We start from the raw sequence: 53138 nt of genomic DNA, 5'->3' as shown, positions 1-53138 counted from the left end.
CGCTGGGCATCGAACATCGGCTTACCCGTCCACGGCGGCCCCAGACCAACGGCATGGTGGAGCGCTTCAACGGTCGTATCGAAGAGGTGCTGCGCAGCCATCACTTCCTCAGCGGCCAAGACCTGGAGCAAACCCTCTTGCGCTACGCTTGGCTCTACAACCACCATCTGCCTCAGACTGCCCTCGATGCCCGCACGCCCATGCAGGCCATGAAGGACTGGTATCGGCGAAGATCGGATTTGTTCCAAAAGCGACCCCATAATCATCCGGGACATGACATCTATGTCTGGTCGATAATTGGGCTGATTTTTTGTTGCGCGCTGGATCAGCATATTCCTTTTTGATTTCCTCGCCTGTTGTGGTCGCGTTCCTGCTGAGTCTATGTTAGTTTTGCCTATCAACGGCCTCGACCGTGTTGAGCAGCAGCATCGCGATCGTCATCGGCCCTACGCCGCCCGGCACCGGGGTGATCCAGCCGGCCACCTCGCGCACGGCGTCGAAGTCGACGTCGCCGCACAGCTTGCCGTCGGGCAGGCGGTTGATGCCGACGTCGAGCACCACGGCGCCGGGCTTGACCATGTCGGCGCCGATCATGCGCGGCTTGCCGACCGCGGCGACCAGCACGTCGGCCTGGCGCGTGTGGTGGGCCAGGTCCGCGGTGCCGCTGTGGCAGATCGTCACCGTGGCGCCGGCCTGCAGCAGCAGCAGCGCCATCGGCTTGCCGACGATGTTGCTGCGGCCCACCACGACGGCGTGCTGGCCGCGCAGGTCGGTGCGGCCGATGTGCTCCAGCATCTTCATGCAGCCGTACGGCGTGCACGGCCTGAAGGCCGGCTGGCCGACCAGCAGCGCCCCGGCGTTGGCGACGTGAAAGCCGTCGACGTCCTTCTCCGGCGCGATCGCCTCGATGACGCGCTGGGCGTTCAGATGTGCCGGCAGCGGCAGCTGCACCAGGATGCCGTGGATGGCCGGGTCGGCGTTGAGGGCGGCGATGCGCGCCAGCAGCTCGTCCTCGGTGAGGCTGGCGGGGTAGGTTTCCAGCACCGAGTGGATGCCAGCTTCGCCGCAGGCCTTGACCTTGTTGCGCACGTAGACCTGGCTGGCGGGATCGTCGCCGACCAGGATCACCGCAAGGCCCGGCCGGTGGCCGCGGGCCGCCAGCGCGGCGGCGCGTTCGGCCACGCGCTGGCGCCAGTGGCGCGCCAGCGCCACGCCGTCGATCAGTTGGGCGGTCATGGGGGAGGGGGTCAGACTTTGGAGGGGGGAATCGGCGCCAGGGCGATCTTGAGCAGATCGGCCACGGTGTTGGCGCCCAGCTTTTCCATGATGTTGGCGCGGTGCGCCTCCACCGTCTTGATGCTGATGCCGAGGTCGTCGGCGATCTGCTTGTTGAGCCGCCCGGCGACGATGCGCTCCAGCACCTGCGATTCGCGCGTGGTCAGCTTGGCCAGCAGCGCCTCGCGCGTGGCGGCCTGCTGGTGTACGGCAAACGTCTCGCGCGCGACGTCGAGCATCTTCTCGACCAGCGCGACGAGCTGGTTTTCGTCGAAGGGCTTCTGGATGAAGTCCAGAGCGCCTTTCTTCATGGACTCCACCGCCATCGGCACGTCGCCGTGGCCGGTGATGAAGCAGATCGGCAGCGGCGAGTGGCGCTCCAGCAGCCGGTCCTGCAGTTCCATGCCGCTCATGCCGCCCATGCGGATGTCGGCGATCAGGCAGGCGACTTCGCGCGGGTCGTAGCGCGCCAGAAACGCCTCGGCCGACTCGAAACATCGCACCCGGTAGTCCTTGCCCTCCAGCAGCCATTGCAGCGAGTCGCGCACGGCTTCGTCGTCGTCAACCACGTACACGGTTCCGCGTTTGGGGATCAGGCTCATCGTTGTCCTTCGGGCGTCTGCGCTTCGTTGACAGAGGAGGGATGAACACGGGGCTCCGCGGCGTCCTGGGGCGACACCGGGATCCAGAAGGTGAACTCGCAGCCCGCGACCTCGCTGCCATTGTAGAGGTTGCGCGCATGCAGCCGGCCGTGGTGGGATTCGATGATCGAGCGGCACAGCTTCAGGCCGATGCCCATGCCTTCGGCCTTGGTGCTGTAGAAGGCTTCGAAGATGCGGTCGAGGCGGTCTTGCGGAATGCCGCTGCCGCTGTCGCGGACGGTGAACTCCACCACGTCGCGGCCCTCGACGGTGCGCGGCACGACCTGCAACTCCACATGGCGTTGGCCGGGCGGCCGCTGGGCATGCTGGATGGACTCGCCCGCGTTTTTCAGCAGGTTGATCAGCACCTGTTCGATCAGAATGGGGTCCACCATCAAGCGCGGCAGGCGCGCCGCGACGTAGATGTTGAGGCGCACCATGTGGCGGCGCAACTCGATGTCGGCCAGCTCAGTGGCGTTGGCCACCATTTGCGCGACGTCGGACAGCGTCGGGTTGGGCTCGCTTTTTTTGACGAAGGCGCGGATGCGCTGAATGATGTTGCCCGCACGCTGTGCCTGCCGCACCGTCTTTTCCAGCGCGCCGAGCAGATCCTCGGGGCCCATTTGGCCTTTTTGCAGCCTGCTGATCATGCCGCTGGCGTAGTTGCTGATGGCGGTCAGCGGCTGGTTGAGTTCGTGCGCGACGCTGGAGGCCATCTCGCCCATCGTGATCAGGCGGCTGGCGGCTTCAGCGCGCTCGGCTTGCAGAGCGGCCTGTTCTTCCGCATGGCGGCGGGCGGTGATGTCGCTGGCGATCAGCATCTGCACCAGCCGCCCGTCCACCCAGGTCAGGTAGCGGGTGCGCACCTCTAGCCACTTGCCCAGCTCGGGCACCAGGATCTGCGTGTGCTCGGCGATCGCCTCCACCAGCGCATCGGCGGGCAGGCCGACCAGGCTGTCCACATGGTCGGTGTGGTCCTGCGGCGGCAGCACCGGGACGGAGGCGCACAGCTCGAGCATGCGTTCGTGGCCCGCTGCGCCCTGCCCAAACCAGCGCTGATAGATGTGGTTGGCAAACAGCAGTTCGTTGCTGTGCAGCGGCGCGACCGAGATGGCCTCGTCTAGGCTGTCCAGCACGGTCGCGAAGCGGTCGTACGAGGCCGTCAGCTCTTCGCGGATGCGCTTGGGCTCGGTGATGTCGGTCATCGACGTCATCCAGCCCGTCTGCCGCCCCTGCGCATCGACCAGCGGCGAGACGTACATGCGAGCGTAGAAGATGCTGCCGTTTTTGCGCTTGACGGGGACCTCGAAGCCGCCCGGGGCGTTGCGGCCGGCGATCTCGTCCTGCAGGCGGGCCATCAGCGTGTCGTGTTCCGCCTCGGGCCAGTAGGGGAAGGGGGCGGTGGTGCCGATCAGCTCGGCCTCGCTCCAGCCCGTCATGTTGCAGAAGGCGCGGTTGACGTAGGTGATGCGGCCCTCCATGTCCAGGGCGCGCATCCCGGTGAGCATGGAGTTTTCCATGGCGCGGCGGAAGTTGGTCTCCGCCACCAGCGCGCGCTGGGCCTGCAGGCGCCGGCGCGTGTGGCGCATATTGCCCAGCAGCATCCAGATCGTCGCCACGCTCATCGCGCCGACGATCCAGAAAAATGCTTCGCTGCCCGCGTCGCGGTCGGCGCGCAGGCCTTCGGCGCGCACCAGCAGGCTGTTACCGATGGGGGAAATGGGCAGCTCGTGCCGCTGAGCCCGCGCTGCCCAGGGCAGGCGCGACAGCGGGGTCGTGATGGGCTTGAGCGGCGTGCCCGCGTGCAGCGTGCCGTCTTCGCCGACGAAAGTCACCGCGTAGCGCGCCAGCACCTCGGCCGGCACGCCATAGCGCAGCAGCCCTTCGACGGAATACTCCGCCAACACCGCGCCGCCAAAGCGGCGCTGGTCTTCGAAGGGCACCAGCAGCACGATGGTGCTGCCGCTGTCGGGCCAGCGCAGGGGGCGCGAGTAGATCGGTTGGTGCAGGTCGCGCGCCAGTTCGAACGCGCCATCGGTGCTGTTGGGCGGCAGCAGATCGCCCGCGCGGCGCTGGGCATGCGCCGGCGCGCTGGGCGACGCGTAGCCCGTCACCACCTCCCGGAACGGGCCGATCCAGTGCACCGACAGCAGTTCGGGGTTCTGCATCACCACCGCCTCGGCCTGAAAGACGAACTCGGTCTCCTCGACCGAGCGGTTGGCGATGTCGCGCGCCAGACGCATGAGCTGCTCCTGCCGCTCCAGCAGGCGCAGGCGCAGGCGCTGTTGCGCGTATTCGGTGTCGCGCATCACCGCTTCCTGCTCGCGGTTGGCCTCCTGATGGGTGAAGTAGGCCACGGCCGAAAAGATCGCCGTCAAAAACAGCAGGACGGACAGCAGTGGCCCCAGCACGGCGAGCCGGTCCTGCCGGCTGGGCGGCAGCCGGTCCCACCACTGGCGCCACCAGCGGCGCGGGGCTGCCCACCAGCGGGGGCCGCGCGGGGCGTGGGTGTCGGACGTCGGGCTGGCCATGCCGGCAGTTTAGGGCAAACCCTCAGCGTCGCTATACGGCCAACATCTTAAATGTCGTAATGTGAAATAGATGACCGCAGTTTGGAAATTGGTCCATTTCGTGCGAAACTTCGTGGATACGAAGACGCCTTCGCCGTACCCTTTTCCGTGCCAACGAGGAGACGACACCATGTCCCAACCCGCCCAACCGATTTCCCCGCTCGTGGCCCCCGACGCCGATCCGCAGGAGACGCGCGAGTGGCTCGACGCGCTGGACGCCGTCATCGAACGCACGGGCCCCGAGCGTGCCCACTTTCTGCTGGAACAGCTGCTGGAGGAGGCGCGCGAGCACAGCATCGATCTGCCGTTTTCGGCCACTACTGGCTACGTCAACACCATCGAGCCGGATGAGGAAGAACGCAGCCCCGGCAACCTGGAAATCGAAGGCCGCCTGCGCGCCTACATGCGCTGGAACGCGATGGCCATGGTGGTCAAGGCCAACCGGCTCAATCCGCCCGACGGCGGCGACCTGGGGGGACACATCAGCTCCTTCCAGTCGCTGGCGCACATGTTTGCCTGTGGTTTCAACCACTTTTGGCACGCCGACGACACCGACCAGGGCGGCACGCACGGCGGCGATCTGATCTATATACAGGGCCACAGTGCTCCGGGCATCTACGCCCGCGCCTTTCTGGAAGGGCGGCTGACCGAGGAGCAGTTGCTGCACTTCCGCCAGGAGGTGGACGGCAAGGGTTTGTCCAGCTATCCGCATCCCAAGCTGATGCCGGAGTTCTGGCAGTTCCCCACCGTGTCGATGGGGCTGGGGCCGCTGATGGCCATCTATCAGGCGCGCTTTCTGAAGTATCTGCACGCGCGTGGGATCGCCGACACCAGCCGGCGCAAGGTGTGGGTGTTCTGTGGCGATGGCGAGATGGACGAGCCCGAGAGCCTGGGCGCCATCGGCCTGGCGGCGCGCGAGGGATTGGACAACCTGATCTTCGTCGTCAACTGCAACCTGCAGCGGCTCGACGGCCCGGTGCGCGGCAACGGCAAGATCATTCAGGAACTGGAGGGCGAGTTTCGCGGCGCCGGCTGGAACGTGATCAAGCTGCTGTGGGGCAGCAACTGGGACCCGCTGCTGGCGCGGGACAAGGACGGCGTGCTGCGCAAGATCATGCTCGACACGCTGGATGGCGACTATCAGGCGTTCAAGGCCAATGATGGCGCCTTCGTGCGCAAGAACTTCTTTGGCCGCCACCCGAAGGCGTTGGAGCTGGTGGCCAAGATGAGCGACGAGGACATCTGGGCGCTGCGCCGCGGCGGCCACGATGCGCAGAAGGTGTATGCCGCCTTCCACCGCGCGCACCACAACACCACGGGCCAGCCGACCGTGTTGCTGGTCAAGACGGTCAAGGGCTACGGCATGGGCCGCGCGGGCGAAGGCAAGAACACCGCGCACCAAACCAAAAAGCTCTCCGACGAGGACATCCGCTACTTCCGCGACCGCTTCAACATCCCCATCCCGGACAGCGAACTGCCCAAGATCCCGTTCTACAAGCCGGCCGACGACACGCCGGAGATGAAATACCTGCACGAGCGGCGCAAGGCGCTGGGCGGCTATTTGCCCAAGCGCCGGGTCAAGAGCGATGAACAGTTCACCGTGCCGTCGCTCGAAACGTTCAAGGCCGTGCTGGAGCCCACGCCCGAAGGGCGCGAAATCTCCACCACGCAGGCCTATGTGCGCTTTTTGACGCAGCTGCTGCGCGACCAAGCCCTGGGTCCGCGCGTCGTGCCCATTTTGGTGGACGAGGCCCGCACCTTCGGCATGGAGGGGTTGTTCCGCCAGATCGGCATCTACAACCCCAAGGGCCAGCTCTACACCCCGGTGGACAAAGACCAGGTGATGTACTACCGCGAGGACAAGGCCGGCCAGATTCTGCAAGAGGGCATCAACGAGGCGGGCGGCATGGCCAGCTGGATCGCGGCTGCCACGTCGTACAGCACCAACAACCGCATCATGGTGCCGTTCTACATCTATTACTCGATGTTTGGCTTCCAGCGCATCGGGGACTTGGCCTGGGCGGCGGGCGACATGCAGGCGCGCGGCTTCTTGCTGGGTGGCACCTCGGGGCGCACCACACTCAATGGCGAGGGCCTGCAGCACGAGGACGGTCACAGCCATATCCTGGCGGGCACCATTCCCAACTGCATCAGCTATGACCCCACCTTCGCGCACGAGGTGGCGGTCATCATCCACCATGGCTTGAAGCGCATGGTGGAAAAGCAGGACAACGTGTTCTTCTACATCACCCTGCTCAACGAGAACTACGCCATGCCGGGCCTGACCCCCGGCACGGAGGAGCAGATCATCCAAGGGATGTATCTGTTCAAGGAAGGCGCGAAGCTCACGCCGCGGGTGCAGTTGCTTGGTTCTGGCTCCATCCTGCGCGAAAGCCTGTTTGCGCAGGAGCTGTTGGAAAAAGACTGGGGCGTGGCCGCCAATGTGTGGAGCTGCCCGAGCTTCAACGAACTGGCCCGCGAGGGGCAGGACTGCGAGCGCTGGAACCTGCTGCACCCGACGGAGGCGCCGCGCGTGCCCTTCGTCACCCAGCAGCTGGACAAGCACACCGGCCCCGTGGTGGCCTCGACCGACTACATGAAGGCGTACGCGGAGCAGATCCGCGCCTACATCCCCAAGGGACGCAGTTACAAGGTGCTGGGCACCGACGGCTTTGGCCGCAGCGACTTCCGCAGCAAACTGCGCCAGCATTTCGAGGTCAACCGCCACTACATCGTGGTGGCCGCGCTCAAGGCCCTGGCCGAAGAAGGCACCGTGCCGGTAGCCAAGGTGGCCGAGGCCATCGCCAAGTACAGCATCGACACCGAAAAGCTCAACCCCCTGCACGCCTGATGGCCCGGAGACGATGAAATGGCAGTGATCGATGTGAAGGTCCCGGACATCGGGGATTTCAAAGACGTGGCGGTGATCGAGCTGCTGGTCAAACCCGGTGACCGGGTGGCGGTGGACCAGTCGCTGATCACGGTGGAAAGCGACAAGGCGTCGATGGAGATTCCCTCCAGCCACGCGGGCGTGGTCCAAGAACTGAAAGTGCAACTCGGCGACAAGGTCAGCGAGGGCTCGGTGGTGCTGACGCTCGAGGCCGAAGGTGCCGCCACCGCGGCCGCCCCGCAGCCCGCTTCCGCGCCGGTGGCTGTCCCGACCGTGGACGCACCGGTGGCGGCGGCGGTGCCTGCATCCGCGCCCACACCGGCCGAAGCGCCGGCACCCACGGTGGCGCCTACCTCTGCCTTGGCGCCGGCTGCGCCTCATCAGCCCGCATCGGCTCCGGTGCTCGGCCTGCCGCACGCCTCCCCGTCGGTGCGCAAATTCGCCCGGGAGTTGGGCGTACCGCTGGCCGAGGTCAAAGGCTCGGGGCCCAAGGGCCGCATCACGCTGGAGGATGTGCAGGCCTTCACCAAAGCCGTCATGGCGGGGATCTTGCAGACGCAGGCCCAGGCCGCCCAAGCGCCGGCGCCTGCCGCCGGCACCGGCGTCGGGCTCGATTTGCTGCCCTGGCCCAAGGTGGACTTTGCCAAGTTTGGCCCCATCGAGCGCAAAGAGCTGGGCCGCATCAAGAAAATCAGCGGCGCCAACCTGATGCGCAACGCCGTGATGATCCCGGCCGTCACCAACCACGACGATGCCGACATCACCGAACTGGAAGCCTTCCGGGTGCAGCTCAACAAGGAGCACGAGAAGAGCGGCATCAAAGTCACGATGCTGGCTTTTCTCATCAAAGCCTGTGTGGCCGCGCTCAAGAAGTTTCCCGAGTTCAACAGCTCGCTGGACGGCGACGCGCTGATTTACAAGCACTACTGGCACATCGGTTTCGCCGCCGACACACCGAATGGCTTGGTGGTGCCGGTGATCAAAAACGCGGATCAAAAAGGCATTCTGCAGATCAGTCAAGAGATGGCCGATCTGGCCAAGAAGGCGCGCGAGGGCAAGCTGGGCCCCGCCGACATGAGCGGCGCCACCTTCACCATTTCCAGCCTGGGCGGTATTGGCGGGCGCTATTTCACGCCCATCATCAACGCGCCGGAGGTGGCCATACTGGGGGTGTGCAAGAGCCAGATGGAGCCCAAGTGGGACGGCAAGCAGTTCGTGCCACGCCTGATGCTGCCGCTGTCGCTGACGTGGGACCACCGCGTGATCGACGGCGCGGCCGCCGCGCGCTTCAACGCCTATCTGGGCCAGATCCTGGCGGACTTCCGCCGCGTGTTGCTGTGAAGGGGGCATGAACATGGCACTGATGGACATCCAGGTTCCCGACATCGGCGACTTCAAGGACGTGGCGGTCATCGAACTGCTGGTCAAGCCGGGCGACACGGTCCAGGTGGATCAGTCGCTCATCACGGTGGAGTCCGACAAGGCGTCGATGGAGATCCCGTCCAGCCACGCGGGTGTGGTGAAGGAACTCAAAGTCAAGCTGGGCGACAAGGTCAGCGAAGGCTCGGTGATTCTGTCGCTGGAGGTGGCCGGTGAGGCGGCCGCGGCAGTGCCCCCCTCGGCGCCCTCGGCACCGGCCACTGGTGCCCCGGCTTCCGCGCCCACCGCGGCTCCGGTGGTGGCCCCGGCCTCGTCTGCTGCGCCTGTGGTGGCGCCTGCGGTGTTGCCGGCGGCGGCCAGCTTCAGCGGCAGCGCCGACCTGGCGTGCGATGTGCTGGTGCTGGGCGGGGGGCCGGGCGGCTACTCCGCCGCTTTCCGCGCCGCCGATCTGGGCCTGAAAGTGGCGATCGTGGAGCGCTACGCCACGCTGGGCGGCGTGTGCCTCAACGTGGGCTGCATCCCCTCCAAGGCGCTGCTGCACGTGGCCGCCGTGATGGACGAGGTCAGCCACATGGCCGACTTGGGCGTGGAGTTCGGACGCCCGCTGGTCAATATCGACAAGCTGCGCGGCCACAAGGAAAAGGTCATCGGCAAGCTCACGGGTGGGCTGGCCGCCATGGCCAAGATGCGCAAGGTCACGGTGGTGCGTGGTTACGGGGCCTTCGTCGGCCCCAACCACGTCGAAGTGGAAGAAACCACCGGCACCGGCCAGGACAAGACCGGCAGCAAGACAGTGGTGGCGTTCAAGCGGTGCATCATCGCGGCCGGTTCGCAGGCCGTGCGGCTGCCGTTCCTGCCCGACGACCCGCGCATCGTGGACAGCACGGGTGCCCTGGCGCTGCCGACAGTGCCGAAGAAAATGCTCATCATCGGTGGCGGCATCATCGGGCTGGAGATGGGCACCGTGTACTCCACCCTGGGCGCGCGGCTCGACGTGGTGGAAATGATGGACGGTCTGATGCAGGGCGCCGACCGCGATCTGGTCAAGGTCTGGGAGAAGATGAACAAGGGCCGCTTCGACAACATCCTGTTGAAGACCAAGACCGTGGGGGCACAGGCCACGCCCGAGGGCATCCGGGTGCAGTTCGAGGGGCTGGACGGTACCAAGAGTGAAGGCATCTACGACCTGGTGCTGCAGGCCGTGGGCCGTACGCCCAACGGCAAGAAGATCGCGGCCGACAAGGCCGGCGTGGCCGTGACCGACCGGGGCTTCATTGGGGTTGATGTGCAGATGCGCACCAACGTGCCGCACATCTTTGCCATCGGCGACATCGTTGGCCAGCCCATGCTGGCGCACAAGGCCGTGCATGAGGGCCATGTGGCGGCGGAGGTGATCGCTGGCGAACTGCTGGGCGATGCCGCCCTGGCCCGCAGTGCTTTTGACGCGCGGGTCATCCCCAGCGTGGCCTATACCGACCCCGAGGTGGCCTGGGTGGGCCTGACCGAAGACCAGGCCAAGGCGCAGGGCATCCCCGTCAAGAAAGGCCTGTTCCCCTGGTCGGCGTCGGGCCGAGCCATTGCCAACGGCCGCGACGAAGGCTTTACCAAGCTGCTGTTCGACGACCGCCCCGAGGCGCATGGCCACGGCAAGATCCTGGGCGGCGGCATCGTGGGCACCCACGCTGGCGACATGATTGGCGAGATCGCGCTGGCCATCGAGATGGGCGCCGACGCGGTGGACATCGGCAAGACCATCCACCCGCACCCCACGCTGGGCGAGAGCATCGGCATGGCGGCGGAGGTGGCGCACGGCAGTTGCACCGATCTGCCGCCGCCGCGGCGCTGAAGCTTGGTTTCGGCCACGCGGCGGGGACGAGGCGCGCCCCGTTGCGGATCGGCCGCACGCGTCCGTGCATCGTTGCATGCCGATGCAGCGATGTTGACGCGCGTCAAGGTGCTGTTGCGGGGTTTCCCTAGGATGGTGGCAGGGGTCGTCGGCGACCCGGGACCCATTCCTGGAGCAACAGATGAGCAAGGCTTGGCAGACGGCGCTGCGCCGCACGATCGCGGCGGTGGCCATGGGCATGGCGGCTTGGGGGACGCAGGCCCAGTCCACCGATCCGCTGGTGATCGGCGAGGTCATTGCCCGGGACCGCTGTGCGGTTTGCCACGGTCCGTGCGGGCAGGGCGTGGCGCCCAACTTCCCCCGTCTGGCGGGCCAGAATGCCCAGTATTTGACGCGTCAGCTCCAGGCCTTTGCCAGTGGTGAGCGCAAGGACACCGCGATGACCGAGAAGGTCAAGGGCCTGAGCCCCAGCGACATCGAAGCGGTGGCCGAGTACTACGCGCGCCAGAGGCCGGGGCACACCCCCAGCGGCGACGAGCTGCTGCTGGCCGTGGGGCGCTATGTGTACGAGCGGGGCAACCGCCACAGCGGTCTGCCACCGTGTGCCACTTGCCACGGGCCCGGCGCGACCGGCACCACCGAACTGCCGCGCCTGGCAGGCCAGCATCCGCAGTACATCATCCGTCAGGTGCAGGCATTCAAAGAGCGCACGGGCAACCGCGACAACGCCATCATGCGCGTGATGTCGCACCGCCTGAGCGACCTGGAGCTGGAGGCGGTGGCGGCCTATCTGGGCAACCTGAAGTGATCGCCCGCGAGGCGGCTCACGCTTCGGCAGCGTCGCCGGCCGCCAGCCCGCCCATCACCTGGCTGAAGCCACCGTCGACGTAGATCACCTCGGCGCTGATGCCGGCCGCGAGGTCGCTCAGCAGAAACGCCGCCGTGTGGCCGACGTCGTCGATGGTGACGTTGCGCCGGATCGGGGCGTTGCTCTCGACCACGTTCAGGATCTTGCCGAAGCCCTTGATGCCGCTGGCGGCCAAGGTCTTGATCGGGCCCGCCGAGATGCCGTTGACCCGCCAGCCGCGCCGCTTGCTGCCCAGCGATTCGGCCAAGTAACGGACGCTGGCCTCCAGGCTCGCCTTGGCCAGCCCCATCGTGTTGTAGGCCGGCACCATGCGCACGCTGCCCAGGTAGGTCAGTGTCAGCAGTGCGGCGCGGTCGTTCAGGTAGGGCAGCGCCGCCTTGGCCATGGCCGGGAAGCTGTAGGCGCTGATCTCGTGTGCGGTGCGGTAGGCCTCGCGCGACAGACCGTCGAGAAAGTCGCCGGCGATGGCCTCGCGCGGCGCGTAGCCGATGCTGTGCACGAAGCCGTCGAACGTCGGCCAGTGCGCCGACAGATCCTGGAACAGGCGCTCGATGTTGGCGTCGTCCGAGACGTCGCACTCGAACACGAGGTTGGAGCCGAACTCGGCGGCGAACTCCGTGATGCGGTCCTTGAAGCGCTCACCGACGTAGCTGAAGGCCAGTTCCGCCCCCTGGGCGCGGCAGGCGCGCGCGATGCCGTAGGCGATCGAGCGGTTGGACAAAACCCCGGTGATCAGCAGCTTCTTGCCGGCCAGAAAACCCATTGTTCGTGCTCCTCGTGGTGCGGAAAAAATCCTGCAGAATTGTCGCATGCACGACTGGCCACATCCGCCGAGCCTTCCGCGCGCCCTCCGCGCCGCGGGGGGGATCCTGGCAGCGCTGGTGTTGGGGGTGTGCGTCCCCGCCTGGGCCGCGCACGGCTACGCGCTGTGGGGGCACCTGAAGTACCCGCCGGGTTTCGCGCACTTCGACTACGTCAACCCGGACGCGCCCAAGGGCGGTGAGCTGCGGCTGGTCAGCAACCTGCGCACCTCCACCTTTGACAAATACAACCCGTTCACGCTGCGCGGCAGCGCGCCGGCTTACCTGTCGGACTTGCTGTTCGACAGCCTGCTGGTTGGCGCTGCCGACGAGGTCGGCGCCGCCTATGGGCTGCTGGCCGAGGACGTGCAGGTGGCGCCGGATCGCTTAAGCGTCACCTTCCGCCTGCGGCGCGAGGCGCGCTTCCACCACGGCAAGCCGGTGCAGGCCGAGGACGTGCGCCACACCTTCGAGACGCTGCTCGGGCCGCACACCTCGCCGGTGTACAAGACGATTCTGGCCGACCTGGACGGCGTGGACGTGCTGGACGCGCGCACGGTGCGCTTTCGCTTCAAGCGCCCCAACCGCGAGCTGCCGCTGACGGTGGGCGGCATCCCGATCTTCAGCCGCGACTGGGGCGCGGATCCGGCCACGGGCCGGCGCAAGCCGTTCAACGAGGTGGTGATGGAAGTGCCGATCGGCAGCGGCCCGTACCGCATCGGGCCGGTCAAGTTCGGCAAGGACATCACCTACGTGCGCGATCCCGACTACTGGGCGCGCGACCTGCCGGTGCGGCGCGGCACCTTCAACTTCGACCGCATCACCGTCAAGATCTACAAGGACAACACCGCGCGGCTGGAGGCGCTCAAGGCCGGCGAGTTCGACCTGATGCGCTTCTTCTCCGCCGGCGACTGGGCGCGGCGCGTCAACGGCCGGCGCTTCGACACGGGCGAGCTGGTCAAGGCCGAGTTCCGCCACCGGCTGCCCACGGGCTTTCAGAGCTATGTGCTCAATACCCGCCGACCGCCGCTGGACGACCGGCGGGTGCGCCAGGCGCTGGCGCTGGCGCTGGACTTCGAGTGGATGAATGAGCGGCTGTTCTACGGCAGCTACGAGCGCGTGCGCGGGCTGTTCGGCAACACCGCCTGCGCCGCGCAGGGCGAGCCGGATGCGGCGCAGCGCCGGCTGCTGGAGCCGTGGCGCGCGCAGCTGCCGCCGGAAGTCTTCGGGCCGATGTGGGAGCCGCCGGTGGCCGGCACGCCCGATCGGCTGCGCGCCAACCTGCGCCTGGCACAGGCGCTGCTGCGTCAGGCCGGCTGGACCTACCGCGACGGGGCGCTGCGCAACGCCAAGGGTGAGCCGCTGGTGCTGGAGTATCTGGACAGCAACGAGGCCGGCGCGCGCGTCGTCACGCCGTGGGGGAGGAACCTCGCGCGGCTGGGAGTGGAGCTGCGCTTTCGGCCGGTGGACTTCGCGCTGTACCAGCAGCGGCTGCGCACCTTCGACTTCGACGTGATTTCGCTGGCGTTCCAGGGTACGCACAGCCCGGGTGCGGAGTATGCGGACCTGTTTGGCAGCGCAGCCGCCCGCACCGAGGACTCGGGCAATTTCAGCGGACTGGCCAGCCCGGCGTTGGACGATGTGATCGCGCGCATGGTGCAGGCGGACACCGAGCCCGCCTTCTTGGCGGCGTGCCGGGCGCTGGAGCGCGTGGTGGCGCACAGCCAGGTGCTGATTCCCCAATGGTCGGCACCCACGCACCGCATGGCCTACAACGCCTGGCGATTGGCGCGCCCCGCCGACATGCCCCCGTACGCCAGCGGCGAGGGCTGGGCGATCGAGACCTGGTGGGCGACATCGGCCGCCCCGGCCGCGCGCTGACGGGAGATGCATCCATGTGGGCCTACGTCCTCAAGCGCTTGCTGCTGATGATCCCGACGCTGTTTGGGGTGTTGCTGCTGACGTTCGTGGTGATCCAGTTCGTGCCCGGCGGGCCGGTGGACCAGTATCTGGCCGAGGCCCGTGCCGGGCTGGGGGCGGGGGCGGAGGGCGGCGGCTCCGCCTACCGGGGTGCGCAGGGGGTGGACCCCAAGCGGCTGGAGCAGATCAAGGCGCTCTATGGCTTCGACAAGCCGCCCCACGAGCGCTTTTGGCAAATGCTGCGGCAGTTCGCGCGTTTCGATCTGGGGCAGAGTTTTTTCCAGAACAAGCCCGTGGCGCAACTGATCTGGGAGAAGCTGCCCGTTTCCATGAGCCTGGGCCTGTGGACCTTCGTCATCAGCTACGCGGTGGCGGTACCCCTGGGCGTGGCCAAGGCCGTGCGCGCCGGCTCGCGCTTCGACGTCGTCACCTCCCTGATCGTCCTGGTGGCGTATGCGATTCCGGGCTTCGTGCTCGGGGTGGCGCTGCTGGTGGTCTTTGGCGGGCAGTTGCAGTGGTTTCCGCTGCGCGGGCTGGTCAGCGACCACTGGGCCGAGCTGTCGTGGCCGGCGCGGATCGTCGATTACCTGTGGCACATCACGCTGCCGGTGCTGTCGATGGTGCTGGGCAGCTTTGCCGTGACCGCGATGCTGACCAAGAACGCGTTTTTGGAGGAAATCCGCAAGCAGTACGTCCTGGTGGCGCGCGCCAAGGGCCTGAGCGAGCGGCAGGTGCTCTGGAAGCATGTGTTGCGCAACGCGATGATCCCGATCGTGACCGGCTTTCCGGCCGCGTTCATCGGGGCGTTTTTCACCGGCAGTCTGCTGATCGAGACGCTGTTCTCGCTCGACGGCCTGGGGCTGCTGAGTTACGAGAGCGTGATCCGCCGCGACTACCCGGTGGTCATGGGTACGCTGTTTTTGTTCACGCTGATCGGGCTGCTCACCAAGCTGGTCAGCGATCTTTGTTACGTGTGGGTGGACCCCCGTGTCAAGTTCGATTGACGCTCCGCATGTCTCCCCAAGCCCGGCTCGGCGGGCGTGGCGGCGCTTCGCGCGCAACCGGCTCGGCTGGTGGAGCCTGGTGCTGTTCGTGGCGATGGTGGCCGCCAGCCTGTTGGCCGAAGTGCTGTCCAACGACCGCCCGCTGCTGGTGCGCTACGAGGGGCAGTGGTACCTGCCGCTGTTGCACGACTACCCGGAGACCACTTTTGGCGGCGACTTCGAGGCGCCCACCGACTATCTGGACCCGTATGTGCGCGAACGCCTGACGACGGGCGGCAACTGGGCGCTGTACCCGCCCAACCCGTATGGCCCCCAGGCGCTCAACTACTGGGCGCCGGGACCGCACCCCGCACCGCCCAGCCGCGCCAACCTGCTGGGTACCGACGACCGCGGGCGCGATCTGCTGGCGCAACTGATCTATGGTTTTCGCATCAGCGTGCTGTTCGCGCTGGCGCTCACCGCCATCGGTGTGGTGCTGGGGGTGCTGGCCGGTGCGGTGCAGGGCTATTTTGGCGGGCGGCTCGACCTGACGATGCAGCGGCTCATCGAAATCTGGTCGTCGATGCCGGAGCTCTATCTGCTCATCATCTTCAGCGCAGTGTTTGCCCCCAGCGTCACCCTGCTGCTGGTGCTGCTGAGCCTGTTTGGCTGGATGGGGCTGGCCGACTATGTGCGCGCGGAGTTTTTGCGCAACCGCCAGCTCGACTATGTGCGCGCGGCCCGGGCGCTGGGGCTGTCGCACGCGGCCATCATCTGGCGGCATGTGCTGCCCAACAGTCTGACCCCGGTGGTGACGTTCCTGCCCTTTCGCATGAGCGCGGCGATCCTGGCGCTGACGTCGCTGGACTTTCTGGGGCTGGGCGTGCCGCCGGGCACGCCATCGCTGGGCGAGCTGTTGGCCCAGGGCAAGAACAACATCGATGCGTGGTGGATTTCGCTGTCCACCTTTGGCGTGCTGGTGCTTACGCTGACGCTGCTCACCTTCATGGGTGACGCGCTGCGCGACGCGCTCGACCCCCGAAAGGCCGACTGATGGACGGGCAGGCGACCCCGTTGCTGACTGTGCGCGGCCTGCGCATCGCGTTTGGCGGACGGCCCGTGGTGCACGGCATCGACTTCGATGTGGGCGCGGGCGAGAAGGTGGCCCTGGTGGGGGAATCCGGCTCGGGCAAGACGGTGTCCGCGCTGAGCCTGCTGCGGCTGTTGCCCGACGCCCGTATCGAGGGGGAGGTGCGCTTTGACGGGCAGTCGCTGCTGACGTTGCCGGAGCGCGCGCTGCGCGCCTTGCGCGGCGATGCGGTGGCGTATGTGTTTCAGGAGCCGATGACGGCGCTCGATCCGCTGTACCCGGTGGGCGAGCAGATCGCCGAGGTGCTGCGCCTGAAGCGGGCGCTGTTGCCGCGCGAAGCCTGGGCGCGCGCCGTCGAGTGGCTGGCCCAGGTCGGCATCGACGACGCCCCGCGCCGGGCGCGTCAGTATCCGCATCAGCTCAGCGGCGGGCAGCGCCAGCGCGCCATGATTGCCATGGCGCTGGCCGGCGAGCCGCGCCTGTTGATCGCGGACGAGCCGACCACGGCGCTGGATGCCAGCCTGCGGTTGCAAATCCTGGCGCTCCTGGAGGATTTGCAGCGCCGCCTGGGGCTGGCGGTTTTGTTGATCACGCACGATCTGAACCTGGTGCGGCGTTTTGCCGACCGTGTGGTCGTGATGGAGCAGGGGCAGGTGGTCGAGGCGGGGCCGGTGGCCCAGGTGTTTGACGCGCCGACGCATCCGTACACGGTGCGCTTGCTGGGCAGCCGCCCGGTGCGGCCCAAGGCGCTGCAAGCGGACACCCCCCCCGCGGACGCGCCCCCATGCCTGGAGCTGGATGGGTTGCGCGTGACGTACCGTGTGCCGCGACCCGGGTGGCGGGGGTGGTTTTGCGCCGGGCAGTTCCCCGCAGTGCATGGGGTGTCGGCCCGGCTGGCGCCCGGCCGCACACTGGGGGTGGTGGGGGAGTCCGGATCGGGCAAGTCGACGCTGGCGCTGGCCGCTCTGGGCCTGCTGCCGGTGCAGGGCCGTCTGGCGGTGATGGGCAGGGCCTGGCAGGGCGGGGCGATGGACCGTCCTCTGCGCCGCGAGGTGCAGGTGGTGTTTCAGGATCCGTTCTCGTCGCTGTCGCCGCGCCTGACGGTCGAGCAGATCGTCGAAGAAGGCTTGCGGGTGCACGAGCCGCGGCTGTCCGCGGCCGAGCGGCGCAAGCGCGTCGTGGCTGCTTTGCAGGAGGTCGGCTTGCTGCCCGCCACGGCGACGCCTGCCGAGGTCGCCGCGTGGCTGCAGCGCTATCCCCATGCCTTTTCGGGTGGGCAGCGGCAGCGCATCGCCATCGCCAGGGCGCTCATCGTGCAGCCGCGTCTGCTGGTGCTGGACGAGCCGACCAGCGCCCTGGATGTCACGGTGCAGCGGCAAGTGATCGAGCTGCTGCTGCGCTTGCAGCGCGAGCGCGGCCTGTCGTACCTGCTGATCACCCACGACGTGGATGTGGTATGGGCGATGGCGCACGATGTGCTGGTCATGCGCGCTGGCGCCGTGGTGGAGTCGGGGCCCGCGCTGCAGGTGCTGCGCGCGCCGCGCGAGCCTTACACGCGCCAGTTGCTCGAGAGCGCCGGCCCCCTGGCGGCTTGACCCCCCGACGACTCGCTGGCGACACCGGAGGTTCGGCGGCCCGCGGGCGCCCTACCGTGCAACGGTTGTGGTCCAATTCGGGGCGGGCCGCCATGCCGTCACGGGGGCGGCCCGTTCGATTTCTGCGTGATTCCCGGGAGAGGTTCTCATGATGACCCCATCGCCCCCGCCCGCCGTCGCCGGCGACCGGTCACCCGTGCCCGCCATCGGTTGGGCGGCACCGCTGCGCTGGCTTCGGCTGGGATGGCGCGACTATGTGACCCATCCCCTGCCGGGGGCGCTGCACGGCGGCATGATGGCGCTGTTCGGGCTGATTCTGTGGCTGGCGCTGCGCGATGAGTTCTGGCTGCTGGCCGGCGCGTTTTCCGGATTTTTGATCATCGCGCCGGTGCTGGCGTCGGGCCTGTATGCGGTGAGCCGCTATCTGGAGCGCGGCGAGAAGGTGTGCTGCGCTGAGGTGGTGCGGCTGTGGTCGTCGGGCGATCGGCGCCTGATGACCTTTGGGCTACTGCTGGGGCTGGCGGGGACGGGCTGGGTGCTGACGTCAGCGGCCCTCATCACGCTGTGGGCCCCTGCGCCGGTGCAGCGGCCCATGGATTTCGTGCTGCATGTGGTCCTGGCCGACGGGGTGGGGCTGTTCGAGGTCTGGCTGCTGCTTGGGGCCTGGCTGGCGGCACCGGTGTTTGCCTCCAGCGTCATGACCCTGCCCATGCTGGTGGACACGCCCACGCCGCTGTGGCATGCGGTGGGCGAGAGCTGGCGGGCCGTGGGCAGCCACCCGGTGGTCATGGGGGTGTGGGCGGTGTGCATCGTGGCGCTGGTGGCCCTGGGCATGGCGCTGGCCATGGTGGGCTTGATGCTGACGGTGCCGGTCGTGGCATACGCGAGCTGGCACGCCTATCGGGATTTCGAGCGGGCCGGGCTGATTCGGCCGCTGCGAGGGTGAAGGGCGCGATGAACGGGACGTTGTTTGGCTATACCGAGGCGCAGGTCGCGCAGTTCGGGCTCACCTTTGGGGTGGGTGCCTTCATTTTGTACATGCTCTTCATCGTCTTCAACCTGGCGCGCGAGTCCAAGGCGGGCAAGTTCGGCACCTTCGTGTTGTTCCTGGTGCTGTCGCTGGGGATGCTGGGGTTTCTGGCCAAGAATGTGATTCAATGGATTCTGGGGATGTAGCATCCGCCGACATCCTCCGGAGATCCACATCCGGCTGACCCCATGGCCCCCAACGCCCAATTTGCGATTCCCAACCGCGATACCGACGAAACCTACGTCGCGGGGCAGCCGAGCCTGCCCGTGGCCGTGGAGGGGTGGAACGGGCGCGTCGTGCGCGGCGCGTTGGCGGATTTTCAGCCGGAGGGGGGCGCGCTCAAGATTCTGGTCGAGGAGCCGCCCCGCCTGCTGTCGCTGCGCTTCAACCAGGTCAAGCGCTTGCGCGTGGATCCGCGGGACGCGCCTGCGTCGCTGGGCGCGGCGTCGGGGTATGCGGACGAGGTGCTGCACTCCTTCGTGGTGCAGTTGCGCGATGGGTCGGTGTATTCGGGGCTGTGCCACGGCTGCCGACGCACGCCGCACGGGCTGTGGGTGTTTCCCAAGATGGCGCGCGAAGGCGACCCGGAGCGCGTGTTCGTGCCCAAGAGCGGCATCGTCCGCTACGAGGTACAGAGCCGGGACGGCGGCCTGCTGGCCGACAGCGGCTTCAGCGAGACGCTGCTGAGCGCCACCGAGGAGGTGTCGCCGGAATCGCTGCGGCACATCGAAGCCTCGATGGTCGAGAACCTCGAACAGCTCAAGGCCGCGCTGGAGCGGCAGGCGACGCTCAAGCCCGTGCCCATCGGCGAGGCCCTGATGGGCCTGGGCAAGATCACCCCCGAGCAGTTGCTGCGCGCGCTGGAGCGCCAGAAGGCACAACCCAAAACCCCGCTCGGGCAGACGCTGGTCGAGATGGGGCTGATCCAGCCCGCCGATCTGCAGGTCGCGCTGGCGCGCAAGATGGGCTATCCCTTCGTGGATGTCCGCAAGTTTCCGCTGGACGCTGCGGCGCTGCGGCTGGTGCCGATGGTGCTGGCCATTCGGCTGCAGGTGCTGCCGATCGCCATTCTGGGTGCGTCGGTCGTGGTCGCCATGCCGGATCCGCTGCAGTTCAAGGCGATCGACGAGCTGGAGTTCACGGCACAGCGCAAGGTGATCCCGGTGGTGAGCTCGGCCGCCGACCTGCAGGCCAAGATTGCGGAGGCCTACCGCGCCATCGGCCTGGGGGATGAGGCCGTGCCAGCCGCGGTCGAGCCCGTCAAGCCGTCCGTGGCCCCCGCATCCAACGTGGAGGCCTGGCAACTGGCCGTCGAGCTGGCTGGCGAGGCCTCGTTGCAAGGCGTCGACGAGCGGCCGATCGAGCAGTCGGACAACACGCTGGTCAAGCTGGTCAATTCGATGATCGTCGAGGCCTTCCATCAGCGCGCGTCCGATATCCACATCGAGCCGTATCCTGGGCGGGAGAAGGTGATCATCCGTTTCCGGGTCGACGGCGAGCTGCGCCCCTATCTGGAGCTGCCCGCCAACTACCGCAACGCGCTCATCGCCCGCATCAAGGTGATGTGCAGCCTCGACATCTCGGAGCGGCGCAAGCCGCAGGACGGCAAAATCCATTTCCGCCGCTTCGGGGGGCTGCCGATCGAGCTGCGCGTGGCCACCATTCCGACCGCCGACGGGCTGGAGGACGTGGTGATGCGCATCCTCAACTCCTCGGCGCCCATGCCGCTGGAGGGGCTGGCGCTGTCCCCGCGCAACCTGGCGGCCATCGAGCACATTCTGGAGCGGCCGTATGGGCTGTTCCTGTGCGCCGGCCCGACCGGATCGGGCAAGACCACGACGCTGCACGCCGCCCTGCAACGCCTCAACACGCCCAAGCGCAAGATCTGGACCGCCGAGGACCCGGTGGAAATCACCCAGCGCGGGCTGCGTCAGATTCAGGTCAATGCCAAGATCGGCTGGACGTTCGCCAACGCACTGCGCTCGCTGTTGCGCGCGGACCCGGATGTGATCATGGTGGGCGAGATCCGCGATGCCGAGACGGCCGAGATGGCGATCGAGGCCTCGCTGACGGGGCATCTGGTGATGTCCACGCTGCACACCAACTCGGCGGCCGAAACCATTTTGCGCCTGGGCGACCTGGGGGTGGATCCGTTTTCGTTCGCCGACTCTTTGCAGGGCATCCTGGCACAACGGCTGGTGCGCCGGCTGTGCTCGTCCTGTGTGCAGCACGAGCCCGTGACCCCGGAGCGGCTGCGCGAGTTGACGAACGACTACCGTGCGCAACTGCCCGACGACCATCCCTTGCAGGATCCCGATGCGCTGGAGCGGGAATGGCGCCAGCGCTTCAGCCGCGATGGCCAATTGACGATGGCGCGGGCCCCGGGCTGCCCGGAATGCGGGCAGACGGGCTACCGCGGCCGCCTGCCGATGCACGAGCTGTTGATCGCCAGCCCGGAGTTGCGGCGCCTGGTGCAGGCCCGCGCGCGCCCCGCCGATATCCAGGCCCAAGCCATCCGCGAGGGCATGCGCACCCTGCGCCAAGACGGCATCGAAAAGGTGCTCATGGGGCTGACCACCCTGGCCGAGGTGCGCGCGTCCAGCAACCTATGACGCGAACCGGGTACTGCCCGAAGCGGTACTCGGAACCGCCCGGCCCGCGCCAGCGTGACTAGCAGCCGCGGGTAATGGGCATTTCCACCTCCGGCGCGCGCACCAGGTGCTTGGCCAGCTCCAGCTTGGCGATGGCGTTGCGGTGCACCTCGTCCGGCCCGTCGGCCAGCCGCAGCGTGCGCTGGTTGGCGTAGCTGCGCGCCAGCGGCGTGACCTGCGACACGCCTGCGCCGCCGTGCGCCTGAATGGCCCAGTCCAGCACTTGGCAGGCGACGTTGGGGGCGACGACCTTGATCATCGCGATCTCGGCACGCGCGGCCTTGTTGCCGACCGTGTCCATCATGTAGGCGGCCTTGAGCACCAGCAGCCGCGCCTGCTCGATCATGCAGCGTGCCTCCGCGATGCGCTCCTGCCAGACGGTCTGCGCGGCGATCGCCTTGCCGAAGGCGACGCGCTCGTTGAGCCGGCGGCACATCAGCTCCAGCGCGCGCTCGGCCGCGCCGATCGAGCGCATACAGTGGTGGATGCGCCCGGGGCCGAGCCGCCCCTGCGCGATCTCGAAGCCGCGTCCCTCGCCGAGCAGGATGTGGTCGGCCGGCACGCGCACGTCCTTCAGCTCGATCTCCATGTGGCCGTGCGGCGCGTCGTCGTAGCCGAACACCGAGAGTGCCCGCACAACGCGGATGCCGGGCGTGTCGGCCGGCACCACGATCATCGACTGCTGCGCATGGCGCGGCGCGTCGGGGTTGGTCTTGCCCATGACGATGTAGACCGCGCAGCGCGGATCGCCGGCGCCGGACGACCACCACTTGCGCCCGTTGATGACGTAGTGGTCGCCGTCGCGCTCGATGCGGCACTGGATGTTGGTGGCGTCCGACGAGGCCACCTCCGGCTCGGTCATCAGGAAGGCGGAGCGGATCTCGCCGCGCAGCAGCGGCTCGAGCCAGCGGTCCTTGAGCGCCTCGCTGGCGTAGCGCTCCAGCGTCTCCATGTTGCCGGTGTCGGGGGCGGAGCAGTTGAACACCTCCGCCGCCCACGGCACACGGCCCATGATCTCGCACAGCGGCGCGTATTCGAGGTTGCTCAAGCCCTCCGGCGCGCGCGGGGAGTTTGGCAGGAACAGGTTCCACAGGCCGGCGGCGCGTGCCTTGGGCTTGAGGTCCTCGATCAGGCGCGTGGGGACCCAGGCGTTGCCGGCGGCGCGGTTGGCCTCGACCTCCGCCTCGAACCGGTCCTCGTTGGGGTAGATGTGTTCGTCCATGAAGGCCATCAGGCGTTCGCGCAGGGCCTGGACGCGGGGGCTGTAGGCAAAGTCCATCGGGGTCTCCGGGGTCAGGTCAGGGGAGGGGAGGTCAGCGCGCCTGTTGCGCAAAGCGCCAGGCCAACTGGGCGAGGGGGCGGGCGCCGGCCGCGCTCTGGCGGGCCTGGGCGCTGGAGGCGATGCCCAGCTCCACCCGTTTGGCGATGCCTTGCAGGATGGCCGCCAGGCGGAAGGCGTTGTAGGCCAGGTAGAACGGCCAGTCGCGGCGCAGGGCCTCGGGGGTGGCAAAGCCGGTTTGCTCGCAGTAGCGCTCGATGTACTCGTCCTCGGACGGGATGCCCAGGGCCGCCCAGTCCAGCCCGGCGATGCCGCGGAAGGCGCCGGGTTCGATGTGCCAGGACATGCAGTGGTAGCTGAAGTCCGCCAGCGGATGGCCCAGCGTGGACAGCTCCCAGTCCAGCACCGCCACGATGCGCGGCGCCGTAGGGTGGAACATCAGGTTGTCCAGGCGGTAGTCGCCATGGACCACGCTGACCAGCCGTTCGTCGCGCGCCATGTCGGGCAGGTGGGCGGGCAGCCAGGCCATGAGCGCGTCCATCTCGGGGATGGGGTCGGTGATGGAGGCGGCATACTGCTTGCTCCAACGCGCGATCTGGCGCTCGAAATAGTTGCCGGGCTTGCCGTAGTCGGCCAGCCCCACGGCCTGCACGTCCACCCGGTGCAGGGCGGCGAGCACGCGGTTCATTTCCAGATAGTGCGCGCGGCGCTGCTCGGGGTCCATCCCGGGCAGCGACTGGTCCCACAGCACGCGGCCATCGACGTGCTCCATGACGTAGAAGGCGCGCCCGATGACGGACTCGTCCTCGCACAGCACATGCATGCGCGCCACGGGCACGTCGGTGGCGGCCAGGGCTTGCATGACGCGAAACTCGCGCTCGATGGCGTGTGCCGACGGCAGCAGCTTGGCCACCGGGCCGGGCTTGGCGCGCATGACGTACGCCCGCCCCGGGGTGACGAGGCGATAGGTCGGATTGGACTGCCCGCCGGGAAACTTTTCGATGGACAGCGGCCCGGCAAAGCCCGGCAGGTGCGCCGTCAGCCAGCGCTCCAGCGCGGCGACGTCCAGGGCGTGGCTGGCGGAGGTATCAGCGGGAGAGGGGGATTCGGGCATGGCAGGCAGGGGGGAAAGCCGACCCACCGGCCATGCGGCTGGGGGTCAGGGTTCGGATTCGACGATGCGCATGAGCTGGCCACGGTCGCGGATCACCAGGCCGCCCGGCTCGATGCGGATGGCGCCGTCGCGCTCCATGGCCTTGAGCTCCTGGTTGACGCGCTGGCGCGAGGCACCCAGCAACTGGGCCAGCTCTTCCTGCGCGAGTTGCAGGCCGATGCGCGTCTCCTGCCCGTTGGACAGGCACGGCACGCCGTAGGAGCGGCACAGATGCAGCAGCTGCTTGGCCAGCCGCGAGCGCAGGGGCAGGGTGTTCAGGTCCTCCACCAAGCCGAACAGCGTGCGGATGCGCCGCGCCTGCAGGCGCAGCAGCGCCTCGTACAGCTCCACATGCTGGTCCAGGATTTTTTGCAGATCGCTGCGCGCCACGCACAGCAAGGTCGTCGGACCGTGGGCGTAGGCATCGTGGGTGCGCGCGTCGCCGTCGAACATTGCGATGTCGCCAAACCACACGCCCGGCTCCACATAGGTCAGCGTGATCTGCTTGCCCGTGATGGAGGTGGAGCTGACGCGCACGGCCCCCTTGGCCACGGCGGTCCACAGCGCCGGCGGATCGCCGCGCGCGGCGATCAGATCGCCGTCCTGGTAGCGTTTGACGAAAGCGCATCGGAGGATGTCGTGCCGCAGCGATGGTGAAAGACTGGAAAACCAGCGACCTTGGTTGATCGCTTCCCGTTCTTCCATTGTCAGAATGGGCTCGTCGAAGGGCTGTCGTATGAGCGACTTGGACATCATGGGTTTGTCTCCTTGGTGACCCGCACCGGCCGGCGTGGCCCCAGGGCCCTGCCGGCGGCGCAGCCGGTCCACTCAGCGGTATTGGGCGGCGCGCTTGTCCAGGAAGGCACGAATGCCTTCGCCCGCGTTGGGGTGATGCAGATTGCGCACGAAATGGTCGCGCTCGTCGCGCAGTTGCGCCGGCAGCGATTGCGTGAGCGCATCGTTGGCCAGCGCCTTGATGCTGGCCAGCGCGTTGGGGGCCTTGGCGTTGAGCCGCTCGGCCAGCGCCAGCGCGTCCGACAGCGCCGCGCCCGGGGCGCTGACCGCGGTGACGAGGCCGAGCTGGTGCAGCCGCTCGGCGCCGGCGCGCTCGCCCAGCATCAGCAGCTGCAGCGCGGTGGCGCGCGGCAGCTGGCGCAGCAGGCTCCAGGTGGCGCCGCCGTCGGGCGAAAGCCCGACGTTGACGTAGGCCATCACGAACACCGCGTCGCGCGCCGCCACCAGCAGGTCGCACGCCAGCGCGAGCGAAAACCCCGCGCCGGCGCAGGCGCCCTCGACCGCGGTGATGACGGGCTTGGGAAAGCTGCGGATCGCCTCGATCCAGCCGTGCAGCGCCTCGATGCTGTCGGCCTGCACCTCGGGCGGCTGCTGCCGGTTGGCCAGCAGCCGCTGCAGGTTGCCGCCGGCGCAGAAGGTGCCGCCGTCGCCGGTGAGGACGACGCTGCGCACCTCGGCGTTGCGCTCGGCGGCGATCAGCGCCTCGATGCCGGCGACGTAGATCTCCGGCGCCAGCGCGTTGCGCTGCTCGGGGTTGTGGATCGTCAGCACCAGCGTGCCGCCGTGGCTGTGGCTCTTGAGCGTGGCGGTCATTGCGTCACTCCTCCGGGTGCAGCAGGCTGAGACCCAGCGCGCCGCGGCGGCGCAGCCACGGCGAGGGGCGGTAGCGCGGGTCGCCGTAGACGGTCTGCAGGTTGAACAGGATCTCCAGCACGCTGGCGGCACCGACGCGGTCGCCCATCGCCAGCGGCCCGGCCGGGTAGCCCAGGCCCAGCGTGACGGCGGTCTCCAGGTCGCCGGGGGTGCAGATGCCCTGCTGGCAGATGTCGGCGGCGATGTTGACGATGGTGGCCACCGTGCGCTGGGTGACGAAGCCGCCGCTGTCGCGGATGACGCTGACCGGCTTGCCGTCGCGCGCGAGCAGGGCGTGCGCCGCGACACGCATGTCGTGGCGGGTGGCGGGGTTGGTGGCCAGCACGCGGCGCTTGACCGCGCCATCCGGCAGCAGCATGTCGATGCCGACGGTGCGGCCGGGGTCGAGCCGCTCCACCGCCGCCACCGTCGTGACGTCGTGGCCGAGCGGCGCCACCACGATCAGCGCCTGCCCGGACGGCTGGGCGGCGGTCTCGATCGTCGCGCCCAGGTCCTTCAGCAGCTGCAGCAGCTCCGCCCGCCGCGCGGCGCGCCCCGGCACCCACACCGGCGGCAGCGCCTCCACCACCGGCGCGGGCGGCTCCGGCGGCACCTGCGCCTGCCCGTCGACGTAGCGGTAGAAGCCCTCGCCGACCTTGCGCCCGACCACGCCCCCGGCCAGCCGCTGCGCCGCGATCACGCTCGGGCGAAAGCGCGGCTCCTCGTAATACTGGTGGTAGATCGACTCCATCACCGGCTGGGAGACGTCCAGCGCCGTCAGGTCCAGCAACTCGAACGGCCCGAGGCGAAAACCCATCTGGTCCTTCAGGATGCGGTCGATGGTGGCGAAGTCGGCCACGCGCTCGCCCGCGATGCGCAGCGCCTCGGTGATGTAGCCGCGCCCGGCGTGGTTGACGATGAAGCCCGGCGTGTCCTGCGCCATCACCGGGGTGTGGCCCATCTCGCGCGCGAAGGCGGCCAGCCGTTCGCCCACCGCCGCGTCGGTCTTGAGGCCGCGGATCACCTCCACCACCTTCATCAGCGGCACCGGGTTGAAGAAGTGAAAGCCCGCCAGCCGCTGCGGGGCGCGCAGCCGGCTGCCGATGGCGGTGACCGACAGCGACGAGGTGTTGGTGGCCAGCACCGCGTCCGGGCCGACGATGTCCTCGAGCTGGCGGAACAGGTCTTGCTTGACATCCAACCGCTCGACGACGGCTTCGATGACGAGGTCGCAGCCCGCCAGCGCTTCCACGCCAGCGTCCGGCACCAACCGCTGCAGGCACGCGGCGGCGTCATCCGCGGTCATGCGGCCCTTGGCCACCAGTTTGTCCCAGGTGTCGCGCAGGGCGGTGCGGGCGGCCTCGACGGCAGCCGGTTGCGCGTCCACCAGGTGTACGGTGCTGCCGGCCTGCGCGGCGATCTGGGCGATGCCCCGACCCATGGCGCCGGTACCGACGAGGCCAATGTTGCGAAAAGTCAAACGGTTGGAGGCTTGGGGCATGCTCAATACAGTATCGTTTGGAACGGATGTGACAGAATCGGCCAACCAGAATGCTTCTCGAAGCGCGTATCGGCCAGTCCGCAGGAATCCCCGCATGCACCCCAAATCCGCGTTGACCAGCTTGCTGCTCGTGGCGGCCGTGCAGGGTCATGCCCAGTCCCTGGGGGCGGTGCAGGGCGCAGTCATTATCGGTCGGCCGCTCGATATTGTGGTGCAAAGCCCGGGGGCCACGGGGGACGACACCGGCGCCCAATGTGTGCAGGCGGACGTCCGCTATGGCGAGATGCGTCTGAGCCCGTCGGATGTCAGCGTCACCGTCGAGCGCGATGCGGCGCGGGGGGCGGGCGTGTTGCGCGTGCGCTCACGCCTGCCCGTCAACGAGCCGTTCGTCACCGTCGAGCTGCGCGTCGGCTGCCCCATGCGGTTCGCCCGTGCGTACACGCTGTTGGCGGATGTGGAGCCGGTGCGGCCCGTGCCCGCGCCTGCCGTGACGGCGGCCGCCCCGGCGCCGGTGGATCGGCCCAGCGCGGCGGCCGTCGCACCGGCCAACCCCGTTGCCCCTGTCGCGCGGAACCCGGCACCGGAGCCCCCCATCCGGTCGCTCACCACCGCCCCGCGCCCGGCGGGTGTCGCGCGCCTGGCCTCCAAGGTCAAACCGGTGGCTGCGGCGGCCCCTGCGGCACGCGAGGCGAGTGGAGAGGCCCGCTCCGCCCCCCCGGTTCCCCCGCCCCCCGCCGGCCCCCGGCTGGAGCTGGAGCCGGTGGACATCGCGCAGGCCCCTGGCACCAAGGCGGGCGGCGATCCGGCCGGGGCGCCGGCGGCCGTCCCCGCCGACGCCCCGGCGCCCACGGCGGAACCGAACCCGGCGGTGCAGCAAGAGCTGGCCACGTTGCGCGCGGAGCAACAGCGCCTGCTGCTGGCCGTCGAGAGCCTGAACCGCGAGCTGACGGCCGCCCGCAGCGCCCGCGGTGACGGCATTCTGTACGCTCTGGCCGGGGTGATCGTGGGGCTGCTGGGCGCCTTGCTGTGGCTGCTGCGGCGACGGCCCGCACCGGTGGCCCCGGTGCCCACCGCCCCGTGGTGGGCAGCGCCTGCGGAGCGCGGCGGTGGCGCGGATGCTCCCCCGGCGCCGGTACCGTCACCCGCCGCCGAGGTGATGGCAGCGATCCACTCGGCCACGGCGGCCGAACCCACGGCGGCCACGACCGGATCGAGCGCGCCGGTGATGGGCGATCACATGGCCGGGCTGGAAGTCAGCGAGGCCGGGGCGTCGGTGTTCCAGGAAGTGCCGATTGCGCGGCTCGACATCGCTGCGCTGCACGAGCTGTGGGAGCGGGTCGATTTCTTCGAATCGCTCGGCCAGGCGGCGGATGCGGTGGCCGCCTTGCGGGCCTTCGTGTTGGCGCACCCCCGCGCCAGCGAAGCGCCGTATCTGCGCTGGTGGGCCCTGGCCCGCAAGCACGGTCTGGACACACGCTCGCCGCAAGCCACCTACGAGCAGCACTATCAGCGCCTGTTGGCCGTGGCCGATACCGCCGATGGTGTGGAGGCCGACCCGGGGCTACTGCACGCCTTGACGCGCGGCTGGCCGGGGGATGCCGCGCGGGCGACCCTCGAGGCGGCGCTCGCCTCCCAGCCGGGGGATCCGGCCGCGCCGCTGCAGGTGCGCACCCTAGCGGCGTTCGATGACCTGATTGTGCTGCACGGGGTGCTGGATCTGCTGCCGGTGTTGGCGCAGGCCCCGCTGGCTCCGTCGGCCGCACCGGCGGGCTCGTCGGCGGCGACAGCCGTAGCCGCGGCCTCCGTGCTCGACTTCGAGCTGCCGGACATCACCGATCTGCCGCCCACGCCCACGGCGACACCCACACCGGCACCGCCTGCCGCCGGTGCCGCGCCATCCGACGGGGCGCTGGACTTCGATTGGAGCGGTTGGCAGCCGCCCGCCAGCAACGCGCCCCCGCCCCGTTGACGTGCTGAAGCTCGCGGGGCCCGGGCGGCCCCGGGGCGCACCGTCAGCGGCGCATGTGCAGCGCCCCAGGGTTGACGATGTTGGTGGGCGTGCCTTTGATGTAGTTGACCACGTTGTCGAACGCGGCCGAAAAATATTTTTCGTAGCTGTCGAGTTCGACAAAGCCGATGTGCGGCGTGCAGATGCAGTTTTCCAGGCGCAGCAGGGCGTGGCCTTGCAGGATGGGTTCGGTCTCGAACACATCGACGGCGGCCATGCCCGGGCGGCCGCGGTTGAGTGCCGCGACCAGCGCGTCGGGCTCGATCAACTCGGCGCGCGAGGTGTTGACCAGCAGCGCGGTGGGTTTCATGCGCGACAGGTCTTCCAGCGTGACGCAGCCCGTCGTCGCATCCGCCAGACGCAGATGCAGGCTCAGCACGTCGCTGTGGGCGAACAGGTCGGCTTGGCTGTCGAAGGTGTCGTAGCCGTCGGCTGCGGCGCGCGTGCGACTGGCTTCGCTGCCCCAGATGGCGACGCGCATGCCAAAGGCCCGCCCGTAGCCGGCGACGATCTGCCCGATCCGGCCATAGCCCCAGATGCCCAGTGTGCGCCCGCGCACCACTTGGCCTAGCCCAAAGTTGGGTGGCATGGACGCTGCCTTCAGCCCCGACTGCTGCCAGGCCCCGTGCTTGAGGTGGCTCACATACTGCGGAATGCGCCGCATGGCGGCCATGATCAGCGCCCAGGTCAGCTCGGCGGGGGCCACCGGATCGCCCACCCCTTCGGCCACGGCCACGCCGTGCTCGGTACAGGCCTGCACGTCGATGTGGCGGCCGACCGAGCCCGTCTGCGCGATCAGTTTGAGCCGCGGCAGCTTGTCGAGCAGTTGGCGTGTGATCTGAGTGCGCTCGCGAATCAGCACGACGATGTCCGCGTCGCGCAAGCGCACGGAGAGCTGGCCCACCCCCTTGACGTTGTTGGTGTACACCTTGGCCGGGTAGGGGTCGAGCTTGTGCGCGCAGGCGAGCTTGCGCACGGCGTCCTGGTAATCGTCGAGGATCACGATGTTCATATCGGGCTATTGTGCCGCCCTTGTGTGCCGCCCTTGCCGGCACCCGGGCCTGCGCGCCGCTTTCCGTGGGGCTGTCACCCGCGCGGCCGCGGTCAGGGAGCGAGTCGCGTACCATCGCGGCCATGTCCACCGTCCCAACCGAAGCGGGCAGCGCTCACGCGCCCGCCCCCGTGCCCTGGCAGCGTGATGCGACCGTGATCGGTTTGGTCGGGCTGGCGCATGCCACCTCCCATTTTTCGCACCTGTTGCTGGCGCCGCTGTTTCCGCTGTTCATGCGGGAGTTCGGGCTGAGCTTCTCCCAGGTGGGGCTGTTGACCAGCGTGTTCTTCGTCATCTCGGGCGTGGGGCAGGCGCTGTCGGGTTTTCTGGTCGACCGCGTCGGCGCCCGGCCCGTGCTGTTCGGCTCCATCCTGCTGTTCATGGGGTCGGCCCTGGCGGCGGCCCTGTCCCACGGGTACACCGGGCTGTTGCTCGCCGCCGTGCTCGCCGGGCTGGGCAATGCGCCGTTTCACCCGGTGGATTTTTCCATCCTCAACCAGCGTGTGTCGCCCCCGCGCCTGGGGCACGCCTTCAGCGCGCACGGGCTGACCGGCAACCTGGGCTGGGCGCTGGCGCCGGTGTTTTTGGTGGGGATCACCGCGCTGGGCAACTGGCGCTGGGCTTATTGGGCGGCCATTGCCGTGTATGCGGGTGTGCTGGCGGTGCTGTGGTGGCAGCGCGAACACCTCCACACCGAGGTGGTGCCGCGCCGGCAGGGCGCCAGCCGGGCGGACGATCTGGCCTTTTTGCGGCTGCCCGTGGTGTGGTGGTGTTTTGTCTTCTTCCTGCTGTCCACCATGACGCTGGCGGTGGTCCAGACCTATTCGGTGTCGATCCTGAAAGCGGTGCACGCCGTGCCGTTCGAGACGGCGACGCTGACCGTGACCGCCTACATGCTGGCGGGGGCCGCGGGGATGTTCGTCGGCGGCTTCGTCGCGGCGCGGGCGCGCGCGGTCGATCGGGTGGTCGCCTGGGCCATGGCCGCAGGCGCGGCGCTGATGCTGCTGGCCGCGACCGGCTGGCTGGGGGGCGGCGGCTCGATGGCTCTGCTGGCGATCACGGGGCTGGCGGTCGGCATCGGGGGGCCGAGCCGCGACATGTTGATCAAGCGCGCCACCCCGAAAGGCGCGACCGGGCGTGTCTATGGCACGGTCTATTCCGGCCTGGACACCGGTTTTGCGATTGCGCCGCTGGTGTTTGGCGTGCTCATGGACCACGGCTGGTACGCCGCGACGCTGGCGGGCGGCGCGGTGACGTTGGCGCTGGCCGTCGGGGCGGCGCTGGCCGTGGGTGGCCGCACACGCGCAGCTTGAGCCGGGGTCAGCCGCGTTTGCGCAGCCGGCACAGGAAAAAAGCGTCCGTCCATTCGGTGGGCAGCACGCGGCGGGCCAGCGTCAGATCCGGGTGCAGAGGCTGCTGGCGCCAGGCCGTCAAGCCGGGCAGCGCGGGCAGGTCCACGGGCCAAGGCAGGGGCTCCGGCCAGAGGTCATCCCGCTCGCGCAGCAGCGCATCCAGCACGCACTCGTCCTCCTCCGGCGACAGGGAGCAGGTGCCGTAGATGAGCACGCCCCCCGGTTTGAGCGCATCGGCCGCGGAGCGCAGCAGCCGGCTTTGCAGCGCGGCGCTGGCCCGTACTTTTTTGGGGCTCCAGTGCGCCCAGGACGTGGGGTCCAGCCGCGTGAACTGCGCTTCGGACGAGCAGGGGGCGTCCAGCAGCACGCGGTCGAACCGACCGGGGACCAGACGCCCGACCTGGGCACCGTCTTTCAGGTAGAGCTGGGCGTTGCGCACCCCCAGACGCTGCAAATTGGCCTTGAGGCGAAAGAAACGCGCCCGCACCGGCTCTACCGCGGCCAGGCGCCCCTGGTTGGCCATGCTGGCGGCGATGAGCGCCGTTTTGCCGCCAGGGGCGGCGGCCAGATCCAGCACCTCCTCGCCCGGCTGGGGCTGCAGCGCCCAGACCGCGGCCATGCTGGCCACGCCCTGGATGTAGAGGCTGCCATCGGTGGCCATTGGATGGTGGGTCAGCGCGTCCCGATCGTCCGCGGGCAATCGGAACACGCCCTCGACGCCCGCCACCGGCTCGGGGCGCAGCGGCGCCAGGGCGGTCAGTACCGCCGCCGCATCCGGTGCACGCAGCGGGTTGATGCGAAACACCACCGCCTTCGGCGCGGTGTAGCTCGCGTCCACGCGCGGCCGCAGGTCGGACGGTATCAGCGCGTCCAGCACGTCCGAGAAGGCGGGCGGCAAGGGGGGCAGGGCCGGCCGGGCGGGCGAGGGCGAGCAAGACGGTGACGCGGTCACGGCGGTCAGGCTTGTGTGGCGTCCGCGTCGGCCTGGGCGGCCTCGCGTTCCAGCGCTTCGATGGTTTCCGCCACGGCCAGCCAGCGCTCCTCGACTTCGGCAAGTTCGGCCTCCACGGCCTTGAGGCGCCGGCCGGCTTCGGCGATGTCAATGCGGTCGGTACCGTGGGCCAGCCGCTCGTGCAGAGCGCTTTGCTCGGCCTGCAGGGTATGCATCCGCGCTTCCAGCGCGTCGCACTCGCGCCGGTGGGGCCTGAGGCGTTCGGCCAGTTGCTGGCGCCGCTGCGCTTGCTGGCGGCGCCGCTCCTGCGGGGTGACGGAGGGGGAGCGTGGCGCGGCCGTTTCGCGCGCATCGGTGCGGTGGGACAGGGCCTCGCGGCGCTGACGGGCCACGTCCAGCAGGTGGCGCTGGTAGTCGTCCAGATCCCCCTGGAACGGCGCGAGCTGTCCGTCGCTCACCAGCCAAAACTCGTCGCAGACCGCGCGCAGCAGGGCGCGGTCGTGGCTGACCAGCATCACCGTGCCCTCGAACGCGTTGAGGGCCATGCCGAGCGCCTCGCGGGTGGTCAGATCCAGGTGGTTGGTCGGCTCGTCCAGCAGCAGCAGGTTGGGCCGCTGCCACACCAGCAGGGCCAGCACCAGCCGTGCTTTTTCGCCCCCGCTCATCGTGCCCACGGGCTGGGTCACCGCGTCGCCACTGAACTGGAAGCTGCCCAGAAAGGTGCGCAAATCCTGCTCGCGGGTGGACTGGCCGATCAGGGTGCCGGCCGCTTCGGCCTCGCGGGCGATGCGCACCAGGTGCTGCAGCGGATTGTCGTCGGCGCGCAGGATGTCCAGCTCCTGCTGCGCAAAGTAGCCGATGCGCAGGCCCTTGCCGGGCACGATGCGGCCGGCCAGCGGCGGCAACACGCCGGCGATGGTCTTGACCACCGTGGACTTGCCCTGGCCGTTGGCCCCCAGTATGCCGATGCGCTGCCCCGGCAAGACGCTGCGCCGGATGCCGTGCACGACGGCGCGCGGGGCCTGCCCGTCGGCGCCGGGGTAGCCGGCGGACACGTCGTGCAGCGTGAGCATGGGGTTGGGCAGCGCGTCGGGGTTGGCGAACTCGAACTGAAAATCCGCGCTCGTCAGCACGGGGGCGAGGCGCTCCATCCGCGCCAGCGCCTTGAGGCGGCTTTGCGCCTGCCGGGCCTTGGTGGCCTTGGCCCGGAAGCGGTCGATGAAGCGCTGCAAGTGGGCGATGCGCTCCTGCTGGCGGGCGTAGGCCGCCTGCTGCTGCTCGATCTGCTCGGCGCGCATCTCTTCGAAGCGGCTGTAGTTGCCGCCGTAGCGCGTGAGCCGGCCCTGATCCAGATGCAGGGTGACGCGGGTGACCGCGTCCAAAAACTCCCGGTCGTGGCTGATGACGACCAGCGTCCCTTCGTAGCGCTGCAGCCAGCTCTCCAGCCAGACTAGGGCGTCCAGGTCCAGGTGGTTGGTGGGTTCGTCGAGCAGCAGCAGGTCGCTCGGGCACATCAGCGCGCGGGCCAGTTGCAACCGCATGCGCCATCCGCCGGAAAACCCGTTGACCGGCCGCTCCCAATCCGCAGGGGCAAAGCCCAGGCCCAGCATCAGGGCCTGGGCGCGTGCCCGGGCGTCGTGGGCGCCGGCATCGGCCAGGGCGGTGTGTGCCAGCGCGATGGCCTCGCCATCGCCGCTGGCGTCGGCCGCGGCCAGCTGCGCGCGCGCCTCGAGCAAGCGGGTGTCGCCCGCCACCACGAAGTCGGTGGCCGGCTCGGCGGTCTCGGGCATGTCCTGCGCCACATGGCTGATGCGCCAGTGGCGGGGCAGGGTGGCTTCGCCGCCGTCCTCGTGCAAATCCCCCAGCCACAGCGCGAACAGGCTGGACTTGCCGGCACCGTTGCGGCCCACCAGGCCGACCTTCTCGCCGGGGTGGAGGGTGACGCTGGCGCCGTCCAGCACGACCTTGGCGCCCCGTCGCAGGGTGACGTCGCGCAAGGTGATCATGGCGTGGGGCGGTGCGGGTCGGGGGGCAGATCGGCCTGAGCCGCGGCCAGTGCGTCGCGGGTGATCAGCAGCACGGCGTCGTCGCCGCCGCTGGTGTGCAGCCAGACCACGGGCAGGGTGGGAAAGGCGCGCTCGAAATGCGCCCGCTCGTGCCCGATTTCCAGCACCAGCACGGCGTCCGGGTTCATATGGTCCAGCGCATGCGCGAGCAGGTGCCGCACGAAGTCCATGCCGTCATCGCCGCCGTCGGGTCCGCCATCCAGGGCCAGTGCCGGCTCGGCGCGGTATTCCGCCGGCAGGGCGTCCATGCGCGCCCGGCAGACGTAGGGGGGATTGCACAGGATCAGGTCGTAGCGGTCGTGCAGCGCAGTCCAGCCGTCCGACTGCAGCAGGCGGATGCGATCCTGCAGACCATGGCGCGCGACGTTGCGGGCCGCGACCGCCAGCGCATCGGCGCTGAGGTCGCTGGCATCGACCGTGACCTCGGGCCAGGCGAGTGCCGCCAGCACAGCCAGCGACCCGTTGCCCGTGCACAGGTCCAGCACCCGGCGCGTGTGCGCGCCCAGCCAGGGGTCGATGGGGTCGGCCTGCGGAGCGGCCGCGATCAGCTCCGCGATGAAGCTGCGCGGCACGATCACGCGCTCGTCCACGTGGAACGGCACGCCTTGCAGCCAAGCCTCGCCGGTCAGGTAGGCGGCCGGCTTGCGGGTGCGGATGCGGGCGTCGATTAGCGCGCGCACCGCCTCGGCGTCGCCCGGGGGCACGGGGTCGGCGGCGTGGGCGTGCAGGTCGAGGTCGAGCGGCCGGCCCAGCCGCCACAGCACCAGCCAGGCGGCTTCGTCCCGGGCGTTGGTGGTGCCGTGCCCAAAGACGACGCCGGCGGCGTCGAGCCGCCGCTCGGCCTCGTCGATGAGGGCGGCGAGGGTGATCGTCCCCGTCATGCCACGCCTGCCAACCGCTCCAGCGTGCGGCGGTAGATGTCCGTGAGCAGCTCCAGATCGGCCAGCTCGATGCACTCGTCGATCTGGTGAATGGTGGCGTTGGGCGGGCCCAGTTCCACCACCTGCGGACAGATCTGCGCGATGAAGCGTCCGTCGCTGGTGCCGCCCGTGGTGGAGAGTTCGGTGTCGAGCCCGGTGACGTCGCGGATGGCGGCGCTCACCGCATCGACCAACGGGCCGCGCGGGGTCAGGAAGGGCAGGCCGCCGACGGTCCAGCTCAACTCGTAGTCGGTGCCGGGGTGCAGGCCGTGCCGCGCCAGAATCTCGTGCACGCGCGCTTGCAGCCCCTGCGGGGTGGATTCGGTGCTGAAGCGGAAGTTGAAGTCCACCACCACGGTGCCGGGGATGACGTTGCTCGCCCCGGTGCCGCCGTGGATGTTGCTGACCTGCCAGCTGGTGGGCGGGAAGTGGGCATTGCCCTCGTCCCAGCGGGTGGCGACCAGCTCGGCCAAGGCGGGGGCCAGCAGGTGGATGGGGTTGCGCGCCAGGTGCGGATAGGCGATGTGGCCCTGGATGCCCTTGATGGTCAGCCGCCCGCTCATGGTGCCACGCCGGCCGTTTTTGATCATGTCGCCGGTGCGCTGCACGCTGGTCGGCTCGCCGACGATGCACCAGTCCAGCCGCTGGCCGCGCTGGCGCAGCGCCTCGCACACCACCACGGTGCCGTCGCGCGCGGGGCCTTCCTCGTCGCTGGTGAGCAAAAAGCCGATCGACAAGGCCGGCGTCGGGTGCGCGCGCAAAAACGCCTCGCACGCGACGACCATGGCGGCCAGCGAGGCCTTCATGTCGCTGGCACCGCGGCCGTAGAGCTTGCCATCGCGGATGGTGGGGGCAAACGGGTCGCTGTGCCAGCGCTCCAGTGGCCCGGTCGGCACCACGTCGGTGTGGCCGGCAAACACCAGCACCGGGGCGTCGGGGCTGGCTGCGGGGCGCAGCGCCCACAGATTGGTCACGCGAAAATCATCCGGGCCGCTGGCGATCGTCTCGCAGGCAAAGCCCAGCGCCGTCAGCCGCTCGGCCAGCAGCGCCTGGCAGCCGGCGTCGTCGGGCGTGACGGAGGGACGGCGGATCAAAGCCTCGGTGAGGCGCAGGGTCTCGGTCATCGGGACAAGGCGGGGCGCCCGTGGCGCTCAGGATTTGGGGGGGAGAAAACCGTCGAACGACGGGCCGCCACCCTTGCCGGGCTCGCCCGTCGTGGCGGGGGCGGCCGCCTGCGCGGTCGCCGCGGCGCGCGCGCGGTCGTCGTTTTGCAGCCGCCACAGCAGGTTGGTCGGCGAGTCGGCGTAGGCCAGCCCCTCCTCGCGCGTGATGCGCCCGGACAGGATCAGCCGCGCCAGATCGGCCTCGAAGGTTTGCGACTCCTCGGCCATGGACTTCTCCAGCGCCTCGCGCACGCCAAAGAAGTCGGCCTTCTCGATCAGCTCGCTGATGAGGCGCGTGTTGACCATGACCTCCACCGCCGGCGTGCGGCCGCCGTCCACCGTGCGCAGCAGCCGCTGCGAGACGATGGCCTTGAGCGACGAGGCCAGGTCGTTGAGCATGGTCGGCCGCACCTCCACCGGGTAGAAGTTGAGGATGCGGTTGAGCGCCTGGTAGCTGTTGTTGGCGTGCAGCGTGGCCAGCACCAGGTGGCCGGACTGCGCGTAGGCGATGGCCTGTGACATCGTCTCGCGGTCGCGGATCTCGCCGATGAGGATCACGTCCGGCGCCTGGCGCAGCGCGTTCTTCAGCGCGACGTTGAGCGAGGCGGTGTCGGTGCCGACCTCGCGCTGGTTGACCACGCTCTTTTTGTTTTTGAACAGGTACTCGATCGGGTCCTCGATGGTGAGGATGTGGCCCGTGGTGTTTTCGTTGCGGTGGTCCAGCAGGGCGGCTAGCGTCGTGCTCTTGCCCGAGCCGGTCGAGCCCACCACCAGCATCAGGCCGCGCTTGGCCATGATCATCTGCGTCAGCACCGGCGGGATGCCCAGCTCGCTGACCTTGGGGATCTGCCCGCTGATGAAGCGCACCACCACCGCGCAGGTGCCGCGCTGGCGCATCGCGCTGATGCGAAAGCGCCCCACCTCCGGCATGGGGATGGCGATGTTGAGCTCGCCCGTGCGGTCGTACTCCTGCAACTGCTCGGGCTTGACGACCTCGGCCAGCAGCCGGTAGGGGCCGTCGGCCGGCAAGGTCTGGGCGTTGACCGGCATGGACACGCCGTTGATCTTGATGAGCACGGGCGACGCGGCCGACAGATAGATGTCGGACGCCTTCTTCTCGGCCATCAGCCGCAGCAGTTGCTCCATCGGGCCCATCACCAGTGTCTTTCCCGGGGTGATGCGCAGGGCGGGCTTCAGTCGCGCAGCAGCTCGTTGAGGCTGGTCTTGGCGCGCGTCTGCGCGTCCACGCGCTTGACGATGATGGCGGCGTACAGGCTGTACTTGCCGCCGTCCTTGGGCAGGCTGCCGCTGATGACCACCGAGCCGGCCGGCACGCGGCCGTAGAGGATCTCGCCCGTCGTGCGGTCGTAGATCGGCGTGCTCTGGCCGATGTAGACACCCATCGAGATGACGGAGTTTTCCTCGACGATGACACCCTCGACGATTTCGGAGCGCGCACCGATGAAGCAGTTGTCCTCGATGATGGTCGGGTTGGCCTGCAGCGGCTCCAGCACGCCGCCCAGGCCCACGCCGCCCGACAGGTGCACGTTCTTGCCGACCTGGGCACACGAGCCGACCGTGGCCCAGGTGTCGACCATCGTGCCTTCATCGACGTAGGCGCCGATGTTGACGTAGCTCGGCATCAGGATCGCGCCCTTGGCGATGAAGCTGCCGCGGCGCGCCACCGCCGGCGGCACCACGCGCACGCCGGTGGCGGCCATCTCCTGCGGGCTGAGGCGGGAAAACTTGGTCTTGACCTTGTCGTAGAAGGCCAAGTCGCCCGCCTGCATGATTTCGTTGTCGTTCAGGCGAAAGCTCAGCAGCACCGCCTTCTTGATCCACTGATGGACCGTCCACTGTCCCACGCCCTGGCGGGTGGCGACGCGCAGCCGGCCGTTGTTGAGCTCGCTGATCACATGCTCGACGGCATCGACGACTTCCTGCGGGGCGTTGCCGGGCGAGAGCTGGGCGCGGTTGTCCCAGGCGTTTTCGATGATCTGCTGCAGTTGTTGGGTCATGGTCGTAGGCGTGGATCGTGGGGCGGGGCGGCAAGGGCGGCCTTCAGCCCCGGATGAAGCGGACGATGCGCTCGGCAGCTTCGAGGCATTCGTCCACCTCGGCCACCAGCGCCATGCGAATGCGGCCGGCGCCGGGGTTGACTCCCTGCGCCTCGCGGGCCAGATAACTGCCCGGCAGCACCGTCACATTGTATTGGGCGAGCAAGTCGCGGGCAAAGTCGGTGTCGCTGCCGCCCTCGCGCCCGCCGAAGCGCGGCGGCACCCGCGCCCACAGGTAAAAGCCGGCGTCGGGCAATCGCACATCCATCACTTCGGCCAGCCGCGGCGTCACTTGGGCAAACTTGGCGCGGTACTGCTCGCGGTTGGCGGTGACATGGGCCTCGTCCGCCCAAGCGGCGGCGCTGGCTTGCTGCACGGCCACGCTCATGGCGCTGCCGTGATAAGTGCGGTAGAGGGTAAAGGCGCGGATCAGCGCCGCGTCCCCCGCGACGAAGCCACTGCGCAGCCCCGGGGCGTTGCTGCGCTTGGACAGGCTGGTCAGCATGATCAGGCGGCGGAAGTCGCTGCGGCCCAGCGCGGCGGCGGCCTGCAGCGCGCCCAGCGGCGGCTCGTCGCGGAAGTAGATCTCGCTGTAGCACTCGTCGCTGGCGATGACGAAGCCGTGGCGGTCGCTCAGCTCGAACAGGCGCTGCCACTCGGCCAGCGACATCACCGCCCCGGTCGGGTTGCCCGGTGAGCACGCATACACCAGCCGGGTGCGCGCCCACACTGCGTCGGGCACGCTGTCCCAGTCCACGGCAAAGTTGCGTGCCGGGTCGCTGGGCGCGTACCAGGGGGTGGCGCCGGCCAGCAGCGCCGCGCCTTCGTAGATCTGATAGAACGGATTGGGGCAAACGACCACGGGCTCCGGGCCGCGGGCAAAGGCACGCGGGTCGATGACCACCTGCGCCAGCGCGAACAGCGCCTCGCGCGAGCCCAGCGTCGGCAGCACCTGCGTGGCCGCGTCGACCGCGATGCCGTAGCGGCGCCGCAGCCAGTCGGCGCAGGCCGTGCGCAGCGCGGGCGTGCCGGCCGTGGCGGGGTAGGCGGACAGCCCGCCCGCGGGGTCATCGATGGCGGCGTGCAGCGCGTCCTTCAGCACTGCCGGCGTGGGGTGCCGCGGCTCGCCGATGCCCAGGTTGATGGGGCGCAGGGCCGGGTTGGGTGTGACGCCGGCCAACAGCGTGCGCAGGCGTTCGAAGGGGTAGGGCTGCAGCCGCTGCAGCAGCGGGTTGACGTCGGGGACCATGGGCCGCAATGGTAGCCGTTGTGGGCACGTACACTAGCGCCCCGTGCGCCTGCAGACCATCAAGTTGTCCGGCTTCAAGTCGTTTGCCGAGCCGACCACCTTCCAGCTCCCGGGGCAGCTGGTCGGGGTGGTGGGCCCGAACGGCTGCGGCAAATCCAACATCATGGACGCCGTGCGCTGGGTGCTGGGCGAGTCCAAGGCCAGCGAGCTGCGCGGCGAGTCCATGCAGGACGTCATCTTCAACGGCACCACCACGCGCAAGCCCGCCCAGCGTGCCAGCGTCGAGCTGGTGTTCGACAACAGCGCGCGCCGCGCCGGCGGCCCCTGGAACCAGTATGCCGAGATTTCCGTCAAGCGCGTGCTGACGCGCGACGGCACCAGCAGCTACTACATCAACCAGCAGCCCGTGCGCCGGCGCGACGTGCAGGACGTCTTCCTGGGCACGGGCCTTGGGCCGCGCGCCTACGCCATCATTGGGCAGGGCACCATCAGCCGCATCATCGAAAGCCGCCCGGAAGAGCTGCGCCTGTTTTTGGAAGAGGCCGCAGGCGTGTCCAAATACAAGGAGCGCCGGCGCGAAACCGCCAACCGGCTGGCCGACACGCGCGAGAACCTCACCCGGGTCGAGGACATCCTGCGCGAACTCAACGCCAATCTGGAGCGGCTGGAGCAGCAGGCCGCCGTCGCCCGGCGCTACCACGAACTGCAGTCCGCCGCCACGCGCCGCCAGCACCAGCTCTGGTGGCTCAAGCGCCGCGAGGCCGACGCCCAGCTCACCCAGGTGCGCGCGGAGGGGCTGCAGGCCCTCAATGCGCTGGAAGCGCGCATGGCCGAGCTGCGCCGCACCGAGGCGGACTTGGAGGCCATCCGCCAGGCCCACTACGAGGCGGGCGAAGCCGTCAATCGTGCCCAGGGCCGTCTGTACGAGGCGGGGGCCGAGGTGGCCCGGCTGGAGGCGGAAATCCGCTTCGTCGTCGAGGGGCGCCAGCGCGCCGAGCAGCGCCAGACGGCCCTGACCCAACAGATCGCCGACTGGCGCGCGCGCGCCGAGGCCGCCGCCGACGCGCTGATGGCGCTGGACGAGCAAGAGGCCGGCGCCGCCGAGCAGGCCGAGGTGTTGGCCGCGCGGCTGGAGGAACAGACGCAGCGCCTGCCCGCGCTGGAGGACGCGCAACGCCAAGCACAAGCGCGTCTGGCGCAGCAGCGCCAGCGCGTGCACGAGGTGCAGCAGGCCATCGGCGTGCTGGCGGCCGAGCAGCGCGCCCTGGACGAGCAGGCCCGGCAATGGCGGCAGCGCCTGGACCGGCTGCACGGCGAGCGTACCGCTGTCGCCCCGCCCGATGCCGAGCGCCTGCTCCATTGGCGTGCCGAGCTGGAAGCGGCCGAGGCCGCCCTGGCCATCGCCGAGGAACGCCTGGCGACAGGCGAAGCCGCCTTGCCGCACACCGAGGCCGAGCGCCGCGACGCCCAGCAGGCCGAGCAGGCCGAGGCGCGCCGCGCGGCCGAGCTGCAGGCCCGCCTGCAGGCTTTGCGCGCCCTGCAGGACAAGCTGCAGACCGACGAGCGACTGCAACCCTGGCTGCAGCGCCACGGCCTGGACGGGCTGGCCGGCCTGTGGACCCGGCTGGACACCGAGCCCGGATGGGAGACCGCCCTGGAGGCCGCGCTGCGCGAACGCCTGCGTGCCCTGCAGGTGGAGCAGCTCGACGCCGTGCGCGCCCTGGAGCGCGAAGCCCCACCGGCCAAGATGGCTTTCTTCACCCCCGCGGTGAGCGGGGCATCGGCCGCGCAGGCCGAGGCGCTGCCCGGTTGCACACCCCTGATCGAGCGCCTGCGGCTGCACGACGCAACCCTGCACCCCGTGCTGGCGGCATGGTTACACGGCGACTGGACCGCGCCCGATCTGGACACCGCCCTGCGCCTGCGCGCCAGCCTGCAGCCGGGCCAGCGCATCTACACCCCGCAGGGCCACAGCGTCGGGGCACACGATGTGGCCTTCTACGCCGCCGACGACCCGCAGTCCGGCCTGTTGGCGCGGGCCCACGAGATCGATAACCTTGAGCGCGCCCTGCGCGCCCAGACCCTGATCCACGAGGAGGCGCGCGCCCGCGTGCAGCGCGCCGAGGCCCAACTGGCCGAGACCACGCAGCAGGTCCAGCAAGCCCGCCGCGACCTGGCCGATGCGCAGCAGCGCCGCCACGCCATCCAGGTCGAGCTGCTCAAAGGCGAGCAGGCGGCCGAGCAGGCGCGTCTGCGGCAGGAGCGGCTGGCCCAGGACATGGCCGAGGTGGAGGCCGACCTCGAGGCGCTGGAGGCGCGGCGCCTGGAGGCCGAGGTGCGCTTCGAGGCGCTGGACCTGCAACTGGCCGACACCCAGGAGCAGCTGGCCCACCTGGAAGACGCCGCCCTGGAGGCCGAGCGCCACGTGGCCGCGGCGCGCGAGCAGGTGCGCGCGGCCGAACGCCAGGCGCAGGAAGCCGCGTTTGCCCAGCGCTCCATGGCCGCGCGCCGCGCCGAACTGCAGCGCCAGGCCCACACGGCGCAGGAGCAGCAGGCCCGTCTGGCGGCCGAATACGACCACCTGCAGACCGAGTTGCAGCGCTTGACCGATGACGCCGCGCGCAACGGCCTGCAGGACGCGCTGGCCGAGCGCCAGCGGCGCGAGGAGGCCCTGGCCGCCGAACGCAGCCGCTACGACGAGCTGACCGCGCGGCTGCGCGCGGCCGACGAGCACCGGCTGCGCGGCGAGCGCGAACTCGATCCGCTGCGCGCGCGCATTACCGAGTTCCAACTCAAGGAGCAGGCGGCGCAGCTGGCCCTGGACCAATACAGCCAATGGCTGGCGGAGGAGGGGGTCGATCTGGAGGCGGTCGGCCAGTCGGTCGAGGCCGACGGCGTGCGCCTGCAAGGCCTGCAGGGCGAGATCGACCGCCTGCAGCGCGAGATCGCGGCCCTGGGGGCGGTCAACCTCGCGGCGCTGGAGGAACTCAGCGCCGCGCGCGAGCGGCAGCAGTTTCTGGCCAGCCAGTCGCAGGATCTGCAGCAGGCCATCCAGACGCTGGAGGACGCCATCCGCAAGATCGACGCCGAGACGCGCGAGCTGCTCGCCCACACCTTCGAGACCGTCAACGGCCACTTCGGCCGCATGTTCCCCGAGCTGTTCGGCGGCGGGCAGGCGCGCCTGATCATGACCGGCGAAGAGATTCTGGACGCCGGGGTGCAGGTCATGGCCCAACCCCCGGGCAAGAAAAACCAGACCATCCACCTGCTGTCCGGCGGCGAAAAGGCGCTCACCGCCATCGCTCTGGTGTTTGCGATCTTCCAGCTCAACCCGGCGCCGTTCTGCCTGCTCGACGAGGTGGATGCGCCACTGGACGACGCCAACACGGAACGCTACGCGCGCCTGGTGACCCAAATGAGCCGCGAGACCCAGTTCCTGTTCATCAGCCACAACCGCATCGCCATGGAAATGGCCCAGCAACTCGTGGGCGTGACCATGCAGGAGCAGGGCGTCTCGCGCATCGTCGCCGTCGACATCGCCGGCGCCGTGTCCATGATGGAGAACCCGACACCATGACGCTGAGTCCCTTGCAAATCGGCCTGATCGCCGTTGGCGTGGTCGTGCTCCTGGGCGTCTGGGCCTACCACCGGTGGCAGACGCGGCGGCTGGCGCCGCGCCGCGCCCCGGCTGCCGCGGCCGATGCGGACGGGGCGCCGCCCAGTGCCGAGCGGCTCGAACCCACCCTGGGCGCCGATGCCACTACCGTCAGCCCCGACCGCGCGGCCGCCCCGCCCGCCACGGGGCTGGGGGGGCTGTCGCCGCGGCTGGACGTGATCGTGCCGCTGCAATTGGAAAAACCCGTTTCGGGTGACGCCGTGCTGCAGTCCCTGCCGGGCACGCGGCGCATCGGCAGCAAGCCCTTTTTCATCGAAGGCCTGCCGGAGGATGCTGCCGCCGACGACGCCTGGGAGCCGCCGCGCCCAGGTCAGCGCTACCGCGCCCTGCGCGCCGGGCTGCAGCTGACCAACCGGGCCGGTCCGCTCAACGAAATCGAATATTCCGAATTCGTCCAAAAGCTCGAAGCCTGGGCCGAACATCTGTTGGGCGTGGCGGATTTTCCGGACATGATGGCCGTCGTGCACCAAGCGCGCGAGCTGGACCAGTTTGCCGCCGCCCACGACGCCCAGCTCACCTTCACCCTGCGGGCACAGCGCGCTGCCTGGAGCCCCGGTTACGTGGCCCAGCATGCCGGGCGCCTGGGCTTCGTCCCCGGGGCGCTGCCGGGCCGCATGGTGTTGCCGGCGACCCAGCCCGGAGGGGCGCCGCTGCTGGTGCTGCGGTTCGAGACCCAGGCCGCGCTGGCCGACGACCCCGAGCTTGCCGTGCTGCGCGAGGTCCGCTTGACCCTCGAAGCCACCCATGTGCCGCGCGAGGAGCGCCCTTACCAGCGCTTGCGCGAACTGTCCACGGCGCTGGCCGCCTCGATGGACGGCTGGGTGACGGATGAGGCGGGGCAATTGCTGGACGCCGAGGCGCTGGACCGCATCGGCGGTGAGTTGGAGCTGCTCTACGAGGCCCTGGAGGAGCGGGCGTTTCCGGCCGGGTCGCCCGACGCCCGCCGCCTGTTCAGCTGAAAGTCGGGTGCGGGCCCGTCACACGTAGCGGCCGGCCTGCAGCGCCTGCACGGTCTGCGGTGCCAGGTGCTCGATGGCGGCCATCTCGCGCTCGACGCCCTCCAGGTCGCCCTCGCGCGCGGCCCGCTCCAGGCGCGCGGCCGACTCGGACAGCGCCGTGGCGCCCATGTTGCCGCTGCTGCCCTTGAGCGCATGCGCGCGGCGGTACAGCCCCGTCCAGTCCTGCGCGGCCCGCGCCGCGCGCAGGCCCGCCAGCTCGCCCTGGAGCTGATCGACGAACAGCCGGGCGATGTCGCGAAACTCCTCCCCCAGCAGGGACAGCAGCTCGTCGAGGTTGGCGGAGTTGATCAGCGGGGAGGTCATGGAAAAAACCGGCGTCACCCGACAGGGAGCCCGCGGTCGATGCTATTGTACGGGGTGGGCCTGCCTGCCCGTGCGGGCGCCCTTGCTGACGATGAACACCTTGGATGAACACCTTGGACCTCCCTCCGGTCACATCCAGCCGACCGACGGCCCCCATGCCCGACGCACCTGCCGCGACCGTGCTGGTCGTCGATGACGATCGCGCCACCCGGGCCATGGTGCGTGCCGTGCTGGCGCGCGAGCGCTATCGCATCCTGGAGGCGGGCGACGGACACGAGGCGGTCGCCGCCGTGCAGACCGAGCGGCCCGATCTGATTCTGATGGACGTCATGATGCCGGGGCTGGACGGCCATGCGGCGTGCGCGCAAATCCGGCTGCTGCTGGCCGACGACGCGCTGCCCATCGTCATGCTGACGGCCGCCGACGACATCGCGTCGATCGAGACCGCCTTCGAGGCCGGGGCGACGGACTTCATCACCAAACCCATCAGTTGGCCGTTGCTGCGCGAGCGTGTGCGCTACGCCCTGCGCGCCGGCAACCTGACGCGCGAAGTGCGGCGTGCGCGGCTGCGCGAGCTGTCGGTGCGCCGCATCGCGGGACTGGGGTATTGGGAGTGGCTGCTGTCCAGCGACCGCTTGAGCTGGAGCGAGGAGTTCGAGCCGCTGGCGGGCATTCGCGCCCAAGACAGCCTGCCGCGCGAGGAGTTTTTGGCCCGTGTCCACCCGGACGACCGGCAGCGGCTGCACCATGCCATGGAGCGCGCGCGCGACGTCGGGGCGCGCCTGGATCAGGAGTTTCGCATCCACCTGCAATCGTCGGACCGCATTTTGCGCGTGGTGGGCGAGCGGGGCCTGCACGGCGAGGACGCCGACCGCGTGTTCGGCGTCTTCCAGGATTTGACGAGCATCCGCCGCACCGAGGCGCTGGTGGACTATCTGTCGCTGCACGACGAGACCACGGATTTGCCGAACCGCCGGCTGTTCCTGCGCCGCGCGGCCGAGCGCATCCAGAAGGTGCGTGCCGAAAACGACCGTGTCCTGCTCATTGGTACCATCGATATCCACCGCTTCGCCCGCTTCAACGAAAGTCTGGGGGAGGGCGGGGCCAACCGCCTGCTGGCGCTGTGGGGCCAGCGCCTGAAGCACCATCAGGACGGGGGAACCGTCGTCGAAGTGGCCCGCGTCGGCGGTGACGAGTTCGCGGTCGCGATCCAGGCCACGGACGGCGCGGCCGCCTCGGCGGTTTTTCGACGTGTGCAGCAGGCCCTGCGCCAGCCGGTGCATCTGGAGCAGCAGGAACTGGTGGTGCCGTTCAGCGCCGGCTGGGCCGTTTGCCCCACCCACGGCCACGAGGCCGAGCCGCTGCTGACCCTGGCGCAAGAGGCCCAGCGCCGCGCCCGCGCCCAGGGGCGCGACGACCTGGGGGCCGAGGCCGACGACGCGCTGTCACAGCGCCGCCAGCGGCTACTCGCGTTCGAGCGGGCGCTGCACCGCGCCCTGGAGCGGCAGGAGTTCTACCTGGCCTATCAGCCGCAGATGGATGTCGCCACCGGGCGCATCGTCGGCTGCGAGGCCCTGATCCGCTGGCGCAGCACGGAATGGGGCGAGGTGTCGCCAGCGGAGTTCGTCCCGCTGTTGGAAGAATCCGGCGCGATCATCGATGTCGGGGCGTGGGTGCTGGCCAGTGCCGCGCAACAGGCCGCCGCCTGGGAGCGCGCCGGACTGCCCCTGCGGGTGGGCATCAACCTGTCGCCGCGGCAGTTTTTGGCCCCGTCGCTGATGGAGCACATCCAGTCCGCGCTTCAATCGTCCGGTGTGTCGCCCGGGTGCATCGAGCTGGAAATCACCGAAAGCCTCACCATGCAGGACGTCGATCATTCGATCCGCCTGTTGCAGCGCTGCCGCGATGCGGGCGTCATGGTGGCCATCGACGACTTCGGGGTCGGCCATTCGTCGCTGGCCTATGCCCTGCAGTTCCCCATCGATGCGATCAAGATCGACCGCGCTTTCGTCACCCACATCACACGCGGACGCGCCGACCGCGCCATCGTGCGGGCAGTGGTCGCCCTCGGGCAGTCCTTGGGCGTGGAGATCATCGCGGAAGGCGTGGAGAATCAGCGCCAGTGCGACTTTCTGGAGGCCATTGGCGTCACCCAGGTGCAGGGCTACCTGATCGGCCGCCCGATGCTGCCGGACCAGCTCGAAGCGCTGGCGCGCAGCTACCGCCGCGAGGTCTGACCGCGCGGGTGATGCCCGCGCCCATGCCCGTCCTTCAGGCGATGTCGCCGGTGTGCACCCCGAAGCGCCCCTGGCGGCGGTCGTCGAAGTAGCGGCGCAGCGTCTCGTGGACCGTGCGAAAGGCGAGCTCCTCCCACGGAACCTCGTGCTCGTGGAACAGGCGTGCTTCCAGCGTCTCGTGCCCTGGATCGAAGCGATCGCTCAACAGGCGCGCCCGGTAGTAGATGTGCACCTGGCCCACCCGCGCGACGTTGAGCAGCGTGAACAAGCCCTCCAGCGCGATCTGCGCACCGGCTTCTTCCACCGTCTCGCGCAGGGCGCCCTGCTCGGTCGTCTCCCCCAGCTCCATGAAGCCGGCGGGCAGCGTCCATTTGCCCCGGCGCGGCTCGATGGCGCGCCGGCACAGCAGCACCTGGGCGCCGTCCTGCCCCCAGTAAGGGACCGTCCCGACGACGTTGAGCGGGTTTTCGTAGTGGATGGTGCCGCACGCGGGGCACACCGCCCGCACCCGGGTGTCCCCGTCGTCGGGAATGCGGTGCTCCACCGCAGCGGCACAGGCGCAACAAAACCGGATGGGACTGCGAAACATGCGCCCAAGTGTAGTGCCGCCCCACCCACGGTGCCGGGGCGGGGCAGGGCGGGCTTACGCCTTGGTGTGCTTCTCGATCAGCTTGCGGGCGGTGTCCAGCAAGTCGCGGCCGTTGAGACCGCGCTTGTCCATGTCCTGCACCCATTCGGCCTCCACTTGGCGCGCTTTGCGGCGGAACTCCTGCGCCTCGGCCAGCGCGATGGTGTGGATTTTGTTGCCGCGGTTCACGGCCTGCTTGCGTGCCGGCGCATCGCCCGCCTGCTGGGTGCGCCCCAGGAAGGCGGACGTCTCGATGCCCGAGTTGGCGTCGATCACCTTCTTGAGGTCGGGCGGCAGCGAGGCATAGCGCGCCTTGTTCATGCCCATGACGAAGGTGGTCGTGTACAGCGCGCCGCCCTTGGGGTCGAATTCGCTGTGGTTGCTCACCAGCTCGTGCACCTTGACCGAGGGCACCACCTCCCAGGGGATGACGCAGCCGTCGATGACGCCCTTGGACAGCGCATCGGGGATTTGCGGCAGCGGCATGCCGACCGGGGTCGCGCCCAGGTAGCCCAGCATCTTCGTGATCTGGCGCGTCGGGCCGCGCATCTTGAGGCCGCGCAAGTCGTCCGGTTGCGTGATCAAGCGCGTCTTCACATGGAACATGCCTGGGCCGTGCACCTGAAAGGCGATCGGGTGGATGTCGCGGTACTCGTCGGCGCCTTTGGTCTGGATGAACTCCCAGAAGGCTTTGGAGGTGGCCTCGGCATTCGTCATCATGAACGGCAGCTCGAACACCTCGGTGCGCGGGAAGCGCCCCGGGGTGTTGCCCGGCAGCGTCCAGACGATATCGACCACACCGTCCTTGGCTTGGTCATACAGCTGGACCGGCGAGCCGCCCAACTGCATCGCGGGGTAGCCCTCGAACTTGATGCGCCCGCCCGATTCCTTCTCCACCTTGTCCATCCACGCCTTGTGCATGTTCAGCCACACGTTGGAGGTGGGCGACATGAAGGTGTGGAACTTGAGCGTCACGCTCTGCTGCGCAAAACCGATCAGGCCGGGGGCGCCCAGCGCGACGGCGGCGCCCGACTTCAGCACGGTGCGGCGGTGGATCATGGCATCGAACTCCAGGCAACGACGAAAGTGATCGAAGCGTCGCGCCTGCCGCACGGACGGGCGTTTCGGCGGCGCTTGCACGCTTCGCAGTGTAAGCGCTTGGGGGCGATTGCCCGGGGGCGGTTCATCGGGGTTTGCCCGGGTGGCGACGCAGCGGCTAGACTGCGGGGCTGTCGTCGTCCTCCGCCGTTGGATTCATGAAGCTGTACAACTACTTCCGCTCCGGCACCTCGTTTCGGGTGCGCATCGCCCTCCACCTCAAAGGCCTCGACTACGAGTACATCCCCGTGCATCTGGCCAAGGGGGAGCAGCACGGTGCCGCCTACCGCGCCCTCAGCCCCGATTCGCTCGTTCCGGTGCTCGACGTCGAGGGCGACCCCGACCACGCGCGCTTGAGCCAATCGATGGCCATCATCGAATACCTGGACGAAACCCACCCGGAGCCGCCGCTGCTGCCGCGCGATCCGCTCGGCCGCGCGCGGGTGCGGGCGCTGGCCCAGACCGTGGCCTGCGAAATCCACCCGATCAACAACCTGCGCATCCTCAAATACCTGGCTGGGCCGCTGGGCCTGTCGGAGCAGCAGCGCACCGACTGGTACAACCACTGGGTGATGGAGGGCCTGCGCGCCTACGAACGCCGTCTGCAGGATCTGGCGCAGGAGCGGGCCCGCCTGGGCCTGCCGCCCTCGGTGTACTCCTATGGCGACACGCCCACGCTGGCCGACTGTTGCCTGGTGCCGCAGATCGTCAACGGGCGGCGTTTCGGCTTAGAGTACGAGGGCATTCCGCTGACGCTAGCGGTGTTCGAGCGGTGCATGCAACTCGAGGCCTTCCAACGCGCGCACCCGTCGCGCTGCCCCGATGCCGAATGATGCCGGCTCCATCCGGCCCACCGAGGCGGTTCGTGGGGGATTGATCGGCCTGAGGGCCGACGTGGGCCCCGGCGCGCTCGGTTGGATGAGCACCCGTGCCGGCGGCGTGTCGGTGGGGCCATGGGCGTCGCTGAATCTGGGCGACCACGTGGGGGATGCGCCCGATGCCGTGGCCCGCAACCGCGCGCGGTGGGCACAGGCCCTGGGCGCGCGACCGGTCTTTTTGCGGCAGGTCCACGGCACGGGGGTGGTGCGGCTCGACGCGACGACGCCGGACGGCACCGAGGCCGACGCCTGCTGGACCGACGCGCGCGGGGTGGCCTGCACCGTGTTGGTGGCCGACTGCCTGCCCATCTTGCTGGCCGCCCCGGATGGGCAGTCGGTCGCCGCGGTCCACGCGGGCTGGCGCGGGCTGGCGGGGTACGACGGGAACGGCGTGCTCGAAGCCCTGTGCGCCCATTGGCCCGCCGCCCAAGCCCCCGAGCGCCGGTGCGCGATCCGGGTGTGGATCGGTGCGGCGATCGGCCCGCAGGCCTTCGAGGTGGGGGGCGAGGTGCGGGAAGCCTTCGTGGCAGCGTGCCCCAGCGATGCCGAGGCGTTTCGGCCCTCGCCGCACAACGCCGACCGGTGGCTGGCCGATCTGCCTGGGCTGGCGCGGCGCCGGCTGGCGCGGCTGGGCTTTGGCCCCGTCACGGGCAACGACGGGTCCGCCCCCTGGTGCACGGTCGGCAACCCCTCACGGTTCTTCTCGCACCGGCGAGATGCGCGGCTCCTGGGCCACAGCGGGCGGCTCGGTGCGGCCATCTGGCGCGTCTGAACCCGGCGCCGTGGCGGCCTCCTGCCGCCGCCGCGCTTTGCGCCGCAGGGGCGTGCCCATCAGATAGACGGCCAGTGCCATTGGGCCCACGCCGTACAGCAGCAGGGTGAAAAACGCGCCCAACACGGTGCCCTGCGGACTCAAGGCCTCGGCGATCGCCATCATCACGACCACATAACCCCAGGCAAGGAGGACGAGATACATCGGCGCTGGACTCGAATAGGTGCCGGATGCCCGATCGGGAGAGGAGTGAACCGCGCGGTGTCAGCGTCATGGAAGGCGTTCCTGCGACACTGGTCCCATCCCCGCGGCACGCGGCGCAGCGTTCCCCGGGTAAGCCCGGACGCGACCACGCCCCGATTGTCATCGAAACGACGGCCGAGCGCGTTACGATGACGGCGTAATACCGACAGGAGACACGCGAATGACGCAATCCCGCACCGACGGTCAACCGTCCTGGACCGAATGGTCGCAGCAGGCCTTCCAGCAATGGACGCAGGCGGTGCAGACGGCTCTGCAAGGGGCCGGGCAACCGGCCTTTGCGGCCGCTGCGGGGGCTGCCGGGCCGGGCTGGGGCCAGGTCGGCGGTCTGTCGGACCTGTTGCGCCGCCTGGGCGGCTCGGCGGTGCAACTGGACCCTGGCGCGTGGGCCGAGATCCAGCGGGACTACCTGCGCGAGGCCGGCGAACTCTGGCAGCAGGGGCTGCAGATCCAGCCGCCGCGGGAGGATCGGCGCTTTGCGGCCGACGCCTGGGCGCGCAATCCTGTCGCGGCCTACAGCGCGGCGTTGTACCTGCTCAACGCCCGCACGCTCATGCGCATGGCCGAGGCCGTGCAGGCCGACGCCAAAACCAAGGCCCGCATCCGCTTTGCGGTGCAGCAGTGGATCGATGCCACCGCGCCAAGCAACTTCCTCGCCTTCAACGCCGAGGCGCAGCAAAAAGCCCTGGAGACGCAGGGCGAGAGCATCGCCAAGGGCGTGCAAAACCTGCTCAACGACATGAAGCAGGGGTTCGTTTCCATGACGGACCACAACGCCTTCGAGGTCGGCCGCAACGTCGCCACCACCGAGGGGCAGGTGGTGTTCGAGAACGAGTACTTCCAGCTGATCGAGTACAAGCCGCTGACCGCGCGCGTGTACGAGCGGCCGTTCCTGGTCGTGCCGCCGTGCATCAACAAGTACTACATCCTCGACCTGCAGCCGGACAACTCCTTCCTGCGCTACGCGGTCGAGCAGGGGCACCGCACCTTCGTCATCAGCTGGCGCAACCCCGACGCGTCGCTGGCGCAGGCCACCTGGGACGACTATATCGAGGACGCCGTCATCCGCGCCATCGACGTCGTGCGCGAGATCGGCAAGGCCGACACCATCAACGCGTTGGGCTTCTGCGTCGGCGGCACGATGCTGGGCACGGCGCTGGCGGTGCTGGCCGCGCGCGGCGAGCGCAAGGTCGAAACCGCCACCTTCCTGACCACGCTGCTGGACTTCACCGACACCGGGGTGCTGGACGTCTTCATCGACGAGGCCTTCGTCGCGCTGCGCGAGCTGCAGTACGCGCACGGCGGCCTGCTGCCCGGGCGCGATCTGGCCACCACCTTCAGCTTCCTGCGCCCGAACGACCTGGTCTGGAACTACGTCGTCGGCAACTACCTCAAGGGCGAGACGCCGCCGCCGTTCGACCTGCTGTACTGGAACAGCGACAGCACCAACCTGCCCGGCAAGTGGTACGCGTGGTACCTGCGCCACACCTACCTGCAGAACGAACTCTGCCAGCCCGGCAAGCTGACCGTCTGCGGCGCACCGGTGGACCTGGGGGCGATCGACATCCCGGCCTATGTCTACGGTTCGCGCGAGGACCACATCGTGCCGATCGGCGGCGCCTACGCCACCACGCGCCACCTCGGCGGGCCGATGCGCTTCGTGATGGGCGCCTCGGGCCACATCGCCGGCGTCATCAACCCCGCCGCCAAGGGCAAGCGCAGCTTCTGGACCGGGCCCGAGGGGCATTTCCCCGAATCGGTGGACGACTGGATCGCCGCCGCCACCGAGCACAAGGGCAGCTGGTGGACCGACTGGGCGCCGTGGATCGCGGCGCACGGCGGCCGCCAGATCCCGGCCCCACGCAGCTACGGCAATCGCCGCCACCGCCCGATCGAGCCGGCCCCCGGCCGCTACGTGCGCGTCAAGGCCGACGAGGCCCTGGCCACGCTCGTCACCGCGCCGCTCACCCCCACCACCTCCGCAGCGAAAGGATGAATCCCATGGACGACATCGTCATCGTCGGTGCCGTGCGCACCGCCATCGGCAAGTTCGGCGGCACGCTCGCCAAGACCCCCGCGATGGACCTTGGCGCTACCGTGATCCGCGCCCTGCTGGAGCGCACCGGCGTGCCGGCCGAGCAGGTCGGCGAGGTCATCATGGGCCAGGTGCTGGCGGCCGGCTGCGGCCAGAACCCGGCGCGCCAGGCGGCCATGAAGGCCGGCGTGCCGAAGGAGACGCCGGCGCTGACCATCAACGCCGTGTGCGGCTCGGGCCTCAAGGCCGTGATGCTGGCCGCGCAGGCCATCGCCTGGGGCGACAGCGACATCG

At 69.3% G+C, this 53138-nt stretch carries 42 protein-coding genes (1 of these 42 only partly in view); 21 read left to right on the top strand and 21 right to left on the bottom strand.

Annotation, left to right across the window (positions count from 1 at the left end; translation table 11 throughout):
* A partial coding sequence (locus A9O67_RS13170) for an integrase core domain-containing protein (RefSeq protein WP_156682291.1) occupies positions 1–344 on the top strand: 344 nt, incomplete at its 5' end.
* Positions 345–384: 40 nt separating this feature from the next.
* Here A9O67_RS13170 and folD read toward each other — a convergent pair.
* The 3 genes from folD to A9O67_RS10225 are packed head-to-tail and all read right to left on the bottom strand — an operon-like array spanning position 385 to position 4447.
* Positions 385–1236: a bifunctional methylenetetrahydrofolate dehydrogenase/methenyltetrahydrofolate cyclohydrolase FolD gene (gene folD / locus A9O67_RS10235; protein WP_068609777.1), complete on the bottom strand. Its 852-nt coding sequence runs from the start codon at positions 1234–1236 to the stop codon at positions 385–387.
* 11 nt (positions 1237–1247) lie between these two features.
* Positions 1248–1877, bottom strand: coding sequence for a response regulator transcription factor (locus A9O67_RS10230; RefSeq protein WP_068609775.1), 630 nt, complete (start codon positions 1875–1877; stop codon positions 1248–1250).
* Complete coding sequence (locus tag A9O67_RS10225; RefSeq protein WP_068609773.1) at positions 1874–4447, bottom strand: PAS domain-containing sensor histidine kinase; 2574 nt, start codon at positions 4445–4447, stop codon at positions 1874–1876. The genes A9O67_RS10230 and A9O67_RS10225 overlap by 4 nt, the downstream gene beginning before the upstream one ends.
* A gap of 169 nt (positions 4448–4616) precedes the next feature.
* On the opposite strand from A9O67_RS10225, the gene aceE reads away from it, so the two are divergent.
* From aceE to A9O67_RS10205, 4 genes are all read left to right on the top strand, one after another.
* Positions 4617–7337, top strand: coding sequence for a pyruvate dehydrogenase (acetyl-transferring), homodimeric type (gene aceE, locus A9O67_RS10220; protein WP_068609771.1), 2721 nt, complete (start codon positions 4617–4619; stop codon positions 7335–7337).
* An 18-nt stretch (positions 7338–7355) separates the two neighbouring features.
* On the top strand, positions 7356–8717 hold the full coding sequence (gene aceF / locus A9O67_RS10215; RefSeq protein WP_068609769.1) for a dihydrolipoyllysine-residue acetyltransferase: 1362 nt from the start codon (positions 7356–7358) through the stop codon (positions 8715–8717).
* A 13-nt stretch (positions 8718–8730) separates the two neighbouring features.
* Entirely contained in the window at positions 8731–10602 is a 1872-nt protein-coding gene (lpdA, locus tag A9O67_RS10210) for a dihydrolipoyl dehydrogenase (RefSeq protein ID WP_068610010.1), read from the top strand.
* Positions 10603–10783: 181 nt separating this feature from the next.
* Positions 10784–11410: a c-type cytochrome gene (locus A9O67_RS10205; RefSeq protein WP_082955494.1), complete on the top strand. Its 627-nt coding sequence runs from the start codon at positions 10784–10786 to the stop codon at positions 11408–11410.
* Positions 11411–11426: 16 nt separating this feature from the next.
* On the opposite strand, the gene fabI is transcribed toward A9O67_RS10205, so the two are convergent.
* On the bottom strand, positions 11427–12233 hold the full coding sequence (fabI, locus tag A9O67_RS10200; protein ID WP_068609767.1) for an enoyl-ACP reductase FabI: 807 nt from the start codon (positions 12231–12233) through the stop codon (positions 11427–11429).
* Positions 12234–12279: 46 nt separating this feature from the next.
* Between fabI and A9O67_RS10195 the strand changes: the two genes are divergently transcribed.
* From A9O67_RS10195 to A9O67_RS10165, 7 genes are all read left to right on the top strand, one after another.
* The gene (locus A9O67_RS10195) at positions 12280–14151 is read left to right on the top strand and encodes an extracellular solute-binding protein (RefSeq protein WP_082955493.1); all 1872 of its coding nucleotides are present in this window, start codon (positions 12280–12282) and stop codon (positions 14149–14151) included.
* 14 nt (positions 14152–14165) lie between these two features.
* Complete coding sequence (locus A9O67_RS10190) at positions 14166–15194, top strand: microcin C ABC transporter permease YejB (RefSeq protein ID WP_068610002.1); 1029 nt, start codon at positions 14166–14168, stop codon at positions 15192–15194.
* A complete protein-coding gene (locus tag A9O67_RS10185) occupies positions 15178–16227 on the top strand; it encodes an ABC transporter permease (protein WP_082955492.1) in 1050 nt (349 codons plus the stop codon). The genes A9O67_RS10190 and A9O67_RS10185 overlap by 17 nt, the downstream gene beginning before the upstream one ends.
* Complete coding sequence (locus A9O67_RS10180) at positions 16227–17858, top strand: ABC transporter ATP-binding protein (protein WP_068609765.1); 1632 nt, start codon at positions 16227–16229, stop codon at positions 17856–17858. Before A9O67_RS10185 ends, A9O67_RS10180 begins: the two co-directional genes overlap by 1 nt.
* Positions 17859–18006: 148 nt before the next feature.
* Entirely contained in the window at positions 18007–18804 is a 798-nt protein-coding gene (locus A9O67_RS10175; protein WP_143968084.1) for a DUF2189 domain-containing protein, read from the top strand.
* A gap of 8 nt (positions 18805–18812) precedes the next feature.
* On the top strand, positions 18813–19034 hold the full coding sequence (locus A9O67_RS10170) for a DUF2788 domain-containing protein (RefSeq protein ID WP_068609763.1): 222 nt from the start codon (positions 18813–18815) through the stop codon (positions 19032–19034).
* Positions 19035–19076: 42 nt separating this feature from the next.
* Complete coding sequence (locus A9O67_RS10165; protein ID WP_231960304.1) at positions 19077–21500, top strand: GspE/PulE family protein; 2424 nt, start codon at positions 19077–19079, stop codon at positions 21498–21500.
* A gap of 58 nt (positions 21501–21558) precedes the next feature.
* On the opposite strand, the gene A9O67_RS10160 is transcribed toward A9O67_RS10165, so the two are convergent.
* The 5 genes from A9O67_RS10160 to A9O67_RS10140 form a co-directional block, all read right to left on the bottom strand.
* Entirely contained in the window at positions 21559–22818 is a 1260-nt protein-coding gene (locus A9O67_RS10160) for an acyl-CoA dehydrogenase family protein (RefSeq protein ID WP_068609760.1), read from the bottom strand.
* 34 nt (positions 22819–22852) lie between these two features.
* Positions 22853–23932, bottom strand: a complete 1080-nt coding sequence (locus A9O67_RS10155; RefSeq protein ID WP_068609758.1) for a phosphotransferase family protein — start codon at positions 23930–23932, stop codon at positions 22853–22855.
* Between the two features lie 45 nt (positions 23933–23977).
* Positions 23978–24724, bottom strand: coding sequence for a Crp/Fnr family transcriptional regulator (locus A9O67_RS10150; RefSeq protein ID WP_068609996.1), 747 nt, complete (start codon positions 24722–24724; stop codon positions 23978–23980).
* A gap of 75 nt (positions 24725–24799) precedes the next feature.
* Complete coding sequence (locus tag A9O67_RS10145; RefSeq protein WP_068609755.1) at positions 24800–25579, bottom strand: oxepin-CoA hydrolase, alternative type; 780 nt, start codon at positions 25577–25579, stop codon at positions 24800–24802.
* Between the two features lie 4 nt (positions 25580–25583).
* The gene (locus tag A9O67_RS10140) at positions 25584–27119 is read right to left on the bottom strand and encodes a 3-hydroxyacyl-CoA dehydrogenase (protein WP_068609753.1); all 1536 of its coding nucleotides are present in this window, start codon (positions 27117–27119) and stop codon (positions 25584–25586) included.
* 94 nt (positions 27120–27213) lie between these two features.
* Here A9O67_RS10140 and A9O67_RS10135 point away from each other — a divergent pair, with 94 nt between their 5' ends.
* Positions 27214–29088 carry a hypothetical protein gene (locus tag A9O67_RS10135; RefSeq protein ID WP_068609751.1) on the top strand — a complete coding sequence of 625 codons (1875 nt, stop codon included), beginning with the start codon at positions 27214–27216 and terminating at the stop codon, positions 29086–29088.
* A gap of 43 nt (positions 29089–29131) precedes the next feature.
* Here the strand turns inward: A9O67_RS10135 and A9O67_RS10130 are convergent, their stop codons facing one another.
* Entirely contained in the window at positions 29132–30139 is a 1008-nt protein-coding gene (locus A9O67_RS10130; RefSeq protein WP_068609750.1) for a D-2-hydroxyacid dehydrogenase family protein, read from the bottom strand.
* 122 nt (positions 30140–30261) lie between these two features.
* On the opposite strand from A9O67_RS10130, the gene A9O67_RS10125 reads away from it, so the two are divergent.
* On the top strand, positions 30262–31491 hold the full coding sequence (locus tag A9O67_RS10125; RefSeq protein WP_068609747.1) for an MFS transporter: 1230 nt from the start codon (positions 30262–30264) through the stop codon (positions 31489–31491).
* A 7-nt stretch (positions 31492–31498) separates the two neighbouring features.
* On the opposite strand, the gene A9O67_RS10120 is transcribed toward A9O67_RS10125, so the two are convergent.
* Genes A9O67_RS10120 through dapC form a run of 7 tightly spaced genes read right to left on the bottom strand, consistent with a single transcriptional unit; the run spans position 31499 to position 39937 of the window.
* Positions 31499–32482 carry an RsmB/NOP family class I SAM-dependent RNA methyltransferase gene (locus tag A9O67_RS10120; RefSeq protein WP_197484470.1) on the bottom strand — a complete coding sequence of 328 codons (984 nt, stop codon included), beginning with the start codon at positions 32480–32482 and terminating at the stop codon, positions 31499–31501.
* A gap of 5 nt (positions 32483–32487) precedes the next feature.
* On the bottom strand, positions 32488–34488 hold the full coding sequence (locus A9O67_RS10115) for an ABC-F family ATP-binding cassette domain-containing protein (RefSeq protein WP_068609746.1): 2001 nt from the start codon (positions 34486–34488) through the stop codon (positions 32488–32490).
* On the bottom strand, positions 34485–35429 hold the full coding sequence (prmB, locus tag A9O67_RS10110; RefSeq protein ID WP_068609744.1) for a 50S ribosomal protein L3 N(5)-glutamine methyltransferase: 945 nt from the start codon (positions 35427–35429) through the stop codon (positions 34485–34487). Before prmB ends, A9O67_RS10115 begins: the two co-directional genes overlap by 4 nt.
* Positions 35426–36592, bottom strand: a complete 1167-nt coding sequence (dapE, locus tag A9O67_RS10105; RefSeq protein ID WP_068609742.1) for a succinyl-diaminopimelate desuccinylase — start codon at positions 36590–36592, stop codon at positions 35426–35428. The genes prmB and dapE overlap by 4 nt, the downstream gene beginning before the upstream one ends.
* Positions 36593–36619: 27 nt before the next feature.
* Positions 36620–37786: a PilT/PilU family type 4a pilus ATPase gene (locus tag A9O67_RS10100; RefSeq protein WP_068609740.1), complete on the bottom strand. Its 1167-nt coding sequence runs from the start codon at positions 37784–37786 to the stop codon at positions 36620–36622.
* Between the two features lie 38 nt (positions 37787–37824).
* Entirely contained in the window at positions 37825–38649 is an 825-nt protein-coding gene (gene dapD, locus A9O67_RS10095; RefSeq protein WP_068609738.1) for a 2,3,4,5-tetrahydropyridine-2,6-dicarboxylate N-succinyltransferase, read from the bottom strand.
* Between the two features lie 43 nt (positions 38650–38692).
* Complete coding sequence (gene dapC, locus A9O67_RS10090; RefSeq protein WP_068609736.1) at positions 38693–39937, bottom strand: succinyldiaminopimelate transaminase; 1245 nt, start codon at positions 39935–39937, stop codon at positions 38693–38695.
* 43 nt (positions 39938–39980) lie between these two features.
* Between dapC and smc the strand changes: the two genes are divergently transcribed.
* A complete protein-coding gene (gene smc / locus A9O67_RS10085; RefSeq protein ID WP_068609734.1) occupies positions 39981–43514 on the top strand; it encodes a chromosome segregation protein SMC in 3534 nt (1177 codons plus the stop codon).
* Entirely contained in the window at positions 43511–44572 is a 1062-nt protein-coding gene (locus tag A9O67_RS10080; protein WP_331711360.1) for a cell division protein FtsZ, read from the top strand. Before smc ends, A9O67_RS10080 begins: the two co-directional genes overlap by 4 nt.
* Before the next feature lie 18 nt (positions 44573–44590).
* On the opposite strand, the gene A9O67_RS10075 is transcribed toward A9O67_RS10080, so the two are convergent.
* The gene (locus tag A9O67_RS10075) at positions 44591–44935 is read right to left on the bottom strand and encodes an Hpt domain-containing protein (protein ID WP_156682290.1); all 345 of its coding nucleotides are present in this window, start codon (positions 44933–44935) and stop codon (positions 44591–44593) included.
* A 155-nt stretch (positions 44936–45090) separates the two neighbouring features.
* On the opposite strand from A9O67_RS10075, the gene A9O67_RS10070 reads away from it, so the two are divergent.
* Complete coding sequence (locus A9O67_RS10070; RefSeq protein ID WP_068609729.1) at positions 45091–47172, top strand: putative bifunctional diguanylate cyclase/phosphodiesterase; 2082 nt, start codon at positions 45091–45093, stop codon at positions 47170–47172.
* Positions 47173–47206: 34 nt separating this feature from the next.
* Here the strand turns inward: A9O67_RS10070 and A9O67_RS10065 are convergent, their stop codons facing one another.
* Both A9O67_RS10065 and A9O67_RS10060 read right to left on the bottom strand, forming a co-directional pair.
* Complete coding sequence (locus A9O67_RS10065; protein ID WP_068609727.1) at positions 47207–47761, bottom strand: NUDIX hydrolase; 555 nt, start codon at positions 47759–47761, stop codon at positions 47207–47209.
* A gap of 54 nt (positions 47762–47815) precedes the next feature.
* Positions 47816–48859: a TRAP transporter substrate-binding protein gene (locus A9O67_RS10060; RefSeq protein WP_068609725.1), complete on the bottom strand. Its 1044-nt coding sequence runs from the start codon at positions 48857–48859 to the stop codon at positions 47816–47818.
* 197 nt (positions 48860–49056) lie between these two features.
* Here A9O67_RS10060 and maiA point away from each other — a divergent pair, with 197 nt between their 5' ends.
* On the top strand, positions 49057–49731 hold the full coding sequence (maiA, locus tag A9O67_RS10055; protein WP_068609723.1) for a maleylacetoacetate isomerase: 675 nt from the start codon (positions 49057–49059) through the stop codon (positions 49729–49731).
* A gap of 85 nt (positions 49732–49816) precedes the next feature.
* On the top strand, positions 49817–50548 hold the full coding sequence (pgeF, locus tag A9O67_RS10050; protein ID WP_068609990.1) for a peptidoglycan editing factor PgeF: 732 nt from the start codon (positions 49817–49819) through the stop codon (positions 50546–50548).
* Here pgeF and A9O67_RS10045 read toward each other — a convergent pair.
* Positions 50468–50752 carry a hypothetical protein gene (locus tag A9O67_RS10045; RefSeq protein ID WP_068609721.1) on the bottom strand — a complete coding sequence of 95 codons (285 nt, stop codon included), beginning with the start codon at positions 50750–50752 and terminating at the stop codon, positions 50468–50470. The genes pgeF and A9O67_RS10045 overlap by 81 nt on opposite strands.
* A gap of 220 nt (positions 50753–50972) precedes the next feature.
* Here A9O67_RS10045 and phaC point away from each other — a divergent pair, with 220 nt between their 5' ends.
* Positions 50973–52805, top strand: a complete 1833-nt coding sequence (gene phaC, locus A9O67_RS10040; protein WP_082955490.1) for a class I poly(R)-hydroxyalkanoic acid synthase — start codon at positions 50973–50975, stop codon at positions 52803–52805.
* A gap of 5 nt (positions 52806–52810) precedes the next feature.
* Positions 52811–53138 carry the 5' portion of an acetyl-CoA C-acetyltransferase gene (locus A9O67_RS10035; protein WP_068609719.1) on the top strand. Its footprint extends 851 nt past the window's final position, so 328 of the gene's 1179 nt are visible here — the first part of the coding sequence; its start codon is at positions 52811–52813; its stop codon lies off the right edge, out of view.

Source organism: Tepidimonas fonticaldi (assembly GCF_001675355.1).
GTDB classification, from domain to species: Bacteria; Pseudomonadota; Gammaproteobacteria; order Burkholderiales; family Burkholderiaceae_C; genus Tepidimonas; species Tepidimonas fonticaldi.
The sequence above is the reverse complement of the archived record's forward strand: the minus strand, read 5'-3'. Positions and strand labels throughout refer to the sequence as shown.

Coding starts and splice junctions, on each gene's coding strand:
- folD (WP_068609777.1), bottom strand. CDS start 1,236: ATGACCGCCCAACTGATCGACGGCGTGGCGCTGGCGCGCCACTGGCGC.
- A9O67_RS10230 (WP_068609775.1), bottom strand. CDS start 1,877: ATGAGCCTGATCCCCAAACGCGGAACCGTGTACGTGGTTGACGACGAC.
- A9O67_RS10225 (WP_068609773.1), bottom strand. CDS start 4,447: ATGGCCAGCCCGACGTCCGACACCCACGCCCCGCGCGGCCCCCGCTGG.
- aceE (WP_068609771.1), top strand. CDS start 4,617: ATGTCCCAACCCGCCCAACCGATTTCCCCGCTCGTGGCCCCCGACGCC.
- aceF (WP_068609769.1), top strand. CDS start 7,356: ATGGCAGTGATCGATGTGAAGGTCCCGGACATCGGGGATTTCAAAGAC.
- lpdA (WP_068610010.1), top strand. CDS start 8,731: ATGGCACTGATGGACATCCAGGTTCCCGACATCGGCGACTTCAAGGAC.
- A9O67_RS10205 (WP_082955494.1), top strand. CDS start 10,784: ATGAGCAAGGCTTGGCAGACGGCGCTGCGCCGCACGATCGCGGCGGTG.
- fabI (WP_068609767.1), bottom strand. CDS start 12,233: ATGGGTTTTCTGGCCGGCAAGAAGCTGCTGATCACCGGGGTTTTGTCC.
- A9O67_RS10195 (WP_082955493.1), top strand. CDS start 12,280: ATGCACGACTGGCCACATCCGCCGAGCCTTCCGCGCGCCCTCCGCGCC.
- A9O67_RS10190 (WP_068610002.1), top strand. CDS start 14,166: ATGTGGGCCTACGTCCTCAAGCGCTTGCTGCTGATGATCCCGACGCTG.
- A9O67_RS10180 (WP_068609765.1), top strand. CDS start 16,227: ATGGACGGGCAGGCGACCCCGTTGCTGACTGTGCGCGGCCTGCGCATC.
- A9O67_RS10175 (WP_143968084.1), top strand. CDS start 18,007: ATGATGACCCCATCGCCCCCGCCCGCCGTCGCCGGCGACCGGTCACCC.
- A9O67_RS10170 (WP_068609763.1), top strand. CDS start 18,813: ATGAACGGGACGTTGTTTGGCTATACCGAGGCGCAGGTCGCGCAGTTC.
- A9O67_RS10165 (WP_231960304.1), top strand. CDS start 19,077: ATGGCCCCCAACGCCCAATTTGCGATTCCCAACCGCGATACCGACGAA.
- A9O67_RS10160 (WP_068609760.1), bottom strand. CDS start 22,818: ATGGACTTTGCCTACAGCCCCCGCGTCCAGGCCCTGCGCGAACGCCTG.
- A9O67_RS10155 (WP_068609758.1), bottom strand. CDS start 23,932: ATGCCCGAATCCCCCTCTCCCGCTGATACCTCCGCCAGCCACGCCCTG.
- A9O67_RS10150 (WP_068609996.1), bottom strand. CDS start 24,724: ATGTCCAAGTCGCTCATACGACAGCCCTTCGACGAGCCCATTCTGACA.
- A9O67_RS10145 (WP_068609755.1), bottom strand. CDS start 25,579: ATGACCGCCACGCTCAAGAGCCACAGCCACGGCGGCACGCTGGTGCTG.
- A9O67_RS10140 (WP_068609753.1), bottom strand. CDS start 27,119: ATGCCCCAAGCCTCCAACCGTTTGACTTTTCGCAACATTGGCCTCGTC.
- A9O67_RS10135 (WP_068609751.1), top strand. CDS start 27,214: ATGCACCCCAAATCCGCGTTGACCAGCTTGCTGCTCGTGGCGGCCGTG.
- A9O67_RS10130 (WP_068609750.1), bottom strand. CDS start 30,139: ATGAACATCGTGATCCTCGACGATTACCAGGACGCCGTGCGCAAGCTC.
- A9O67_RS10125 (WP_068609747.1), top strand. CDS start 30,262: ATGTCCACCGTCCCAACCGAAGCGGGCAGCGCTCACGCGCCCGCCCCC.
- A9O67_RS10115 (WP_068609746.1), bottom strand. CDS start 34,488: ATGATCACCTTGCGCGACGTCACCCTGCGACGGGGCGCCAAGGTCGTG.
- prmB (WP_068609744.1), bottom strand. CDS start 35,429: ATGACGGGGACGATCACCCTCGCCGCCCTCATCGACGAGGCCGAGCGG.
- dapE (WP_068609742.1), bottom strand. CDS start 36,592: ATGACCGAGACCCTGCGCCTCACCGAGGCTTTGATCCGCCGTCCCTCC.
- A9O67_RS10100 (WP_068609740.1), bottom strand. CDS start 37,786: ATGGGCCCGATGGAGCAACTGCTGCGGCTGATGGCCGAGAAGAAGGCG.
- dapD (WP_068609738.1), bottom strand. CDS start 38,649: ATGACCCAACAACTGCAGCAGATCATCGAAAACGCCTGGGACAACCGC.
- dapC (WP_068609736.1), bottom strand. CDS start 39,937: ATGGTCCCCGACGTCAACCCGCTGCTGCAGCGGCTGCAGCCCTACCCC.
- A9O67_RS10080 (WP_331711360.1), top strand. CDS start 43,511: ATGACGCTGAGTCCCTTGCAAATCGGCCTGATCGCCGTTGGCGTGGTC.
- A9O67_RS10075 (WP_156682290.1), bottom strand. CDS start 44,935: ATGACCTCCCCGCTGATCAACTCCGCCAACCTCGACGAGCTGCTGTCC.
- A9O67_RS10070 (WP_068609729.1), top strand. CDS start 45,091: ATGCCCGACGCACCTGCCGCGACCGTGCTGGTCGTCGATGACGATCGC.
- A9O67_RS10065 (WP_068609727.1), bottom strand. CDS start 47,761: ATGTTTCGCAGTCCCATCCGGTTTTGTTGCGCCTGTGCCGCTGCGGTG.
- A9O67_RS10060 (WP_068609725.1), bottom strand. CDS start 48,859: ATGATCCACCGCCGCACCGTGCTGAAGTCGGGCGCCGCCGTCGCGCTG.
- maiA (WP_068609723.1), top strand. CDS start 49,057: ATGAAGCTGTACAACTACTTCCGCTCCGGCACCTCGTTTCGGGTGCGC.
- pgeF (WP_068609990.1), top strand. CDS start 49,817: ATGAGCACCCGTGCCGGCGGCGTGTCGGTGGGGCCATGGGCGTCGCTG.
- A9O67_RS10045 (WP_068609721.1), bottom strand. CDS start 50,752: ATGTATCTCGTCCTCCTTGCCTGGGGTTATGTGGTCGTGATGATGGCG.
- phaC (WP_082955490.1), top strand. CDS start 50,973: ATGACGCAATCCCGCACCGACGGTCAACCGTCCTGGACCGAATGGTCG.